This window comes from Tenacibaculum sp. IMCC1 (genome assembly GCF_054906355.1).
Window position 1 is genome coordinate 2,480,996 of sequence record NZ_CM142818.1, and the last position, 57,671, is coordinate 2,538,666.

Below are 57,671 nucleotides of genomic sequence, written 5' to 3' on the forward strand. Positions count from 1 at the left end.
AATTATCTATAATAAGCTTTGCGTCTTTTCGGTCTTCCTCTATTTCGTGAGATAAAGGTTTTGATTTCGCAAATTTTACTAAGTCAGATTCTTGTAAAAGACCTTTTAATTTATCAATAATTTCTTTCGAAGTTTCTATTGACTTTGTGTCATTGAAGTCTTTTAAAACGTCAATTAATTCATCAGTAGTGCTTTCTAGGGCAGGAACATGTAGCTCTCGTTCAATATAACCTCTTACAATGTCTGTTAATTCACTATAATATTTTTTAACCTGATTATTTTGCCATAATAGTTTTTTGTCCAGTTCCTCCAGTTTTTGCATAGCTTCTTCATAAGGAGGTAATAAAGGGATAATAACTTTTTCTTCTTGTTCTTTTTTCTTTTTGAAAACAAAGAAATAAAGTAATAACACTATGACAAGAATAGCTATTATGATCCACCAAATGTATTGTTTGAAATCATCAAGCTGATAAGGTTCTCCTTTAATTCCCTTAATTGGAAATTTTTTAACCTTCGTAGTGTCGATAGGAACAGTAGCTACATTAACCAATAAACTATCGGTTAAATAAGCTTGATTTCTAATAAATATTTGTTGTTGAGGAATGTAAAATGCACCACTATCAAACCCTGTTAAAATGTATTTTCGAATGAGCTTGTTTTCAATAGTGTCAATTTTTAATGTATCAATAACTTCCAATCCTTTTAAGTTTTCTAGTTTTGGAATGATAACATTCTCAGTTTCGTCAACAGATATTTTATATAGAAACTGCTCACCAATTCTAATATTTGTGGTGTCAATTTCTGCTTTTACCTGAGGTTGTTGTGCAAAGGCAAAAGAAGTTAAAAACAAGCATATGTAAAGTAGTTTGTGTTTCATTGTTTGTTCTTATCCTTTTCGTTTAAAATAACCTAATAGCTTTCGTACATAGCTTTCGTCAACTCTAGTGTTGATAGTTCCTGCACCACTCTTGGTAAAAGTGGTTTCAAAATAATTAGACAAACGTAAAGCATTTGCCTTGTAATGAGTTCTAACAGATTTAGAACTAGTGTTAACTAGCTGTGTTTTTCCTGTTTCAGCATCTATCATAGGAACCATTCCTAAATTAGGAATTTCTTCATCATGTTTGTCATATACACGAATACCAGTAACATCATGTTTATTACCAACAATTTTTAGTGTACGCTCGTAATTATCATCCATAAAGTCAGAAAGCATAAAAACAATTGCTTTCTTTTTCATGATGTTGGATAAAAATTTGAGAGCTTCACTAATATTAGTTTGTCTACTTTTTGGTTGAAATTCAATAAGCTCACGAATAATTCGTAATACGTGGCTTTTTCCTTTTTTAGGAGGAATGTATAGTTCAACTTGATCAGAGAACAGGATTAAACCAACTTTATCGTTGTTTTGAATTGCAGAAAAGGCTAGTGTTGCGGCAATTTCTGTTACGGTATCTTTTTTAAATTGTTCAGAAGTACCAAAAAATTCAGAGCCAGAAATATCGACTACCAACATCATGGTAAGCTCACGCTCTTCCTCAAAAACTTTTACATAGGGTTCGTTATAGCGAGCAGTTACATTCCAGTCAATTGCTCTAATATCATCTCCGTATTGATATTGACGTACTTCAGAGAAAGTCATACCTCTACCTTTAAAGGTTGAGTGGTATTCTCCTCCAAAAATATGATTAGACAACCTACGTGTCTTTATTTCTATTTTTCGAACTTTTTTTAGTAACTCTTTTGTATCCATGTTTTCAATTGTCAGTTAACAGTTATCAATAATCAGTAAAGTATTTTTGGCTGATAATTGCTCATTGATAATTGATTAAGGCACTTGTACTTCGTTAATAATAGAGTTAATAATATCTATTGAAGTAATATTTTCAGCTTCAGCTTCGTAAGTAATTCCAATTCTATGACGTAACACATCGTTTACGACTGCTCGAACATCTTCAGGAATCACATATCCTCTTCGTTTAATAAAGGCGTAGCATTTTGCAGCTTTAGCCAAAGCAATACTACCACGTGGAGAAGATCCAAAGCTAATAAGAGGTTTTAATTTTTCTAAATTATATTTTTCAGGGTAACGAGTTGCGAAAATAATATCTAAGATATATTTTTCTATTTTTTCATCCATATAAACTTCGTTAACTACATTACGAGCTTTAATAATTTGTTCTATTGAAATTACAGGATTTACTTTTTGAAAGCCTCCGTTTAAGTTTTGACGCATAATAAGTTGTTCGTCTTGTAATTTTGGATAATCAATTACAGTTTTTAGCATAAAACGGTCTACTTGTGCCTCAGGAAGTGGGTATGTTCCTTCTTGTTCTACCGGGTTTTGAGTAGCCATTACCAAGAATGGTTCATCCAATTTAAAAGTTTCATCTCCAATGGTAATTTGACGCTCTTGCATAGCTTCTAGTAAGGCAGACTGTACTTTAGCAGGAGCACGGTTAATCTCATCGGCTAGTACAAAATTGGCAAAAATTGGTCCTTTTTTAATAGAAAAATCGTTTTCTTTTACATTGTATATCATAGTACCTACTACATCGGCAGGTAATAAATCTGGAGTAAATTGAACGCGACTAAAACTTCCGTCAACAGCTTTAGAAAGTGTGTTAATAGCTAAGGTTTTTGCTAAACCAGGTACACCTTCTAATAAAATATGTCCATTTCCTAAAAGACCGATGAGTAATCGTTCAATCATGTATTTCTGACCTACAATTACTTTGTTCATTTCTGTAGTTAACAAGTCTACAAAAGCACTTTCTCTTTCTATTTTTTCATTGATGGCTCTTACGTCTATATCCATAGTAATTGAAATAAATTAGAATTTTTATGAAACAAAGCTACAATAATAGTGTTTTTTTAGTTGTTAAAAGTTGGTTAAACCTTGTATTTACAAGCTAAAAGGTGTGGTTCTTTAAAGTTAAGTTTTTGACTATGTGCTTTATGTGTTTGAAAATAAGTTGTTTATAATTTGTTTTTATGAATAAAAAAAATGAAATTTAGCTTCTACTAACTTTAAACTTAAATTTTATGAAGAAAATGTCTTTTAGCAAAACGTTGCTAATTAACGCACTTATTTTTCTGTTTTCTGGTTTTGTTTACGGGCAAACAATAAAAGGAAAAATTGTGGATGTAAATGGAGAAAGTATTCCTTTTGCAAATATTATAGAGAAAGGAACAACAAATGGTACCACTTCTAATGAGAATGGTGAATTTAGTTTAAATATAAAAAAACTACCAGCAGTAGTAACAATATCTTCATTGGGGTTTGTTACAGTAGAAAGAAATATTGCAGATACGAATACTTTTTTACAGGTAACACTACGAGAAGATTCTGATGTTTTAGAAGAAGTAGTGATTTCGGGGTTAGCAACTACAACGAAAAGATCTAATTTAGCGAACACAGTTTCGACAATTTCAGCTGCTGAATTAACACAAGTCACATCACAATCGGGTTTTGATAGTGCATTATCAGGAAAGTTCACTGGAGCAGAGATAAAAGCGAATTCAGGGGCTCCAGGGGGAGGAATTTCTATGAGATTAAGAGGTGTTACTTCTATTTTTGGAGATCAACAACCGTTATTTGTGGTAGATGGTGTGTATGTTGACAACTCATCAATTTCTTCTGGAAATAACATTGTAAGTGAAGCTGCTGGAGGTGGTAATCCTTCATCAAATCAGGATGACGCTTCTAATAGGATTGCAGATATTGACCCTGAAGATATAGAGACTGTAGAAATACTGAAAGGTGCCTCAGCGGCAGCTCTCTACGGATCAAGAGCGGCAGGAGGTGTTGTTATTATTACAACAAAAAGAGGTAAAGAAGGTAAACCTAGAGTATCCTTTTCACAAACTGTAGGTTTGAGAAGTCCAACAAGGTTATTAGGTTTAAGAGACTGGGATGATTCAGAAGTTGTTGCTTTAGGAGGACCAGCGAATGCAAAACTAAGAGACTATGAAGCAGAGCTATTTGATCATACTAGAATTTCTACAACAACAAGGTTTACAACATCAGGAGGTTCAGAAAGAAGCGATTACTTTTTTGGAGTAACTTATAAAGATGAACCTGGATTAGTTGAAAATACAGGCTATGAAAAAGCAGCGGCTCGTTTAAATATAGGTCAAAAATTTACAGATTGGTTAGATTTATATGTCACGTCAAATTATATAAGCTCTCAAGCAGATAGAGGTTTTTTTAATAACGGTAATGCCAATAGAACTATAGGGTACGCCCTAGCTTTTACTTATCCATGGGAAAACTTATCTCCTACAGATGGAGTCTATCCTTTTGGAGGTGCTGGTTCAAATGTATTAGAAACAATAGCACTAACTACTAATAGAGAAAACGTAAATAGGTTTATTGGTAGTGCTAAGTCTAATATCAAAATTCTTAACGGAGAAAAAAATAGACTTAAGTTGGTGCTTGAAGCGGGGTTTGATCAGTACACACTTCGTACAACAAGTATTTTCCCTAGAGAATTAACTTATTTTAGAGATAGATCTACTTTAAAAGGAGCTTCAATATCTGGAACGACGAGAAATACTAATTATAACTTATCTGCCTTTTTAGTTCATAATTTAAGTTTAAATAATGGGTTACAGTTCACAACTCAAACAGGAACCTTTTTTCAAGATTTTGACCGTAACACTGTTATTAGTGTAGGAACAGGTTTCAACACCTCATTAACAAGTTTATCGTTGGCGGAAAATTTATCGTCTCAGCAAGTTGTTAGGCTTCAGAGAGATACAGGGTTTTTTGTGCAGGAAGAAATAAATTATGACGATAAAATAATTGGTACTATTGGTATTAGAGGAGATAAGTCAACCAATAATGGTATTTCAGATAAGATGTATTATTACCCTAAAGCAAACTTAGCAATTAATTTACATAAGTTTAGTTTTTGGGATATAAAAGAAATTACTAGTTTAAAACCTAGGATTGCCTATGGAGAAGCCGGAAGATTCCCTAACTTTAATGATCAATTTACTTTGGCTGCACCACAATTTATAGGAGGTGTCTCTGGTTTTGCACCTGGAACTTTTAAAGGAGACCCTGCCATAGGTCCAGAACGTCAAAAAGAATTAGAATATGGATTAGATTTAGGCCTATTTGATAATAGGTTTACATTAGAGGCTACGGTATACAACAAAAAAATAAGCGATCTACTTATTCAGGAAAATTTTCCAACATCATCTGGTTTTACTAGAAAAATTAAAAATGGAGGAGAGCTTGAAAATACAGGTATAGAATTAGGCTTAAATGCGAACTTTATTGAAAAAGAAGATTTTTCTTGGAACGCAAACTTTAAATGGTGGAAAAACAAATCTAAAATTAATAAGTTAGATGTTCCAGCCTTTACAGAAGGAGGTTTTGCAGCTTTCTTAGGAACTTTTTTAATACAAGAGGGTAAGAGTGCTACGCAAATTGTAGGGACTTATCCTAGCGGACTTACTCCAGAAGAAATAGCTGTAATTGATCCTGATGGAGATGGATTTGCTGTTTATGGTAATGCAGAACCAGATTTTCAAATGTCATGGCAAAACAACATACGTTATAAAAACTTCGATTTATCATTTTTATGGCATTGGAAAAAAGGAGGAGACGGTATTAATTTAACAACTTTTTTATATGATAATGCTGGAACTACATGGGATTTTGATGATACTGATTTAGATCCTACAGGTACGCTCACCAATGGACCTTACAGGTTGGCGCAAGCAAATGTTAGAAATACTAAGCCTCTAATAGAAGACGCAGGATATCTTCGATTAAGAGAAGTAGGTCTTTTTTATACATTTAACGATGAGGTTTTTAAAGGAGCAGAGAAAGTAAAAGTAGGGATATCAGGCAGAAACTTAATCAATATTTTTGATTATAATAGTTATGATCCTGAAGCATCAAACTTTGGAAATAATGTATTAGCTAATAATGTAGAAGTAACCCCTTACCCTGCATCTAAGTTTGTTAATTTTCATCTAAAAGTTAACTTTTAATCTCCTAAAATAAATTATCATGAAAAATATATTCTATAAATTAATATTAATCGTTTTTGTTTCTTTTATTCAAAGTTGTGAATTAGAGGAATTACCTAATCAAAATGCACCGACATTGGATTCGTATACAGATGGTGCCTCCGCAGCTGATGTCGAAGCTTTAGCAGTTGGTTTAGAGGCTGTAATGAGAAGTGATTTAGATTTTCATTATGAAACGGTAAGCTATTTAGCGAGAGAGTACTACGATTTATCAACAGCAGACCCAAGATATACAGGGGAGATTTTAAAAGGGCCTTTAGATAATAATGGGTTTTTAACAACTCGTTCTTTTGCGGCTTGGTATAGAATAGTTAAAGCAGCTAATGTTTTAATTACAGCTGTAGAAAACTCAAATGCTGGATTTTCTGAGGAAGAAAAAAGCTCTTATTATGGATATGCTAAGACAATAAAGGCATACGCTCTTTTAATGGTAGCAAATAGGCAATATACAAATGGAATTAGATTAGATGTAGAAGATCCAAATAACTTAGGTTCTTTTGTAGGTTATGATGAAGCTTTAGTTGCAATAAAAAATTTATTAAATGAAGCTAAAAGCGATTTAGAAGCGTCTTCTAGTAATTTTCTATTTCTATTTAGTCCAGGGTATAATGATTTAAAACCTATGGATCCATCAGATTCAAGTAAGAGATTACCCCTCTTACCAAGCGGTTTTTTAAAGTTTAATAGAGCAATTGCTGCACGGGTTGCACTATATCAAAACAACAAGGCAGAAGTGTTAACTTTTTTAAATGAATCTTTCTTTGACTTAAATAAATCTATGTCGTTTGGTGTATCACATGTTTTTGGATTAACAGGAAATGATATTAAAAACGATTTGTTTTATGTAAAGCAAAAAGGAAATGAATTTGTTGTACATAATTCATGGATAGCTGATGGAGAGACAGGTGACCTTCGTGTGTCTAGCAAATCTTCATTGTTAGATACCTCAGGTTCTCATGATGGTCTTACAGGTACCCATCAAATCTCTGTGTATAAAAGCAATACAGATCCTGTGTATCTTATTAGAAATGAAGAATTAATTTTAATGTATGCTGAAGCTAATATAGGTACAAACAATACAGAGGCTGTTACTGCTATCAATATTGTTAGAAATGCTGCAGGTTTGCTAGATTACTCTGGAGGAACTTCAGATAGCGAGTTAGTAGAAGAAGTTTTAAAACAAAGAAGATACTCTTTACTAGGGGAAGGACATCGATGGATTGATTTAAGGCGTTTAAATAGACTGAATTCGACCTATATCCCACTAGATAGATCAGGGGATAATATTATTGATGCTTTTCCAACACCATTTAGTGAAAATGCAAATTAATAATACTGCTTGTTTTTAGTTGTAATATTTGAGAATAAAAAGCACCTTTTGGAGGTGCTTTTTTTATGAGTTATATTCTTTTAAGAATAATTTATCGTTTTCAAAAATCGCATAGGTATAATACTGAATCCAATCACCAGTGTTAAGGTAAACACTATTGTCTTGAAGTTGAATTTCTAAAGGAAGATGTCTGTGCCCAAAAACAAAATAATTGTAGTGTTTAGTTTCTAGTTTGCGCTTACAATACTGTACTAACCACTCATTATCTTCACCTAAAAATTTAGTATCCTCATCACCAGAAATCAGTTTGTTTTTTACTGACATATATTGTCCTAATCGCACACCTAAATCTGGATGCAACCAACGAAACATCCATTGAAATAGTGGAAATGTAAACACTTTTTTCATGCGTTTATATCCTTTATCCCCAGGTCCTAATCCATCACCATGACCAATTAAAAACAATTTATCGTTGATTTTAAATTCTTGAGGAGAATGATACACAGGAATATTTAATTCTTTTTCAAAATAATCACGCATCCATAAGTCGTGGTTCCCAACAAAAAAGTAAATCGGGATACCACTATCTTTTAGTTCAGCAAGTTTACCTAAAACGCGAACAAAGCCTTTAGGAACGACAGTTTTATATTCAAACCAAAAATCGAATAAATCACCTAAAATAAAGATAGCCTCAGCATCTTTTTTAACTTCGTTTAACCATGCAACAAATTTTTGTTCACGAGGAAAACTAGCTTCAGATGTTGGAGCTCCTAAATGTTGATCGGAAGCAAAATAGACTTTTTTATTTTCAGAAGTGTTGATTGAAATCAAATCGTAAATTTTGGTAAAAATAAGTATTTTACTTAGAGTTAGCACAAACAAATTTTGGCTACATTTGTTTAAGAACTTACATGAATCCACGTATATGAATCCGTTTGACGACACCTACTTTATGAAAAAAGCTTTACAGGAAGCCGAAATCGCTTTTGATAAAGGAGAGGTTCCTGTTGGGGCTGTAATTGTTTTCAAAAATCAGATTATAGCTAGGGCACACAATTTAACAGAGTTGTTAAACGATGTAACAGCTCATGCCGAAATGCAAGCTTTTACTGCAGCAGCAGATTTTTTAGGTGGGAAATATTTAAAAGATTGCACGTTGTATGTTACGTTAGAACCTTGCCAGATGTGTGCTGGAGCGAGTTACTGGACGCAAATAGGCAAAATAGTATACGGAGCAAGTGAACCAAAACTTGGTTTTAGTGTATTGAAAACAAAACTACATCCAAAAACAAAGGTAATATCAGGGGTTTTAGAAGAGGAATGCGGTTTTTTGTTGAAGAAGTTTTTTATTGAAAAACGGAACTTAAATTGACGATAATCATTCCGAACTTGTTTCGGAATTTCATTATGAGAAGTTGAAATTAAGTTTAACTAAAGAACTTAAGATAATGTTTGTTGTTTTGCTCCGCTTTCGTGCTCCAATAGCCATTTTTTACGCCAAACACCGCCTGCATACCCTGTTAACGAGCCATCAGAACCTACAACTCTGTGACACGGAATAACGATCCAAATAGGGTTTTTACCGTTAGCAGAAGCTACAGCACGAATTGCTTTTACATCACCTAATTGTTTGGTTTGTTCTAAGTAGGTTCTAGTTCTTCCAAAAGGAATGTTTAATAATTCATTCCAAACCGATTGTTGAAAGCTTGTTCCTTGTGGATTCAATTGTAGATCAAAATCTGTTCTTTTTCCAGCAAAATACTCATCCAATTGCATAACACAATTTTGTAAACATGATGGAGTCTTTTTATGAAAGCTAATTGTAGGCAAAGCATTTTCATCCAATACTGAAATCGACTGGACTCCGTTTTCATTACCTTCAATTTTGGCGATCCCGATAGGAGTTTTATAATATGTGGTTTGTAAGTTAGACACCAAAAACGTCTTTAGAGTTCTGTGTTGTAATTTCCGAAATTTCATCGAAAGTCAATCCATAAATATCTACTAACTTATCCACAACATTAGTAATGTAGCTGCTTTCATTACGTTTTCCTCGGTATGGAGTAGGTGCTAAGTATGGCGAATCGGTTTCTAAGACAATGTGTTTAATGTCTATTTGGTTTAAAAACTTGTCAATTTTTCCATTTTTAAATGTCGCTACACCACCAATTCCTAATTTCATATTGTAGGAAATTGCTTTTTCAGCTTGCTCTAAAGTTCCTGTAAAACAGTGAAAAATTCCATATAAATCATCTCCTTTTTCAGTTTCTAGTACTTCAAAAATCTCATCAAAAGCATCACGACAATGGATAACAATCGGTAGTTTTTTCTCTTTTGCCCACTGAATTTGAGTACGAAAAGCTTCTTGTTGTTGTGGTAAAAATGATTTATCCCAATACAAATCGATACCAATTTCACCAATCGCATAAAAATCACGTTGGTCTAACCATTCTTTTACATGAACTAATTCTTCTTGATAGTTTTCTTTTACTGAAGTTGGATGTAACCCCATCATTAAAAACACATCTTTCGGATAGTTTTTTTCCAAGTCAAACATACGTTCAGTATAAGAACTATCAATCGCAGGAATAAAGAAACGAGAAACTCCAGCTTCTTTAGCACGTTGTATCATTTCATTTCTGTCTTCGTCAAACTGACTTGAATATAAGTGGGTATGTGTATCTGTAATCATTTATTGCCGTATCTTTACGAGACAAAAGTACAAGAAATGGCAAGTTTGAAAAAAGTATTACGAAAAAAGAAATACATTAAAATAAAACTCAAAAAAATGATTACAAATCATTTAGAGTTAGATGCGGAGATAAATGGTGTTAAAGGAAGGTTTATTTTAGATACAGGCGCTTCTAATTCGTGTGTTGGATTAGATTTAATAGAGCGTTTCAAGCTTATTTCTGAAGAAAGTGAAGTAAAAGCTGCAGGAGCAGGAGCGACGGATATGGAAACACACAAGTCTGGAAATAATTCTCTTAAAATAGGAAAGTGGAAAGCGAATGAGTGTGATTTAGTATTGTTTGACTTAACACATGTAAATACAGCTTTAAAACAACACGATGCTGATGAGGTAGACGGAATTATAGGGGCAGATATTTTAGAGGAAGGAAAAGCCTTTATTGATTATAACAAGAAGGCATTGTATTTAAAGAAGCTTAAAAAGAAAAAAGTAAGGAAATTAAAAGTTCCTTTCTAATGTTGTGGCTCTATGTATAAATTTTTATAATGTAAATAGATTCAATACTAGAATGAAAACTATAAAGATATTTTGAATATTTTTATAATAAAATACTGTGATAGCTATGAAAAGAAATAAATTGTTTTTTAACTATTTTGTTTTAGTTTGGGTAATATTTGGTTTGCTTATTTATGTGTGGGAGCTTTCTTCCCTTATCTATAATAAGCAGTATGATGAGTTTTTTACTTATCAGAGATTAAAAACAACATTTTTGCCTTTGTCAATTATTGTTTTATATATTGTTACTTTCTTTAAAAAAAAATAAAAACGAAGAATCTAATTAAAAAATAACATAAAAAAATCCGTAAGAAACATCTTACGGATTTTTTTATGTTTAATTGTTTAAATTAATTAGCTTAAAACTTCTTTTATTCTTTTAATTGCTTCACGTAATTGTAATTCAGAAGCAGCATATGATAAACGAACACATTTTGGTGCACCAAAAGCTTCACCAGTTACTGTAGCTACATTTGCTTTTTCTAATAATAGCATAGAAAAATCATTTGCATCTTTAATTTCTTTTCCTTGGATTGTTTTTCCAAAGAAATCAGAAATGTCGGGGAACACATAAAAAGCACCTTCAGGTACGTTTAATTTAAATCCGTCGATTTCTCCTAATAATTGTAATACTAAGTCTCTACGATTTTTAAACTCATCTACCATATACTGTACTTTTTCTGGTGATGCTTTTACTGCGGTAATTGCAGCACGTTGAGCGATACAGTTGGTTCCAGAAGTAATTTGACCTTGCATTTTAGTACAAGCCTTAGCAATCCACTCAGGAGCACCAATGTAACCAATTCTCCATCCTGTCATTGCAAAAGCTTTCGCTAAACCGTTCACGGTAATGGTACGATCGTACATACTTTCAATAGCAGCAAAACTAAATGGTTTTGTTCCGTAGTTAATGTGCTCATATATTTCGTCAGATAAAATATAAATATCCGGATGCTTTTCTAATACTTTAGCCAATGCTCTGTATTCTTCCTCGCTATAAATTGTTCCACTTGGGTTGTTTGGCGAGTTAAAGAAAATCATTTTTGTTTTTGGTGAAATAGCGGCTTCTAATTGTTCTGGAGTGATTTTGAAATCGTTTTTAATAGAAGAAGGAATTTCGGTAAACTTAGCCTCACACAAAGTTGCAATTGCAGAATAACTTACCCAATATGGAGCTGGTAATAATACTTCATCACCAGGGTTCAATAATACCTGAGCTACGTTGGCAATAGATTGTTTTGCTCCTGTAGAAACAACTACTTGGTTTGGAGCATATGTTAAGTTATTATCACGTTTAAACTTCTCGCAAATAGCTTCTTTTAACTCTACATATCCATCAACTGGAGTGTATGAGTTGTAGTCTTGATTAATGGCTTCAATAGCAGCATCTTTAATAAAATCAGGAGTGTTAAAATCTGGTTCTCCTAAACTTAAACTAATGATGTCTTTACCTTCAGCTTTTAATTCTCTCGCTTTAGCAGCCATTGCTAAAGTTTGCGATACTGGTAAACTTTGAATTCTGTTTGATAATGCGTTTGACATTGTGTTGTTATGTTGTATGTTGATTTATGCTAATTGCGGTTTTTTTCCTAATTCAGCTAAGTGTCTAAAATGCTCTATAACTGCTTTACGTGTAGTTTTATACTCATTATAAGGAAGGTTAAATTCCTTAGCAGTTTCTTTTACAATTTGAGCTAATTTATTATAGTGAATATGAGAAATATTTGGGAAAATGTGGTGCTCTACTTGATGATTTAATCCACCTGTGTAAAAGTTGATAAACCAATTTTTAGGAGCAAAATTTGCTGTAGTATATAATTGGTGAATAGCCCAAGTGTTTTTCATATTACCATCTTCATCTGGTAAAGGGGTTTCTGTTTTAGGAACAATGTGTGCTAATTGGAAAACCACGCTTAAAATGATTCCTGCAGTATAGTGCATTACAAAAAATCCGATTAATACTTTCCACCAAGCAACATTCATTACTGCAATTGGTAATACAATCCAAAGTGAATAATAAATAACTTTCGAAACTACTAGTTTTGTCCATTCTTTAGCTGGATTTGGAAATTCTCCATACGATAACTTTCGCTTTAAGTAACTGTGCATTTGTTTAAAATCAGTAGTGATTGCCCAGTTAATCGTTAACAATCCGTATAAAAAGATTGAATAATATTTTTGGAATTTATGAATCCATAACCATTGTGTGTGTTTTGAAAAACGGATAATTCTACCAGCATCCATATCTTCATCATGATCTTGAATGTTAGTATAAGTATGGTGTAATACATTGTGTTGTACTTTCCAGTTATACACGTTACCTGCTAAAATATAAATACTGCTTCCAAAAAGCTTATTTACCCATTTTTTACTAGAAAAAGATTCGTGATTGGCATCGTGCATCACATTCATTCCTACTCCAGCCATTCCAATACCCATAACAATAGCAAGAGCTAATTTTATCCATTGCGACATATCAACAGTTAAAATTAATATGAATGGAACGATAAAAGTAGCTAACATAATAATAGCTTTTGAATATAGTTTCCAGTTACCTGTACGCTTAATGTTGTTTTCTTTAAAGTAAGTGTTAACTCTTTTATTTAGAGTTCTAAAAAACTTGGCTTTGTCTATTCTTGAGAAGTTTACTGTCTTCATTTATTGTTTGTTTGTACCGCAAAAATAAACGTTTTTGGTTCACGGTTATTGCTAAAGCTTAACTTTTTAACTAGATTAATATCTTTTGCAGAAAAATTAACAATACCAATTAGTTTTTTATTTTTGCAACGAAAAAATCACTTCATGGAATCCTCCTATAGAGGAATTATTGAATAGACAGAGTCTGTTGTAATACCAAAAGAGAAGAAATTTTATAGTAGGTAGTATTTTGTACTGATTAATATGTCTTAATAGGTTACCTAAAAAAGTAAGTGCTTAATTTAAATACAGATTGGTTTGAAACTTGTAAAAAAATACTTTGACAATTTATCGGAAACACAATTAGAGCAATTTTCTAAGTTGCAAGAATTGTATGAAGACTGGAACTTAAAAATTAATGTAGTTTCTCGTAAAGATATTGATGAGTTGTATTTACGTCACGTATTACATTCGTTAGGAATTGCAAAGGTGATGGAGTTTAAAGCTGGAGCCAAAGTGATGGATGTAGGTACAGGAGGAGGTTTTCCAGGAATTCCGTTAGCTATTTTATTTCCTGAAACCCAATTTCATTTGGTAGATTCTATCGGAAAGAAAATTAAAGTAGTAAATGAAGTTGCTGAAGGTTTAGGTTTACAGAATGTGAAAACAACTCATGGGCGTGTTGAAGAAGTTGATGATACGTACGATTTTATAGTAAGTAGAGCAGTAGCGCAAATGGAAACATTTCACCGTTGGGTGAAAAATAAAGTGCATAAAAAACAAAATCACGCACTTAAAAACGGAATCTTATATTTAAAAGGTGGTGACCTTACGGAAGAACTTGCGAACTTTCCTAAAGCCACCATTTATGATTTACCAGACTTTTTTGAAGAAGATTTCTTCGAAACTAAAAAAGTGGTGCATTTACCTATGAAATATAAAGGTTAAGCTTTTACAGAAGAAAAAACATAGTGCATTTCAGCAGCAATTTGTAGGCTACGCTCTAAGTATTTCTCTTTTTCTAAAGGTGTACCATCATGTAGTTTAGGGTCTTCATAAGTAACAGGTACTCTTTTATCAGCACCAGCAATGAATGGACAACCCTCATCGGCTTGTGAACAAGTCATGATAGCGCAAAAAGCTGAGCTTGGATTAAAGCCATTATCATACTTTTTAGAAAAACCTATAATAGGTGATGCGTTATCAGCATATTTTACCGCGTATATAGGATTTGTTCCATCAGATAATTGTTGAATTTGAAATCCGTTATCAACCAAAGTGCTTACTACTATTTCGTTCATCTCTGTAGCTTCTGTACCGCCAGAGTATGCGTTTACATTTGGTATTTGATAATAAAAAGTCATCGTTTGTGCCCATACTTGCGACAAATGACTTCTTCTTGAATTATGAGTACAAATAAAATTCAGGTTTATAAGTCCTTTATTATCCAGTTTTTCTTGAATGTAACTTATAAGCGGTTGTAAAACTTGTTTTCGCTCTTCCGAAACAGTTGGTAAACTTGAAAGAGTTTGTTGTATTTCAGTAAATAGTGTTGAGGTTTGTGTTTTCATATTAGCAGCATCCAGAGTTAGGTTCACAAGTAGTTTGTTTTTGTAAGTCAGATAGCTTTACTCTTGGTTTTTCTTGTGGAATTCCGCAGTTATCTTTCGCCAAACAATCTGTTTGTTTTGTTGTTAGTAAAAAGTAGGTTCCGTCAAAATCTAGTCCGTATTTACCAATCGTACTTCCTTGATATTCCACTTCAATTTCTAAGTTAGGTGAAATGTTTAATGTCTTTTCAGATAATTCTATAATAGATATTAGTTTCTCAGGGTGTAATCGATGATCATAATCATTAGCGTTCCAAAGCTGAAAGTTAACCACTTCTTCATTTCTTACCACTCCACCACAATCGATAAAGTTTTTAGTAACTCTACCAACTTCCGTCACATGAAAATGGTTAGGGACCAAACTACCATCAGGAAGTTGAAAAGCAATAGTTTTTAAGTTTTCTAGATGTTTTTTTATTTCAGATAAATTCATTTTAATATATTTTTATATTGCAATATTACGATTAATGAGTTTAAATTTTTTTAGCAGCACGACATGTCTTTTATGTCAAGATTTAAAAATGAAGATAATAAAGTTTTTGTTTCTTGCCATTTAGCTGGATTTATGCAATAACAAACACTTGTGCCTTCAATAGTTCCTTTAATAATTCCTATTTTTTTTAATTCTTTTAAATGTTGCGAAATAGTAGGTTGCGCTAAACCTATTTCATTTACTAAATCACCACAAACACAAGAATTTAGTTTGAATAAATGTTGTAAAATGGCAATACGAGCAGGGTGTCCTAATACTTTCGCAATAGAGGCCAATTGGTTTTGCTCTTCAGAAAAAATTTCAGATTTAGTTAATCCCATTTATTAATTATTTAATTGCAATATTACGATTAAGTAATGGTTTTTACAAAACTTTAAAAGTTAAAATTTTTATAAAAAGTTTAATACCAGCGTTTTTTCTTCTTTTTTGAAGCTTCTGATTTTCTTCCTTTTTTATGTTTGCTAATGGTATTGGGTTGTTTTTTCTTCTTTGGTTTAGCTAGAGGGAATGGATGGTCTTCTATAATTTTTATAGTTCTATCCATAAACTTTTGAATAGCTTTAATGTACGAAGTTTCATCGGCACTACATAGCGAAAAGGCGATTCCAGATTTACCTGCTCTACCAGTTCTACCAATTCGGTGTACGTAGGTTTCAGGAATGTTAGGTAAGTCAACATTAATAACCGCATCTACTTTACTAACGTCAATTCCACGAGCAGCAACATCGGTAGCAATTAAAATGTTGGCTTTGTTGTTTTTGAAATCCTCAATAGCTTGGTTTCGTAAGTTTTGTGACTTATCACCATGTACACTGGTAGCTTTGTATCCGTTTTTTTGAAGAGTTTTCTCCAATTTGTCAACCCCAAATTTGGTACGACGAAATATAATAATACGACCTTTTATGGTATTGCGTAATAAGTGCAAACACAAATCGACCTTATGCTTTTTAGGGGTGTAGTATAGTAACTGACCAATATTTGTTGAAGTGGTTTCTGCAGGTGAAATGTCTATCTTCTCTGGCTTGTATAACATTGATTGAGCCAAGTCACTTACTTTGTCAGGCATTGTTGCAGAAAATAGTAAGGTTTGTTTTTTACGTGGACATAATTCTTCAATCTTTCTTACATCGTCAATAAAGCCCATGTCTAACATTAAATCAGCTTCGTCTAAAACAAAAGTTTTCAGTTGGCGAACATCAATACTACCTTGTTTATGCAAGTCGATAAAACGACCTGGTGTAGCGATTAAAATATCTATCCCTTTTTCTAACATATCTTTTTGAGGTTGTGTAGACATACCACCGTATATAACAGTACTTCTTAAGTTGGTGTACTTACTATATGCTTTAAAATTTTCTTCAATTTGAATAGCTAGTTCTCGAGTAGGACTTACAATTAAAGCTTTGATTTTTTTTGCTCTTTTTTCAACATCATCTTCCTTAGAAAGCTCATGAATGATAGGTAACGCAAAAGCAGCAGTTTTACCAGTACCTGTTTGTGCAGCTACAATCACATCTTTTTTATTGAGTACTAACGGAATTACTTTTTGTTGTACTAAGGTTGGTTTGTGATACCTTTCTTCCGTAAGCGCTTTTAAGATAGATTTATTGAGTTGTAAGTCTGTAAACTTCATTCAAATATTTTTTTGCAAAGGTAGGCTAAAACAGAGAATGAAAAATTTATTTTATACTGTTGTGTGTTTTAGTAAATTTTGTCAACGGATTAGTTAAACTTAGATTGATTATTATAAATTGGTAAACGGACAATCATCAAACGTTCCAACAAAATGGATGTACTTAAATATGAAAATTGAGTTGAGTTAGTTAGATTAAAGAGTTGCGTTCAAATTGTTGGTTGTAGCTCTTTCTCTTTTTAACTCTTCTATTTTCATATTGTTAACTAATTCTTCTGTTTTTTCTTGTGTTAGACCCATTTTTTTCGTGTATTTTGAGTAATAAAAATTTAATTCAGAATCGATTTTTTGTGCTTCGTCTATGAAGTTTCCAAAATATTCTAGCATTTCTTTTCTTCCTAAATCAGAATAACACTTTTGAATCTCTAATTTAAAATATTTATGAACTAAGTAATTTCGTTTCTCAAGAATTGATTTTAAGTCTCTAGTTATATCTTCAGTTAAAGTATAAGTTTGTTTAACTTCATTTATGAAAACCCCCATAGTTTTTCTTGAGTTTTCAATGGTATCTATAATATCATTTACTTCTTTGTTGGTTTTAGCTTTATCTTTGAAAATTCTATTAGTCCACAACATTATAGAAAATGTTTCTTCTAAAACTTGACTGAAATAAATAGCAAGTCCGAAATAAGTATAAATCAAACGATATTTTCCGTCATTATCTTCATTTCTGTACTCTTCTAAAGCGCCTTGATATGTACTCATTTAAGTTCATTAATATTTAACGTCAACCAAGTTAGTTTAAATCTGATAAAAATCAAACCTAAAAAATAGACTGTTCAGAAAGTGTGGTAAATTCTTCTAAAAAGCGCATGCCTCTATATGAGTTTCCTTTTTTGTTCAATTTAGGGCTCCATACTGCAATCGCATACTGGTTAGGGTGTATGGCAATAATACCACCGCCAACTCCGCTTTTACCTGCGAGTCCAACTTTAAAAGCAAACTCACCAGATTCGTCATAAAACCCACAAGTTTGCATTAGTGCATTAATTCTTTTCGATTGACTTTTGGTCAATATTTGTTCTTCATGTCTGGTTTGTCCGTTATTGGCTAAGAAGAAAAACAATTCAGAAAGTTGTTCGCAAGTCAATTCCAACGAACATAAATCGAAATAGAAATCAAGCACCACTTCAGGGTCGTTGTATATATTTCCGTAAGACTTAATAAAATTGCACAAAGCCACATTTCTGTAGCCTACCGATTTTTCTGAAGCCGCAATTTTTGCAGAGTAGTCAATGTCTTTATTTTTAGAAAGACTTTTAATGAAATTCAATAAATCTTCTTTCGGATTTACTAAGCTGCTAATTAAAATATCGGCAATTACAATAGCACCTGCGTTGATAAACGGATTTCTAGGAATACCATTGTCAGTTTCTAATTGAACAAGTGAATTGAAACTGTTACCAGAGGGTTCTACACCCAATCTGTCCCAAATAGATTCACCAAGATGTTTATAAGCCAAACAAAGTGATAATACTTTAGCAATACTTTGAATAGAGAATTTTTCTTGAAAGTTTCCTAAACCAAAATTGGTGTTAGTAACTGTTGAAATATATACGCCAAATTTATCAGCATCAATGGTAGCTAATTCAGGAATATAGGTAGCTAGCTCCCCAATATTTTCAATAGGAGCTATTTTTTGATATACAGCTTCAAGTATTTCTTTATAATTCATTGTTTATAAACGCTAATATGTGTTAAACGAAATTAGTTGAATTCTGTTTGAAAACAAATAAAAAAGCAACCTCATTGAGGTTGCTTTTAACTTATAGTAAATTTCCGTAATCGGAATATTTTATCCTAAGAAAGGGTAACGATAATCAGTTGGAGAAACAAATGTTTCTTTGATTAAACGAGGAGATACCCAACGTAATAAGTTTTGAGCAGATCCTGCTTTATCGTTCGTTCCTGAAGCTCTTGCTCCACCAAATGGTTGTTGCCCTACAACAGCTCCTGTTGGCTTATCGTTTACATAGAAGTTACCAGCACAGTTTTCTAATGCTTTCGTAGCTTCAGCAACTGCATAACGATCTGTTGAGAATACAGCACCTGTTAAAGCGTACTCAGAAGTTCCGTCAACTAACTTTAACGTATCAGCCCAATCTGCATCTTCATACACATAAATAGTTACTACAGGACCAAATAACTCAGTTTCCATAGTCGTATATTTAGGGTTTGTAGTTAAGATAACAGTTGGCTCAATAAAATATCCTTTTGATTTATCATAGTTACCACCAGCAATAATTTCAGCATCAGCATCAGCATCGGCTTTAGCTTGGTCGATATATTTTGCTAACTTATCAAAAGAACCTTCGTGAATTACCGCAGTAATAAAGTTACTCATATCTTCTGGAGAACCCATTTTAAAAGAAGCGATGTCTTCTTTTACATAGTTTAAGGTTTCTTCAGCTAACGATTTTGGTAAGTATACTCTTGAAGCCGCAGAACATTTTTGACCTTGGAATTCAAAAGCACCACGAGAAATACCCGTAGCTACTTGTTTTGGGTTTGCAGAAGGGTGAGCAATGATAAAATCTTTACCACCAGTTTCTCCTACAATTCTTGGGTATGTTTTGTAAGTGTGAATGTTTTCACCAATCTTTTTCCATAATTCCTTAAATACATAAGTAGAACCTGTAAAGTGGATTCCAGCGAAATCAGGAGAAGATAAAACTACATCAGTAATTTCAACAGGATCACCATAAATTACGTTGATAACACCGTCTGGTACACCAGCTTCTTTAAATACATCTACAATTACTTTTGCAGAGAAAATTTGGCTATCAGATGGTTTCCATACTACAACATTCCCCATCATTGCAGCTGATGCAGGCAAGTTTGCAGCAATTGCAGTAAAGTTAAATGGAGTAATTGCATATACAAACCCTTCTAACGGACGGTATTCAACACGGTTCCAAATTCCGTCGTCAGAGTTTGGTTGTTCGTTGTAAATTTCAGACATATATTCTACGTTAAAACGTAAAAAGTCAATTAATTCACAAGCAGCATCAATCTCAGCTTGGTGAACAGTTTTAGATTGCGCAATCATAGTTGCAGCGTTAATCTTTGCACGGTAAGGACCCGCAATTAACTCAGCAGCACGTAAAAAGATAGCAGCTCTTTGTTCCCATGGCATTTGCGCCCATTCCGTACGAGCTTCTAAAGCATTAGCAATTGCTTTTTCTGCATGTGTTTTGTCTCCAATATGATATTGTCCTACCACATGTTGGTGGTCGTGTGGAGGTGTCATATTACGAGTATTTCCTGTTCTAACCTCTTCGTTACCGATGTACATTGGTACATCTACAGATCCGTTAAAATATTCTTTGTATTGTTTTGAAACGGCTTCGCGCTCTGAAGATCCTGGAGCATATCCTTTTACCGGTTCGTTAATGGCAGTTGGTACGTGAAAAAATCCTTTTCCCATTTGTATGTTGTTTGTTGAATTAAATTTCTTTCTTTGTTATTGAAAAGTCTATCTCAGACTTTCCTTAATGACAAAGTTACGGTTATTTTAGGAATATTTAAATGGACATAAGGCTGGAATTATATAAAAGTAAAACAATATGTGTACGGTAACTTATTTACCTTTAGGGAATAATAATTTTATATTAACATCAAATAGAGATGAAGACCCGAAACGAGAAACGATTGCACCAAAAACGTATGTTGAAGAAGGAGTGAAGTTAACATACCCTAAAGATGAATTAGCTGGAGGTACATGGATAGGGTTAAGTGAAAAAAATAGATTGATTTGTTTGCTAAATGGAGGGTTTACAAAACACCAAAGAGCAGAATCGTACCGAATGAGTAGGGGAGTGATTGTAAAGCAGTTATTAAAAGTTGATGATCCTGTTGAAATTATCAATCACTTTGACTTTGAAGGAATTGAGCCTTTTACCATTGTGTTAGTTGATTGGAATAATGGGTTGCAAGCGTATGAATTGGTTTGGGATGGAGTTAAAAAACATTTTCAAGAGCTAGGTAAAACTCCTAAAATATGGTCATCATCTACACTATATACTGATGAAATGAAACAGCTAAGAAAAGAGTGGTTTGCAGATTGGTTATCCAACAACAAAGAGTTTCATCAATCAGGTATAATTAATTTTCATCAAGATGAAACTAGAGGTAATAAAGAAGTGTCATTAAAGATGAAGCGTCAAAGTGTAGAAACTGTTAGTGTAACTTCAGTAATAAAAAAAGAAAAGCAACTTACCATGAGCTACTACGACCTGCATTCAAATATTAACAAAATAGGAGTCGAAATCATTAGTTTGTAATAAAAGCGATTTAATATCTTTGCAAAAAAAGTTTTTATGAATAAAAAAATATTATTGCTATTTTCTACAATTTCTATCCTTTTATTTACTAGCTGTTTTGAGTTTGTTGAAGAAGTGAGTTTTAATAAAGATGGCTCAGGAAGTGCTGTACTTACCATTAACTTAAGTAAAAGTAAAACAAAGCTAGCTTCTATAATGCTACTTGACAGTATTAATGGCTATAAAGTACCTTCAAAAGTAACTATAAGAAAAAAAGTACAAGAAATAGTTTCTAAAATTAAAGGAACAAAAGGAGTTCATAACGTAAAAAACACGTTAGATTTTAATGAGTTTATTGTTACAGTTTCGTGTGATTTTGATAATGTAGAAGCTTTAAATGAAGTAATAGCTAATTTTAGCTCAAAGAAACATATAAAAGCTATTAAAAAGAATAAACATTTTACCTTTAATGAAAAAAGTAAAACATTTACACGCAGTCATCATTTTGATCTAGGAAAAGAGTTTAGAAAAACAAAAAATCAAGATCGTAAAGTATTTGAAACTGCAACTTACACCAGTGTGTATAGGTTTGAAACACCTATAAAATATACAGAAAACAACCAAGCAAGAATATCAAAAAGTAAAAAAGCTATTATGTTGCATTTACAGGCACAAGACATCATAGCAAACAAACAAACAATCAAAAATAAAATACAATTAGAGAATTAAATTTAGGATGAAAAAAATTATTGCTACACTACTGTTTTTGAATATACTTACAGTTATACAGGCTCAACGACTAGAGTCTAAGATACCTAACAACATAGACGTGTTAGTTTCTGCAAACGCAGAAAATTTATTTAAATTGATAGAAGTATCAGATATTGACAAAAATGCTATTGGAAAAGAAATTTTAAAGGATATTAATAGAAGACGTGATGAAGATAAAGTGTCTTCAGTTGCTAATGCTGGCATTGATATTAAATCAAACGCGTATTATTTCTTTACTAAAACAGATAGCATTTCATATCACAATTTTTATGTGGAGTTGAAAGATAGAGAGTTGTTCGAATCAATGTTAAGTAAACGAAATAAGAAGAAGATAAGAAGAATGGAGGGTTATAATATTATTGAAGGACGAAGTGATATTAGAATATGGAACGATGATTACCTTTTATTGGTAAACGGTGATGCGTCAAGAGGATATTTCTCAACTCATAAAGAACGTCTAGATAAGCTTAAAGAAGAAGGAGAGTTTGGTTACAACTTCAGAAAAAGAATAGGTAAAGATTGGACAAAAAAATATGTGCTAGACCTATTTAATAAGAATGTTATAATGTCTATTGCTACTAATAAAAAGTTTCAAAAGAGTAAAAAGAAAAATGCATCGGCAACACTTTGGATTCGTAACTATGGAATGTTAATGACAGACTTATTTAAGTCTTTTGGAGGTTATCTATATCCTATGTATGCTGAAGGAGGAAATCAAAATATTTATGGAGTTGAAGAAGTAACTGCTAATTTGTTTTTTGATAAAAGTGATGCAAGAATTTTATTAGATATGTCGGTTAGTTCTGATATGAAGAAATCTTTTAAGAAGATTTATAATAAAAAAATGAGTAGCAATTTAGTTAATAGCTTTGATCATGATAAAGCATTAGCTTTTTGGAGTATTTCTATAGATACTGAAGAAACATTAAAGGAATATCCAGAATTATTACATAAGATGTACGGAGGTATTTTACCTAAATTTCAAGAAGAAATGGAACTTGTAGGTGATTTATTTTCTTTAGTTATAGATGAAAAAGCAGTAGGTAGATTAGTTACTGGAGATGCTCTTTTAGTATTGAACGATTTTTCTAAACAAGAAGTAGAGTACACTACTTACGAATATGATAAAGATTATAAGCGTAAAGAAGTAACAAAAACAAAAGAAGAGTTCATTCCTGATTTTACGTTGATGATTGGTTCAGAAGAAGAAGATTTATTGAATAAGTTTTTCAAATTAGGGGAAAAGCATAAAGCAGTTGAGATTGAAAATAACGTAGTAAAGTTTAAAACTAAAAAGTCTGATATACCATTTGATTTATATTCAGTAGTTAAAAATGATGTATTGTACTTAACTACATCAAAAACGAATGCGTTAAGTATTGCTAGTGGTAATAATAATTTTAACACAAAAAAACATAGTAAGTTGGTTAGAGACAACTCAACAGTGCTTTTTGTAGATGTAAATGCGGTTTTAAATAAAATTCCTAATAAATGGATGAGTAAATCGGAAAAAGAGGCAATGCGCTTTTCAACAGATAACTTAAATGATGGAGTATTTAGAGTGTCTAGAATGAAAGGAAACACAATTTCTTCTGAATTAAAAATATCTACACAAGGAACAGAAGAGAACACGTTAAAATTATTGTTAGAATTTATCAATACAGTAGCGAAATAAGCTAAATGATAAAAAGAATAGCATATATACTTGTAACAGTATGCTGTATTATAGTTACGGTTGGATTTTTTAGATATAATCCAACCGTAATTTATGAAAAAAAAGTACCAACTTCAGCTGAAACTATAGTTTACCTCAATCTTAGAGAAATAGAGTATAGTATACTTAGTAGTTTTTTAAAACATCCACTTTCTCAGTTAGACTTCAAGAAATCTACAAGCAAAAAAGCAAAAAAGAAAACAACATGGTTAGATGAGGTAGAAGTGCCTCCTGGTTTGTTTTTTTATACTAATGAACAAGAGTTTAAAAACTTTTTTATTAGTAGCCCAATAGTTGTAAAACAAAATTTTGAAGAAGCTTTAAAAGAAGAAGGATTTGCAGTCAAAAATATAAATAAGACAACTGTTTATAGTAAAGGGGTAATAAGTTGTGTAGTGAAAGGTAATTCTTTGCAAGTACTATTAAAAAAATATAAAGGAGCACAAATACTCCCTCAGCTATTATCTAAACTAAGTCATGAAAACTATTTTTCTGAAAACGACTTAATCTTAAGGCGGATAAAGGATAGTAAACAGCCAATAGTTATAAGTTCTTTGCAAGGAGACTTTTTTGAATTTTCTGCTGATGGAGGTGGTTTAAAGATTCAAGGAGAGTTAAGTGAAGAGAATAACTTGTTTAAGCCATTTAAAGCGTCTTCAGTGGGTAGTTCGATAGTAACTGTGTCAGGGAAATTAAACACCGAAGTATTAACAGGTAGGTTAGGTGTAGATTTTAAGAAAAAGTTTAAAAAGCTAACAACATTGTCATTAGATTCTGTTACTAATAAATGGGATGGAGTGATAGATTTTAATCTTAGTTCTTTCGTAGAAAAATTAGATACGATTGTAACTTATGAGTACGATGATGATTTTAATAAGGTTGAAAAGAAGGAAATTCAAAAAATAATAACACCCAAAGTGATTTTAGAAGTTGATGGAGGTGATTTGTGCAGGTATTTAGAAGAAAAAAGAGCAATTCAAAAACTAGATAATGAAGACATTCTAACATTAATGCCTTTTTTTACTACCTATAGCTTTTGCGAAGAAGAAGGTTTAAGGTTTGTGTCAATAAAAGGAGATAAGCCAATTAAAGAGGTTAATAAAAAGAATAAATTTTACTTCTTATTTAACGTGGCTGATTATCAGAATAGGGATAGAGGTATTTATTCTATTAAAAATAAATATTTAAGTAAAGTGAAAACAATGCAGTTATTAGTAGCTAATAACAACGAATTAAAGGCGACTGTAGAGTTAAAAAACACTTCAAAAAACTTTTTTTTACAAGCCTTGAATTAATACAGGGCAAATGCAGCAAATGATATAGCGGCTGATCCAAGCATGGCTAGAATAAAAAACATCGTATTTGCAAGCATATATTTAGTAAATGTTTTAAAATATCCTTGATTGTAAAACCTTTTCATGGCAATGTATAGGTAAACCATAAAAAGTAATAAGAAAATAGAAAGAAAGTTATTAGAGTGTTTAAAAAAGTCTATAATATAAAAAATTGAAAAAAGAAGAAATAGCACAGTTTGTACATGAAATACAAAAACTAGATGCTCTACGTAAGTATATTTTTTTCTAATATAAATAAATTTTAAAAATAAAGTAAATAAAGGCAGTAGAACAAAAAGTGCTATAGAAGCATATGATAGTACCTGACGGAAAAACTTCTTTGCTTCATCTCTATCTAAAAAAATTGAATTAAAAACTTTAGCGCGAGAATACCAAAAACGATTGCTAAAATTTTTGGTAACTTGTAAACTGTCCAAAGCAGCATCAATAGAGGTTTTTGGATGCGTCTTTTGAAATTTCATAAACTCTATAATATCAAAAGAATTACTAAGATTTGATTTAACTGTTTTTGGTTTTATATTATACGAAACTTTAGTGGAATCAGTTTCAGTTTGTTTAGTGTCAATAGAGTCTTGTTCTTCAAGTTGTTTAAAAACGATACTTTGGATAGAGTCCAAATCTACTTGAATATCCTCTGAGTCATCATTATTTATTTTGATATTAGATGAACGTCCAATCCTTAATTCTTCAAACTTTTTGTAACTGTCTGTTAAGCTTATGATTAAGAAAAAAATAATAGATGTAGCTAAATAGAACCGAAAAGGATTTGTGTATTTAATTCTTTTTCCTTCTATATAGTCTTTTGAAACTTTTCCAGGGCTTATTAGTAAAGGGATTAGTGTTCGCCAAAACTTAGTATCTAAAGAGAAAAAACCAGCAAAAAGTTCACGAAGAAAAACACTTAGTGTAATTTTCTTACCTCTATTCTTTTGTCCACATTCAGGACAAAACTTTTCGTTATTAGTAAAAGGACATCCGCAATTTAAACAGTTAGCATCTTTAATAACCGGAACTTTATTTTTCTTAATCATTAATTTAAAATAGAAGAGGTGGTTAATTGAAAAGTAGGAATAATTACAAGAAATTCCTCAAAAGTTTCTACGTTAATCATCTTGTAATTGCCGCCCATAGCACCTGTAGTAGATAGTAAAAAGCAATTTGATCTGTAATTATAAATATCGTTAGGTCTTAAGATTGGAGTTTCACCAACGACACCTTCACCTTCTACATATTCAGTATTGTTAAGAGCATCAAAAATAACCCAAAAACGTTCCAATAGCTTTACAGTTTCTTTCGAACTATTTTCTATGGAAACATAATAACTAAAAGCGTAGTATTGCCGATGCTCTCTGTAAACTGAGCCTCTAAAAGACGTTTTTACAGAAACCTTAATACCTTTTGTAATTTGCTGAAACATATGATAAAGATAGTTCTTTTTCAGTTTTTAGTCAACGTTTACATAAATACCTTACCTATTTTGGTTAAAAAAACCGTAACCAACACCAATTACTCTATCGTAAATTTCACCAAAAGGTCTGTAATAAACAATTACGGTATATTCATTCTCAGTTTGATAAAAAGAACCGTTAACCTCGTGTAAGTCAATGTTTTTTTTCTTGTTTAAAGTAGCGTAGCTATAGTTGTAGAAGCCTTGTTTAAAAGGTAAAATTGCCTTGTAAATTTTCTGAGAAGGGTCATAGGTCATTTTATTTTCTTCAGACAATTCGTAGTTGTTAAAAGCTCCATAAACATAAACTTCCTTGTTTTCGTAAGGCTCAAAAGCATCTAAAGAAAAATGAACTAAAGAATAATCAGCCTCAGTGTTATCTCTGTTGTCAACAACATCACGTTCAGTGGTTCTTATAACAAACTGTCCGTTAATATCAGGGTTGTAGGTATATGTTTTATCAGCCCTAGGCTCGTCTGTGTAGAGGTAGCTGTGGTATACGTTTTTGCGTTCTACTTTAGCAACATTTAAACTAGAGTTTCGTATCAGTTTAGTGTCAAAATTTAAAAACTCATTCCCTCCCCAGAAATTAGTTTTTACAGTGTGATTATATAAAAGTTGTTGAGGTTTTATAAAAATAGGTTGAAGATTAGTAATAGCTGTATTCCAATTATGGTTTTGAAACAATGTAACATTAATTTCTTGAGAAGGATTATTGATTTGTAAACCTGAGTGATTAACTGAAAATTGAACGGTTTGTTGTTGGTTGGTTGTTGTTGTGTTTCTGCTTCTAAAAGCAGCAACACCAACGGTGGTAATATCTTCGTAAAAGACACAGCGTCTTGTAAAAACAACTTTATAATCCTCATCTAAAACAGAAATTAAATAATTACCACTTTTTGTGATAATTGTGTTCTCATTAGGGATTTCTACAGAATAATGAGTATAAGGTTGGAGTGTATTAAAGGAATTGGTAAAGTTGAAGATTTCGTTTTGTTCAAAACCCTGAATGTATTGATTACTTGTTATTGAACTGGGTCTCCAATCATGAGTCATATGTTCAATTTTGTATAAATACTGTTTGCTATCAGCATCTAAATCATCAAAAGATAATTTTAAAACATCACCCAAGCGAACAATAGGGGCATAAAAGTTTGGGTTATTTTTAGGTCGTAGTTGTACTGTTTTTACATTTTGAGCTTGAATATTCAAAAATAACAATGCAAAGAATAATAAAAAATAATTTGATAATCGCATTTATAAAGCCTTAATACGTTAAAAAACGTGAAGATTCAGTTTGTAAAACTACGAATATATAAAACATTAATTTACTTATTTTTTATTTAGATTGAATAAAGATAATTTATACTTTTGCATTTCAAATTAAGAGGGGTATGAAGTTTGGTTTCTTTATGTTGTTGTTTGTGGCAGCAATTTCAAAGGCGCAAGTAAAGATTGGTTTTAAGGTTAGTAACACATTAGGTAGCCCAATAGAAGATGCATATGTTTTTATAAATTCCAAAGCAAAGGTAACTGATAAAAAAGGAGAAGTTTTTTTTAATGTAGAAAAAGACAACTATACGATTAAGGTTAATCACATTGCTTATTTAGATTTTTCTAAAGTAATTTTAGCGTCAAAAGATAGTATAGTTACTATAGTTTTAAGAGAAAATAAAGAGTTATTACAAGAAGTGGTAATAACTGCTAAAGAATCTGAAGGAATGACCTCCTCGTCTCTAGTAGATAGAAAGGCGATGAGTCATTTACAGCCCAGTAGTTTTACAGATTTGGTTAGTTTGCTTCCAGGTAAAAACATAACTAATAGTAATTTAAATGCATCTACTCATTTACGTTTAAGAGAGGTAGGTTCTTCTGATAGAGATTACGATACTTCTTTATTGGGTGTTTCTTTTTTGGTAGATGGTGTACCAATTAACACTAATGCAAACTTGCAACAGGTGGTAGAGGCAGCACCAGTAAATAAATCTACGAAAGATTATAATAGAAATACGGTAAGAAGAGGAGTGGATATGCGATCAATATCTACTGATGAGATAGAGAAGGTAGAAATTGTAAGAGGAGTAGCTTCTGCAAAATACGGAGATTTAAGCAGTGGTTTAGTAAAGATAAAGCGTAAAAATGGATATACACGCTGGAAATCTAGAATAAAATCAGATGGTTTTAGTAAGTTGTATTCTTTAGGAAAAGGATACAATTTTAACGAAGAAAACTTAAAGCTTAATTTTGATGTAGCGTATTTAGATGCAAAAGCAGACCCTAGAGATAACTACGAAAATTATAAAAGATACACTACATCTTTACGGTTAGAAAAGTTGTTTGAAAAAAGAAATCCTGTTAGTTGGAATTTAAATGTAGATTATACAGGTACTGTAGATGGTGAAAAATCGGATCCAGATGTTCCTTTTGATAAATATGAGTCTTTTAAATCCTCATATAATAGTATTCGTGTGTCTAACGAGTTTAACATTGATTTTTCTGAAGGTATATTAAAAAACATAAACTTTAAAACAAGCTTTAACCAGTCTTTTGATAAAATAAAGCAGACCAGATGGGTTCAATTATGGGATGCAACAGCACTTCCATTGGCTACAGAAGCAGGAGAGAGCTATGGTTTTTATCTTTTACCTAGTTACGTGTCTAACCAAGTAATTGATGGGAAGCCTTTAGATATTTTTGCAGATTTTTCTGGAATTTTAAATTTTTCAGCATACAAAATTAAAAACAATATTACGTTAGGTGTCAATTATTTATATGCCAAAAATAATGGGTTAGGACAAGTATACGATCGTAAATTACCACCTTCTCCGTCGATTAAAACACGACCGAGAACATACAAAGAAATACCAACAATGCAATCATTGGCTTTTTATGTAGAAGATGAAATAAAGTGGGATGTAAACACTACAAATTTTACTTTAAGAGCGGGTGTTAGAGGAACATCGTTTTTAGGGCTCAATAAAAAATACGCTATACATAATGAGCTGTTTTTAGATCCTAGACTTAATCTTAAGATAGCCTTTCCTGCAATAAAATTCAATAATAACGAAGCTTTAAAGATAGAGGTAACAAGTGGTTATGGTAAACATCATAAATTACCAACACTAAATATGTTATATCCGCAAGATTTGTATGAAGACTATGAGCAATTAAACTATTATCATAATATTAAAGAGTATAGACAAGTTCATTATAAAACATACAAGTTTTCACAAGTAAACTACAAAATTCAGCCTGCTTTAAATGTAAAAAAAGAAGTAAGATTAGGGTTAAACTATGATCATCACTCATTGTACATAACTTATTTTGATGAAAAAATGTCTTCTGGATTTAGAACAATTAGTAATTTTCATCAGGTAAATTATAAAAAATATGATGTATCAGGGTTAAACCATGAAACGATAACAAGTGCGCCGTTCGTAGAAAATTTACCCTACAAAACAGTAAATAGTTTAGCGTTATCATCACAAGAAAGTAATGGAAGCTCAATATTGAAAAAGGGAGTAGAATTTCAATATGCTACTAAAAGAATTGAGGCATTAAAAACACGCTTTACAATTAATGGTGCTTGGTTACAAAGTGAATATTTTAATTCATTACCAAGATATAAATCGGAAACAGCAATTATAGGAGGTGTAAACTACACCAATATTGGTTTGTATAAAATGGCTAATAACAACTCTTTTAAAGAGTCGTTACAAACAAGTTTTACAGCAGATACCTATTTGCAGAATTTAGGTTTAACTACTTCTTTTAGAATGGATGTACAATGGTATACTAAGTCGTTTTATTTGCCTGAAAGTAGTGTGCCTACACATTATGTAAAAAATGATGGTACTGTTGTGCCCTATACCATAGTAGAGGCTAACGACCCTGTTTTAAAATCTTTAATCTTAGATGTAAGAGGGGATGGAGAGGTTGCATACAGAGAGAGTCCCCTGGGCTTAAATACACACATTAAAATTTCAAAAAAGTTTTACAAAAATTTTGTGGTTTCTATGTATGTAAACAATTTGTTTAACTATTATGACAGAAATACAACAGCAAACCAACAAGTAACACAGCGAAATTTTATCGACCCCTATTTTGGAATGGAACTCAATTTTAATTTTTAATTATACAAATACTTTTACATGAAAAACATAGCATATTTTTTAACAGTAATTACACTACTAGTTTTTACGTCTTGTAGTGACGACCCTGAGGTGTTAATAAGAAAAAGTGATGCGACTTTTAATTTATTAAACCCATCGGACTTGGTAAAAATAACACAATATACAGATGTTACTATATCGTTTACAGAGCTTAATACTAAAGAAAAACAAGAGCAAAAAGTAACAGCAAACCTTGTTAACATAGAATTAAATCAAGGAAGTTACGAAGTGTCTGTTTCTGGTAAGGTGCAATATGATTTAAATGGTGAAACAAGAGAAGGGGTTGTTGTGGCGTTTGTACCAGAGTTAAACTTTGTAAGTGATGTACAAGCACAAGATATTCAATTAGCGTTAAAAGCTTTTAGTAAAGATTTTATTATTGAAGAAGTATTCTTTACAGGAACGTTAACGCCAGAAGGAGAGCAATACTACGGTGATCAATATTTTAAAATATATAACAATACAGACGAAGTTTTATATGCAGACGGATTAATATTAGCGCAATCTAAATTCTTAACTGTAGATAAACAAGAATATACGCCAGATGTTATGAAAACTGACTTTACAACCAGTTCAATGATTCAGATTCCAGGGTCTGGTAAAGAATATGCTGTCGAGCCAGGGGAATCATTAATTATAGCATTAGGAGGTATTAATCATAAAGAAAATAATGCAAAATCTATCGATTTAAGTTCAGCAGATTTTGAAATGTTTTATGAAGGAACAGGTGATGTGGATAACCCTGCTGTAACTAATGTAATCAATTTTTACGATAGAATAGTGCCTCATAACAGAGGGTTTAATAGTTACGTATTAGTAAGGTTGCCAAAGGGCGTAAATCAAACCAATTATATAAGTGATTATAAGTACAACTATGAGTGGTTATTTGTTTTTGGTGAATATGAGATACCGCAAAATGAATCTGATTATAAGATTCCTAATGAATGGATTGTAGATGCGGTTAATATGAGTGTAGAGTCAGAGTTTGAATGGGTAGTAACAGATGCTTCATTAGATAGCGGTTATACTTACTGTGGAAAAGTTGATAGAGATGCTTCACGTTACGGAAAATCTGTGAAGAGAAAAGTGTTACAAGAAATAGATGGAGTACGTTTATTGCAAGATACTAACAATTCAGCAAATGATTTTATTCCAGAAGCAAGCCTTTCTGTACAATAAGTTTTTACATAAAGTTGTTTTTTAATATAACAAAAAATGAAAATTAAAATAATATTTTTTTGTCTTGTGTTGCTTTTTAGTGGTAAGTTTTTTGCACAAGAAAATATAAAACTGCTACAAAAAATAAAACAACACAATAATCAAAAACAATTTTATAAAAATATTTTTCAAAACCCTGCATTAATGCAGGGTTTTGGTACTAGACAATTTTCAAGATTAAAAGCAACATACTCTAATGCTGCTAATGAAATGTATACTATTCAAAAACCAAGAAAAGAACGTGGTTTTAAAATATCCGCTTCATCTTTTTATCCGATAGATAGTACAAAAACAGTTTGGGGTAAAGCCAGTTATAGTAATATTGAAGAAAAAAATAAAGTATGGAATGAAGCTATCGATTATGATTTGATTTATCCATACATTACAGCAGATTCGGTAGGAGGAAACTTAAGTAACGAGCGTTATCACTTTTTAGGAGGGTATGCAAAAACAACTAAAAAAATAGATTTTGGAACACAGTTACAATACAAAGCAAACTTAGCTAGTAGAAGTAGAGATCCAAGAGTAAAAGACGTAAGTTCAAATTTTCAAATAAAATCAGGAGTATATTTTAAAGATCTTTTTGGGGTTGACTTAGGGCTTCATGCAGGTTTTCAGAAATATACACAATCCAATGATATTCGTTTTTTTAATCAAATTTCAGTACCAGAGATTTATCATTTAAATGGTTTAGGATATTTTAATGATATTGTAAGAGGAACTTATAAGAGTGTTTTTTATGATGGTAGTGGATTTAATTTAGGAATGCAGTTACAGCCAATAAAAAATAATGATTTATGGCTGTATGTAAACACAAAACAATTGAAAATAAGTAAATTTTTAAGTGAAGCAGTATCTACAGAGTTGTCTAGCTTAAAAAGTAACGATATAAACGCTTCTTTGGTAAAATTGTTTACGAAAAAAGGGCAAACTTTTGGGGTTAAACTAATGTATCAGGTTCAAGAAAAAAAAGGATTAGAGTCTATTCTTTCTTCAAGAACTGGATCAACACTCAAAATTATAGGTCAAAACGAAAATTACAAACTAAATAACACTACTTATCAATTAAGTACACTTTACTATAAAGACGCTGAAAAGTATTTTATGTACTTCTCTCCATATATTAACTATCAAAAATACAAAGAAGACTATTTTTTAATTAGAAGTTACCAGTATGTTGATAATCTTAATGTCGGATTTGTCTCTAGATATACAACAAGTGTTAATGAGAAAATATTGTTTTCTGCAGTAGTAAACTTTAATTATAAAGCTGTTTTAAAAGGGAAATCTTTGTTAAGAAACGATAATCAAGTTTCCATATCAAACATGCTTCATCAAAATAATGAATTGCTAAACTCTAATTATATTAATTCAGGAGTAAAACTTAAGCTAGATTATAGTGTAGCGGAAAAAATTAATGTTTTCGTTGGAATTAATACAGAAACAGCTCTAGTTAACACTGCAATAAATAATTTATATACAATATCAACAGGAGTAAGTTTTTAAATGCTCCTTTTATTTTCTTTCGCAACAAAAAATGACACGATTTTTACAATACCTTATTCTTATCCTTGTGTTGTATTCATGCAAGCAACATAATTCACAAGAAGAAAAATTAAACAAAGGTTATTCCATAGTTGACTTATATAAAAAACCAATTTCAAAATGGCCAAAACCAATCATTGACGAGGGGGTTGAGTGGCAAGAAATGAAACCCATAGAAATAAATTACAATTATTTCGAAGACATAAAAAAGCCAGAAGTTATGCTAGGTAAACTACTTTTTTTTGATCCCAAATTATCGTCCTCAAATCAAATATCATGTAGTTCTTGTCATCATCCAGAAATGGGATGGGCAACTCATACCGAAAAATCTACGGGTCATAATCATTTACAAAGCTCTAGAAATGCACCTACAATTTTAAATGTAGCATCAAAAAAAATCTTTTTTTGGGACGGTAGAGTAGCTTCTTTAGAAAATCAAGCACTGGGGCCTATAACAGCTCATAATGAAATGAATATGAATATTGATGAACTACCTGGTAAGCTTCAAAAAGTAAAAAGATATGAAGAGCTTTTTAAAAAGGTTTATAAAAAAGAAAATATAACAATAGAGCAGGTTTTAAGTGCAATTGCAGCTTTTGAGAGAACTATAAAAAGTCAACCTAGTAAGGTAGATAGATTTATGAAAGGAAGTTACAAAGCATTAACAGATTCTGAAATTAAAGGGTTACATCTTTTTAGAACAAAAGCAAGATGTATGAATTGTCATCATGGGCAATTTTTTACAGATCAAAAATTTCATAATATAGGATTAACATATTACAAGAGAGAACAAGAAGATCTAGGACGTTATAATGTTACGAAGAATAGTGAAGATGTTGGAAAATTTTTAACCCCTTCTTTAAGAGATCTACTTAATACAAGACCATGGATGCACAATGGTTTTTTTGATAACTTAACAGGAGTGGTAAACATGTATAACAGTGGTATGCAGATGTTAAACCCATCTTTTGAAGAAAAAAAGAAAGACTCATTGTTTCCAGTGGTAGACCCGTTAATGAAACCTTTAAACTTAACCGATGAAGAAATTAATGACTTAGTAGCTTTTCTAAAAGCTTTAAATGGAACAAAGTACAAAATGGAGATTCCAGAAGTACCACGATGACTGTTTGTTCTACGATAAGAAGCTTAAAAAAGCAAAAGCTAATTTAGAATAAGTATAAATAATGTTGTTTTTTAAAGATAAGAAAGGTTTTGTTCTGCAAAGGGATGCAAAATTTTTAAATTTGCGTGTTTTTAAGAAAATCAAATTAATCAGTTCCTATGTCAAAAGACATCCGTATTAAGAAGGGCTTGGATATCAAGCTAGTTGGCGAGGCAGAACAGATAACTACTGAACTTCAATTAGGTAGTTTGTTTGCAGTAAAGCCAGATGATTTTCACGGCGTTATTCCTAAAATTTTAGCAAAAGAAGGTACAGAAGTAAAAGCAGGAGAAGCACTTTTTTATTCAAAAAGTGACGAGCGTGTTTTATTTTCTAGTCCTGTTAGCGGTAAAGTTACAGAAATCGTTCGTGGAGCACGAAGAAAAGTTTTAGCAATTAAAATCACTGCTGATGCACAGCAGGAATACAAAGATTTTGGTAAAAAAGATGTAGACACAATGTCTGGAGAAGAGGTGAAAAACCACTTGTTTGCTTCAGGTTGTTGGCCGTTTATAAAACAACGTCCGTATGACGTAGTTGCAAATCCTAATCAAGCACCAAAAGCAATTTTTGTATCTGCCTATGCAAGTGCGCCTTTAGCAGCTGATTATGATTATGCGTTAAAAGGCAAAGAAGCAGAATTACAAGCAGCTTTAACAGCGTTAACAAAGTTAACAGCAGGTAAAGTACATGTTTCTGTAGGTAAAAACTCAACACTATCACCATTTAAAGATGTGAAAGGAGTTGAACTACATAAAGTTTCAGGTCCACACCCGGTAGGAAATGTAAGTACACAAATAGCACAAATTGATCCTATTAATAAAGGAGAAGTTGTGTGGGTAGTTACGCCTCAAGACTTAGTAGTAATAGGTGAGCTATTATTAACAGGGAAGTTAAATATTACTCGTACTGTTGCCTTAGCAGGTTCTAAATTTAACAAACCACAGTATGTAACTGCAAAAGCAGGGGCACAAATAGCTGATGTTGTTAAAGGAAATTTAGAGGCTGATAATGCTCGTGTAATTAGTGGAAATGTTTTAAGTGGTTTAGAAGTTAAAGAAGATGGTTTCTTAGGATACTACGATAACTTAATTACAGCTATCCCAGAAGGAGATGATTATGAGTTTTTTGGATGGAATAAACCAGTTTTTAACAAAATATCTACTTCTAGAGCATTAACTTTTTCTTGGTTAAACCCAAAGAAAAAATATGACTTAAATACAAATACTAACGGAGAACACAGAGCATTTGTAGTAACAGGCTCTTATGAAGAAATTTTTCCGTTAGACATCTATCCGATGCAATTATTAAAAGCTTGTATGTATAAAGATCTGGACGAAATGGAAGGATTAGGGGCTTACGAAATTGCACCAGAAGATTTTGCATTAACAGAATTTATTTGTGTATCGAAACAACCTCACCAAAAAATAATTCGAGAAGGATTAGATTTAATGAGAGAAGAATTAGGATAAGATATGGGCTTAAAACAAAAATTAGATAATTTTAGAGAAGAACATAAAGAAAAAAAGTGGTTTCCCTTATTTAGTGGGTTTCATACTTTTCTTTATATGCCAAAAGAGGTAACGCACGGCGGAACTCATATTAAGGCAGCAGATGACTTAAAACGTACCATGAATACGGTAATTATGGCATTAATACCATGTTTGCTTTTTGGTATGTTCAATGCAGGGTATCAGCATAATCTTCAAATAGAAGCCGTTTCAAATGCAACAGGTTTCTTTTCTGGAGAGTTTTGGAATATGAGTAACTTTCTAATAGGTTTGGTTAAAATATTACCATTAGTAATTGTTTCATATGCGGTTGGTTTAGCAATAGAGTTTGTTTTTTGTATAATCAAAGGGCATGAGATAGAAGAGGGGTACTTGGTAACAGGAATGTTAGTTCCATTAATTGTACCAGTAGATTTACCATTATGGATGCTAGCAGTAGCAGTAGCATTTGGAGTTATAATTGGTAAAGAAGTATTTGGAGGTACAGGAATGAACATCTTAAACCCTGCCTTAACTATTCGTGCATTCTTATTCTTCGCATACCCAACATGGATGTCTGGAGATAAAGTATGGGTTCAAGGAGCAGTAGAAGCTGCCGGAACAGCTGATGCCATTTCAGGAGAAACAATTTTAGGAAGTTTGGCACAGTCACAACCATTAAATTATTCAGTTTCTGATATGTTCTTTGGGTTCATTCCAGGTTCAGTAGGAGAAACATCAACATTATTAATCTTATTAGGAGCTTTATTCTTAATCTTTACAAAGATTGGAAGCTGGAGAATTATGTTATCTGCAGTTATTGGAGCTTTAGTAATGGGATTCATCTTCAATCAAGTAGTTGATATGGGATGGATTGGTGAAACAAGCAAGTTTTACGGATTAATGAGTTTAGATTTTTGGAAGCATTTATTAATTGGAGGTTTTGCGTTTGGTGCTGTATACATGGCAACTGATCCAGTAACAGCATCACAAACTAACAAAGGAAAATGGATTTATGGATTCTTAATTGGTTTTATTTCAATTATGATTCGTGTATTCAACCCTGCATATCCAGAAGGAGTAATGTTAGCAATCTTATTAATGAATGTATTTGCTCCAACAATTGATCATTACGTAGTTCAAGGTAATGTAAAAAGAAGATTAAAACGTTTAAAAGCTAAAACTGCCTAATTATGAGTAAGAAGACAGATAGTAATGTATATACGGTAGCATTCGCAATAGGAATGGTACTAGTAGTGGGTGCGTTGTTAGCTTTTACAGCGTCATCACTTCGCCCAACAATCGATGCTAACAAACGTATCGAGAAGCAGCAAAATATTTTGTATGCAATGGGTGTAAACGAAAACGATGAAACAAGTGTAGAGTTTGTTTCAAAAGATAAAGTAGCAGACGAGTTTGCTAAATACATAAAAAAACAATTAGTAATTGAAGGAGATAATGCTTCTGAAGATTCTAAAGCGTATTTAATTGATGTAAAAAAGCAACAAACAGCAGCTAAAGAAGGAAAAACAAGAAAATTACCATTATTTGTAGGTGAAAAGGAAGGGAAAACTTTCTATATCGCTCCAATTAGAGGTAAAGGTCTTTGGGATGCTATTTGGGGATATGTTGCAATGGATAAAAACATGGTAGTTCAAGGAGTTTTCTTCGATCATAAAGGAGAAACACCAGGTTTAGGGGCTAACATTAAGCAACGTTACTTTATGGACGATTTTATTGGAGAAGATTTAATGAGCAATGGTTCTTTTAAAGGAATTGCAGTTTCTAAATCGAACAATGATCCAAAGAATGAAGATAAAAATGATAACGAGGTAGATGCAATTGCAGGAGCAACTATTACTGGAGACGGAGTAGCTGCAATGATTAAATCTGAATTAGGTTTATACGTACCTTACTTTAAAACATTAAAATAAATATGGGACTTTTATCAAAAAAAGACGCAGCGTTAATTACTGATCCATTAGCAGATAATAACCCAATTACAATTCAGGTATTAGGTATTTGTTCTGCATTAGCAATTACAGCAGAGTTAAAAGCTTCTATTGTAATGTCTATATCGGTATTATTTGTATTAGGAGTAGGGAATGTAGTAATCTCGTTAATGAGAAATATTATTCCATCAAAAATTAGAATTATTGTACAGTTAATCGTAGTAGCAACCTTAGTAATTATCGTAGACCAAGTGTTAAAAGCATTTGCATACGATTTAAGTAAAACCTTATCGGTTTTTATTGGGTTAATTATTACCAACTGTATTATTATGGGACGTTTTGAGGCTTTTGCTTTAGGAAACGGACCTTGGAGATCGTTTTTAGATGGAATAGGAAATGCCTTAGGATATGCAGTAATCTTAATTATTGTAGGTTTCTTTAGAGAGTTATTAGGTTCAGGTACTTTATTAGGATTTAAAGTATTAGGTGATCCTATCGAGAAAACAGGATTGTATGCTTTAGGATACGAAAACAACGGATTTATGTTATTATCACCAATGGCATTAATCGTTGTAGGTATTATTATTTGGGTACAACGTACAAGAAATAAAGCATTAGTAGAAGACTAACTTAAGTTAGTGTTCATTAAAAATATAGAAAATGGAACATATAGAATTATTTTTCAAATCGATATTTATAGATAACATGGTATTTGCTACATTCTTAGGAATGTGCTCATACCTTGCAGTATCTAAAAAAGTATCAACAGCCGTAGGTTTAGGTGCCGCTGTAATCTTTGTATTAGCAGTAACAGTACCAGTAAACTGGTTGTTAGATCAATACCTATTACAACCTGGAGCTTTAAAGTGGTTGGGAGAGGAATATGTAGATTATGACTTAAGTTTCTTGTCATTTATCATGTTTATTGCAACAATTGCAACCATGGTACAATTAGTAGAAATTATAGTTGAAAAATTTGCGCCAGCATTATATAACTCTTTAGGTATTTTCTTACCATTAATTGCAGTAAACTGTGCAATTTTAGGTGGGTCATTATTTATGCAATCTCGTGAAATTCCAACATTAGGTTTATCATTTACGTATGGTATTGGTTCAGGAATCGGGTGGTTTTTAGCAATTTTAGCAATTGCTGCTATTCGTGAAAAAATCAGATACTCTTCTGTGCCACCAGCATTAAGAGGATTAGGAATTACATTCATTATTACAGGTTTAATGGCTATCGGGTTTATGAGCTTCGGTGGAATGTTAACTGGAGGTGATGATGCAGGTAAAAAAGAAGAAACTGCTGAAGTTAAGGTTGAAAAGAAAGAAGTTGAAGAAAAGATAGTAGAGGAAACTGAAAAGACTGAAGAGAAGGCAGAAGAATTAGCTAATAACACTAAAGAAATTACAGAATAATGGTATTTTTAGAAGTAAGCACAGGAGGAACAGTTGCTATTACAGTATTAGCGTTTTTAGCGGTAATCTTAGTTTTGGTAGCTTTATTATTATTTGTTAAGCAAAAATTGGCACCATCTGGACCTGTAAAAATTACAATCAATGGTGAAAAAACAATAGAAGTAGCATCAGGAGGAACTTTATTATCTACCTTAGGTAATGAAAAAATATTTTTACCATCAGCTTGTGGTGGTGGTGGTTCTTGTGTACAATGTGAGTGTCATGTAAATTCAGGTGGAGGAGAAGCTTTACCTACAGAAACACCACACTTTACACGTAAAGAATTACAACATGGTATCCGTTTAGCATGTCAGGTAAAAGTAAAGCAAGATATGGATATATCTATTCCAGAAGAAATTTTTGGAATTAAGAAATGGGAAGCAACTGTTGTAAGAAATTATAACGTAGCAACCTTTATTAAGGAGTTTGTAGTTGAGATTCCTGAAGAAATGGATTATAAAGCAGGCGGGTATATTCAAATTGAAATACCACCATGTGAAGTAAAATATGCTGATATGGATATTTCTGCGCATCCACAAGATCATCCAGGTGAACCAGATAAATTTGAGGCTGATTGGGATAAATTTAACCTAAGACCATTAGTAATGAAGAATGAAGAAACTGTAGAGAGAGCATACTCTATGGCTTCTTATCCAGCAGAAGGAAGAGAAATCATGTTAAATGTTCGTGTAGCAACACCTCCTTTTGATCGTGCTAAAGGCGGATGGATGGATGTAAATCCAGGGGTGGCATCTTCGTATATTTTTAATCAAAAGCCAGGAGATAAAGTAACTATTTCTGGACCTTATGGTGAATTCTTTATCAATGACTCTGATGCAGAGATGTTATATGTAGGTGGTGGAGCTGGTATGGCACCAATGCGTTCACATATTTATCATTTATTTAGAACTTTAAAGACTGGTAGAAAAGTAACATACTGGTACGGAGGTCGTTCTAAAGCAGAATTATTCTACATTCACTACTTTAGAGCGTTAGAAAAAGATTTTCCAAACTTTAAATTCTACTTAGCATTATCTGAGCCATTAGAAGAAGATAACTGGAAGGTTAAAAAAGATATTAATGATGAAAGCGGAGATGGTTTTGTTGGGTTTATTCACCAAGTTGTAATAGACCAATATTTATCTAAGCATGAAAGTCCTGAGGATTTAGAATTATATTTCTGTGGGCCACCATTAATGAACAAAGCAGTACAAAAAATGGGTGAAGATTTTGGTCTTGATGACGAAAACATTCGTTTTGATGACTTTGGAGGATAGAAACATAGTGTTTAATACATTATATTATAAAACCGATACAAATTTGTATCGGTTTTTTTGTGCTTAAAAAGATAGTATTCTTTAATAAGAGAAGATTTAAATATCATGAAAGCAAAACAACATTTTTAGTAAAATAATGTTATTCATAAATTATATCAAACTTATATACAGGGTTGTCGCTCTCATATTCAAAAACTCTAGCATAATCCATAACGTTAGCTATTCCTTCGAGTTTACATAGTTGTGAAACTACAGCGCATAAACCATTAAATAACCTCTCTTTATCGGTCGGATTTTGAGGTTTTGGATTATAATGACATAAAGGAACAGTAAAACCGCATGCTTCTAAAAACACCTTTTCAATCAGTAGTAATTCAAGTGGAGTGTAACCATTAAATTTTCTACCTAAATTTTGATGAACCCTACCCACATAGCTTAGTTGCAATGAGCCATGATCATTCGTGAGATGTTTCCAACTATCTCGATTGTCTAATATATTTCCAACCGCACATGCTGAGCAACATTCAGGGTTCAATTCATCGTTGTGAAAAGCATTATAAAGCTTTATAAGTGCTTGTTCTAATCGTTTAGGTATTTCCATAATCAAAAAGGATTTACTCCCTTAAATATACAAAATATTGGTTGTACCTTTGCATCAAATTATTGTTAATGACGACTTTTCAAGATTTAGACTTATCAAATCCACTAAGAAATTCAATTGAAGAATTAGGTTTCGTAAATCCAACACCTATTCAAGAACAAGCATTTCCTGTAATTCGTTCAGGAAAAGATGTGGTAGGGATTGCACAAACAGGTACAGGTAAAACTTTTGGGTACTTACTCCCAATATTACGTGATTTAAAGTTTTCAAAACAACAACACCCAAGGGTGATGATATTAGTACCTACACGAGAATTAGTGGTTCAGGTGGTAGAAGAGATAGAAAAGCTAGCTAAATACATCACTTTACGAACTGTAGGTGTATATGGCGGAGTTAATTTAAATCGCCATAAAGAAGCAGTAATGCAAGGAGCTGACATTATTGTTGCCACACCAGGACGTTTGTACGATTTAGCGTTAAGTAACGTATTAAAATTAAAGTCTATTCAAAAATTAGTCATTGATGAAGTAGATGTAATGCTTGATTTAGGTTTTCGTTTTCAGTTGTTAAACATCTTTGATTTATTACCTCAAAGACGTCAAAACATCATGTTTTCAGCAACGATGACGGAGGATGTTGAAGCATTAATTGATGATTTTTTTATTGCTCCACATAAAATAGCAATTGCAGTAAGTGGAACACCGTTAGATAACATTCAGCAAATAAGCTATGATGTTCCTAATTTTTATACAAAAGTCAACTTATTAAACTATTTATTATTTGATAAATCAGAGTTTAGTAAAGTGTTGGTGTTTGCACCTAATAAAAGAAATGCAGACAGACTATTTGATTGTGTAGCCGAAGAATATCCATCACAAGCCTGTGTAATTCATTCAAATAAAACACAAAACTACCGTTTGCGCTCTATAGAACAATTCAACAAAGGAGAAAAACGAATCTTAATAGCTACCGATGTAATTGCACGTGGATTAGATTTAGAAGAAGTAACACATGTAATCAATTTTGATGTGCCACACTTCCCCGAAAACTATATGCACAGAATTGGTCGTACAGGTCGTGCAGAAAGAGAGGGAAAAGCAATTTTATTTGCTACGGAAAAAGAGCAGGAAGCAAAACAAAGAATTGAGGAATTGATGGATTACACAATTCCAAAGCAAGAAATTCCAGAACAAGTTGAAATAACCAAGCAATTAACGGAAGAAGAACGTCCGAAAGAAGAAAGAGAAGTAAATAAAAACAGAACTTCTCAAGAATATATTCCAGGTCCCGCTTTTCACGAGAAAAAGGAAAAGAATAAAAAAACAAACCAAGGAGGTTCTTATAGAAGAGAGCTTGCCAAGAAGTACAAAAAGCCAAAAACAAGAGGAGATAAAAATTATAACAAACGCAATAAGAAACGTAAATAATGCAAGAACTTACTAAGCAAGAACTTCACAATTTAGGAATGAATATTGTGGGTAAAAAACTGCAAGAAATGGGATATGAATTTGTTGCAATAAATAGCGAGTTGAAAAAGCATCCACAGTTTGTGTTGTTTAAAAAAGGAGAGCCTACCATTTTTGTATTAGTAAAAACTACGAACAACATACAGTCACCCCAAGAATATGATGTATTGTGGATGGAAACTTTTAAAAAACACGCAGAAAAACAAAATGCAAAGGTTTGGTATGCTGGCATAGGTATAGCAAATGCAGAAAGTGTAGATTTGCCTGTGTTTAAAGACAAACCCTATTATGTTGCTTTTGATGATTTTATAAAAATCTTATAAAACCTTTTACTAATTTTTGGTGCTAATCTCCTTTTTTAACTGAAGGAAAAAGAGTGGTTTTGTAGGTTGGAAAGGGTATAAACCCTGTTAAATATCAGGTAGTTGTATGTTAATTTTACCTCAGGGAAATTAATAAAATATCTAAAAAAATGAAAAGACAACTACTAACCCAAAAAGGAAAAAAATTAATAAAAACTATTATGGCATTTTTATCAGATTTAGGTAATGGTGCTAGTTATGCAATTAATAATTAAGGTTTAAATAGTTAGAATCTAAAAAACACTCGTTTTATGATGTAAACGAGTGTTTTTTTATACATAAATAGTAACTTTACAGTGTGGAGAATCTGTTAAACGAAATAAAAAACTGTAAGATTTGTGAGAAATATATAGAACCCAATCCTGTAGTTCTTGCTAGTAAAAAATCCAAAATCATTATTGTAGGTCAAGCACCTGGAACCAAAGTACATCAGTCTGGGATTCCTTGGGATGATGCTAGTGGAAAACAGCTTAGGAAATGGTTGAGTGTTACTGATAAGGAGTTTTATGATACCAATAACTTTGGAATAATACCTATGGGTTTCTGTTATCCAGGAAAAGGAAAATCAGGAGATTTACCACCAAGAAAAGAATGCGCTCCACAGTGGCATCAACCTTTATTAAAAGAAATATCAGAGGTAAAATTGATTATTTTAATAGGAATGTACGCTCAAAACTATTACTTAAAAGGAAAAGCTAAAAGAACACTCACTGAAACAGTGAATACTTTTGAGGAATACTTGCCTAACTATTTTGTATTACCACATCCATCCCCAAGAAATCGATTTTGGTTAACCAAAAACTCATGGTTTGAAAAAGATGTTTTACCCATATTGAAAATCACAGTAAAAAAGCTGATATAGTGATTTTAATACTAAAAGAAAGTTAAATACATGCATTGATAAATTTGTATTTTTGCAATGTATGATAGAAACAAGAGAAGCCATATCAGAAAAAGCGGTTTTAATAGGTATTATAACCCAGCATCAAGATGAAAAACAATCAGAAGAATATTTAGATGAGCTAGAGTTTTTAACACTTACAGCAGGAGGAGTAGCTGTAAAAAGGTTTGTTCAAAAATTAGATAAACCCCATCCAAAAACTTTTATTGGAACAGGTAAACTAGAAGATGTAAAAGTGTATATAGATTCCAATGATATTGGAACAGCTATTTTTGATGATGAGCTGTCACCTGCGCAACTTAGAAATGTTGAACGTTTTTTAGATTGTAAAATTTTAGATAGAACCAACTTAATACTTGATATTTTTGCAAGTAGAGCACAAACAAGCTCAGCAAAAGCTCAAGTAGAATTAGCACAATACCAATATTTATTACCTCGATTAACCAGAATGTGGACACACCTTGACAAGCAAAAAGGAGGTATTGGTATGCGTGGTCCAGGAGAAACAGAAATAGAAACTGACCGACGTATTATTCGAGATAAAATTTCGTTGCTAAAAAAGAAATTAGTAACTATTGACAAGCAAATGTCCATACAACGAAAAAATCGTGGAAAAATGGTGCGTGTTGCTTTGGTAGGATATACCAATGTTGGTAAATCTACCTTGATGAATGTTGTTAGTAAAAGTGAGGTTTTTGCAGAGAATAAACTGTTTGCAACATTAGATACTACAGTTAGAAAGGTGGTAATAAAAAATATTCCTTTTTTAATGACAGACACCGTTGGGTTCATTAGAAAATTACCAACACAATTAGTAGAGTCGTTCAAGTCTACTTTAGATGAAGTTCGTGAAGCAGATTTATTATTACATGTCGTAGATATTTCACATCCAAACTTTGAAGATCATATAGCTTCTGTAAATAAAATTTTAGATGAAATAGATAGTAAAGATAAGCCGACAGTTATGGTATTTAATAAAATAGACGCTTATACTCATGAAACTATTGATGAAGATGATTTGATAACAGAAAAAACAAAAGAACATTATACATTAGAGGACTGGAAAAAAACCTGGATGAATGACTTAGAAACGGAAAGTATTTTTATTTCAGCTTTAAATAAAGATAATTTAGAAAATTTTAAAGAGAAAGTATATGAGGAGGTAAAGAAAATACATATTCAACGTTTTCCATATAATGATTTTCTATATCAAGAATATTAGTTTACAGTAAAAAAACGCAAACATAACTTAAAAAGGACTTAAATAATTAAAACTTTAAGTTCTTTTTTGTTATATTTATAATCCCTAATGTTGCTTTTTATATGTTTTATAAAGCATTGTAAATTATATTTTTAACCATTTTATCCCCCTGAAAATGAAAAATAATAAAACTTCACAAACAATATTTAGACGATTCTATTCATATTTATTAACTAACAATAAATTAAAAGCCTTAACGTAATTAATTTTATTAGTATAATGCCATACCTAGTAATTATAATCTTTACTTACAAAGTATGTATAGTTAAATGAAGTGTTTACTCTTTTTGAGTTATCATGTATTAACCTGAATAGATCATGATGAAAAAAATAATCCCCCTCTTATTATTGTATTTCAGTATGCAAGCTGTTAGTGCGCAAGAGAAATGTACATCTGAAAGTATTCATTCAGTAGATGTAAATATAGTTCACAAGTGTTTAGCAGAAAAGAAAGTAGAAAGCAATAATACAGAAGCTTCAGTTATAGTAACTACTATTCCTAGTAGAAGGCACATAAGAAAACGTATTTATTTTGAGAAAGTAATTAGTTTTGCAGAAGGTATTGAAGCAAAAAGTTTAAAGAAAATAAATACATTAAATGAGCTAGCTGAATGTAGTTTAGGAAATGTTTATCCTATTATAAAAGAAACAACAAAAAAATCAATTTCTTTTGATGTAGTTGAAGAAATTCCTGCATTCTTGTCATGCAAAGAATCATTAAAAGAAAAAGAAGATTGCTTTAATTATAAAATGCAAGACCATATAATGACCACCTTAGTTTATCCAGAAGAAGCTATAGAAAAAGGGTTAGAAGGAGAAGTTTTAGTGAGTTTTGTTATAAATGAAATGGGTAAGGTGACTGAGGTTAAGACAGAAGGAATTAATGTGCCTGAAATATTAAAAAAAGAAGCAAAAAGAATTGTATTACTATTGCCTGATTTTATTCCAGGAAAACAACAAAGCAAAAATACTAGAGTGTTATATCGCTTTCCTATGATTTTTAGTTTAAACAGTTCTGATTATTAGAGTGTTAAAATAGTTTATTTTATGTAAAAAAAAGAATACCTTTGCATGCCAAATTTTCATGAGTAACAAGTGTAATTGTTTGATTGGAAAAATGTTAAACCTTTAAGGCATGAGAAAAATTATTTTATTAATTACGTTAGTTTGCTTTTATGTAACCAATGTAATGTCGCAACGAGAAGTATGTGAGACGCCAGAAGAGTCTTTAGTAGATTTAAATAGTATAACAAAATGTACTATTGCTCCAAAAGACAAAAAAAATAAAGGAACAAGACAAATCTCTGTAAAAGTATCTGCCAATAGAAGGTATTTAAAAAAGAGAGAAATTTCGAAAAAGAAAGTAGTTTCAAATGCTACAAATTTGTCAGGAGCAGGAACGGCAGCAATAAAAAGTACAACTTCGCAAACAGAGTTAAGTAAACCTTTAACTTTTAAAAGTAACCTTGAAAACTTAACAAGTAAATTATCAGCAGAAGAAGTACGAAAAGCAGAAAAGTTCTCTACTGTAGACAAAATACCTCTGTTTACTGCATGTAAAAAAGCAAAAAAGAACGAAAGGTTAGATTGCTTTAATATGGAAATGGTAAAACACATTCAAAAACATTTTAGATATCCTAGCCAAGCAGTAAAAGAATCTATACAAGGAGAAGTTTGGGTGCGTTTTATTATTGATAAAAATGGTCAGGTTAAGAATATTAAAACTTTAGGACCTAAAAATGGAGAATTATTAAATAATGAAGCTGTTCGAGTGGTATCTCAATTGCCACAATTTATTCCAGCAAAAAAATCAGGAGGAGAAACATCTGTAAAATATGGTTTCCCAATCATGTTCGCTCTTGATGAATAACATAAGTAACTCAATATAAAAATAATTAAAATAAACAATATGTTTAAAAAACTACTAACCATGTTTTTGGTAATTTGTGGTGTGTCAATATATGCGCAAACTACAATAAACGGAAAGGTTTACGATGAATATTTAGAGCCGTTTTCCAATGCAGTAGTGCTAATAGGAAGTGATAGAACTACTTCGAGTTCTGATGGAACTTTCATATTAGCTACAAAATCAAATTACCCTTTTATAATCCAAGTTTCAGCTTTCGGTTACAAAACAGAATTAATTGAAGTAACTTCTAAAGAGCAAGAAATAAATATAATTTTAAAAGAAAATACAGCATTAGATGAAGTTGTAATCTCTGCATCTCGATCTCCAGAACGAGTTATTGAATCGCCAGTAACTATTGAAAGAATAGGTATAAATGATATAAAAAAGAATACTTCTGTAACCTATTATGATGGAATGGCAAACTTAAAAGGAATAGACCTTAGAGAAAGTGGTTATGGTTTCAAGTCAATTAATACAAGAGGTTTTTCTTCATTTGAAAATACACGTTTTGTACAGTTGGTTGATGGAATGGATACTGCGGTTCCAGCATTAACTTTCTCTATGGGGAATTTAGCAGGTACGTCTGATTTAGATGTAGAAAGTGTTGAAGTCTTACCAGGTGCAGCATCTGCTTTATATGGAGCAAATGCATTTAATGGAATTATGCTTCTTAAAAGCAAGAACCCGTTTAAACATTCAGGAATTAGCACTTATTTTAAAACAGGATTCACATCACAAGATGCGGCAGGAAATAATCCTTTTTATGATTTTGGTATTCGTATGGCCTATAAATTTAATGAGAAGATAGCAGGTAAGGTTAATTTAACCTATTATAAGTCAGAAGAATGGCATGCGAATAATACAGGGAACTCTACAGGAATAGGTGGAGTTGCTATTGGAGGAGATAGAACTTTACCTGGATATGACGGTATAAACGTGTATGGAGACGAAGTAGGAGCTACTTTAAAACAAATTGCAACTGAGGCAAGTAAAACAAACCCTTTAATTACCCCGGCAATCATAAACAGTTTACCTGATGAAAAAATAACAAGAACAGGTTATGATGAATCAAGTTTAGTAGATTATGACTCAAATGGTTTAAAGTTTGATGCTTCTTTGCATTACCGTCCTTGGGAGAATGAAAATTTAGAAATTATTTGGAATTCAAGATTTGCAAGAGGAAAAAATATTTATCAAGGAGCTAATAGATATGTTCAAGATGGATTTTCGTTTGAGCAACATAGATTAGAGTTCTTAGGAAAGAACTTTTTCTTAAGAGGATACTATTCAGCAAATGATTCAGGAGACTATTTTGATTCTCGTTTTAAAGCAATTAATATTAACAGGGCTTGGAAGAGTGATAAAGATTGGTTTGGAGATTACCTAAATGCTTATCTAACACAAGGAAGGAGCCATGGAAAAGCTAGAGACTTTGCTAATATAGGACGTTTTGAACCTGGTTCAGCAGAGTTTAATACAGCGGCTAATGATGTAGCTTCTAAAACAGTTCCTGAAGGAGGAGCGAAATTAACAGACCAAACGTCATATTACCATGCAGATGGTAACTATAATTTCCGTGATATAATTAAGTTTGGTGAAATCCAAATTGGTGGTTCATACAGAAAAATTAATTTAAATTCTCAAGGTTCTGTTTTTACAGACGCAAATTCTAAAATTTCTTTTGATGAATTTGGTGTTTATACTCAGTTACAGAAGAAGTTTTTAGAAGAAAGACTGAAGTTTACAGGTTCGATTCGTTATGATAAATCGACAAACTTTAAAGGTAATTATTCTCCAAGGGTATCTTTAAATTATGCCTTAGGTGAAAATAAAGATCATGTAATTAGAGCCTCTTATCAAACAGGATTTAGAAACCCAACATTACAGGAGCAGTACTTTGGACTTCCAATTGGTACAGGTCATTTAATAGGAGGAGTTGATGAAAACTTAGATCGTTACATTGTTAATATTGGAGGAGGTAATACCTTAACAGGTAGAGATGCTTTTGAAAATTCATTCTCAAGAGCTGAATTAGACAGAGGAAACCTTGTGAAATCTCAGTTAACCACAATCAAACCCGAGAAGGTAATTTCATATGAATTAGGGTATAGAAGTATTGTTAATTTAAGCTCCAATAAAATTTTAGAATTAGATGTAAATGGGTATTATAACAATTATGAATCTTTTACAGCAATTAAAGATGTTCTTGTTCCTCATTATGGAGGGTTTAATGCAGATGGAACTCCAAATGCTCAAGCTTTATTAGCGCTTCAAAATAATGATGTAACAGCTTTCTCAGTAAACACAAACTCTAAGGCAGATGTTACCTCGTATGGTGTAGGTGTAGGAATGTCAACTAAGGTTTTTAAAGGCTTTGATTTAGGTTTGAGCTATAACTATGCAAAATTTGATTTTGAAGAAACTTCTGATCCAGATTTTGAGCCGGCATTTAACACACCGGAACATAAGGTTAAAGTTCAATTTGGTCATCCAAATTTATTTAAAAACTTTGGGTTTAATATAAATGCCCGTTGGCAAGATGAATACTATTGGCAATCTTCTTTTTTACAGGGATTAGTAGATGCTAGAACGGTAATAGATGCTCAAATAAATTATACAGTACCAGCAATTAAATCAAGATTTAAAATAGGTGGTACAAACCTTACTGGTAAGGAGTATTTTATAGCTCCTGGGGCTGGAGCAATAGGTTCTTTATATTATATTTCTTGGACAATTAATGACTAGAAATAGTTTAAATTATAAAATAAAAAAGAGGCGTGAATTTGTTCACGCCTCTTTTTTATTTTATAGACTAAAGTTATTATTCATTTTCATAATCATTAATAATTCCTAGTCGTTTAGCGCGTTGTTCCCAGCTTTTTCTAGCTAAGCTTTGTAAATTAGCAACGTTATCACTCTCATCCATTATTTCATAACCTAAAAGAGTCTCTATAACATCTTCTTGGGTTACTAAACCGCTAACAGCTCCATATTCATCTACAACTAAAGCTAAATGTTCTCTTTGTTCAATTAGTTTTTCAAATAAATTAGGAATAGATAACTCTCTACTAGCTATTATAATTTCCCTCTTAATTGTTTTTAAAGGTTCATTTCCTTTATTATCAACCAAAGAAAGTAATAATTGGTCCTTTAGAACATATCCAGTTATATTATCTGGATTTTCAGCATATACAGGTATTCTAGAAAAGCGTAAAGGTCTGTTTTCATTAAAAAAAGATTCAATACTTTGGTTTTCATCAGCAGTAGTAAGTACTGTACGAGGTGTCATAATATGTTTAGCTTGAACTTCTTTAAAGTTAAGCATGTTTCTAATTACTTTACCTTCACTTTCATGAAAAACACCTTCTTGCTCAGCAATATCTGTCATTGCAGAAAAGTCTTCTCTACTTAAAACACTTTCTCCATGTGCTCCTTTACCAAATAGTTTAGTAAATAATTGAAGTATCCATATGATACCGGTGTATTTACAAAAGAAAATCAGCACATTTAAAGCTTTAGTTGTAAAGCCAGCTAAAGACTTCCAGTAAGTAGCACCAATGGTTTTAGGAATAATTTCAGAGGCAACTAAAATCAAAATTGTCATTATAGCAGAAACGATAAAAACACCGTTTCCTTCATCACTAAATATTTTTTTTGCTTGAGCACCAACAAGTATAGCACCTACGGTATGAGCAATTGTGTTTACAGTTAAAATAGCAATAAGAGGTTTGTCTACATCTTTCTTTAATGTTTCAAGATCGTTTGCATAAGCTTTCTCTTCTTTCTTTTTAACATTTACAAAGGTAGGAGTTACACTTAATAGTACAGCTTCTAGTATGGAGCATAAAAAAGAGAAAAATATAGATAAGGTGGCGTAAACAATTAATAAAGTCATTTGTTAAAATTTTTAGGCTAAAATACGTAAAAAAGAAAACCTCAAGAACGTGTTCTTGAGGTTTTACCTTGATGTTTTATTTTTTAGAAACCGTAATTTACTCCTAGACCAAACACTTCTCTAGTTTGGAACCCTTTGAAAGCATTGTCGTCATAAATAGCTTGCATAGAGAGGTTTGCAGAAAGATATTTATTAACTTTCATTACCACATTAACAGTGTAATCTATATCAACATTTTGAAAATCTTCTAAGTAGTTACTGTATAAGTTTAGTATATTTTCAACAGACACATTTTTCATAACGTCTAATTTATAGTAAGCATTAACCGCAGCACCTAGTTCATAACGAGTAGTCTCGTTTTGTTCTACTCCAAAAGCAGGTCCTAAGTCTGTTAGGTGTTTGTGTACATAAATTAGTTTAGAAGTTGCAGGAGCGATGTTTACTTTTAAATTGTCGTGTTTTTTCCATAACATACCTGGTCCAAATTGGAAGTAGGCAGGAGAAAAGAAATGAGATGTTTGCTCGCCAGAAACATATGTAGAAGACATTTGAGTCTTAAAGTTAAAAAAAGCAGAATAATACCAATACCCACTAGCTTTTTTACCTAATAAAGAGTTTAACTCTAAACGGTCATCTGTTTTTTGCATTGCTTCTCCTTTTAACTTTGTTAAACCATAAGAAGCAATTAGTTTATTATCCCAAGTCCAGTCACCTTTGGTGTAATTAAAATCATAATTTAACCCAATGGTACCAGAAATATTATTTGTTCCACCAGCTAACCAGTTATTAAAAGCGGACTGATTGAATAGAAAAGAGATGTTACCACTCCTTTTCCATCCTTCTTTAGGCTCTTCTTTTTTTTCTTCTTGAGCATTAGCTGTTAAAGCTCCAAACATAACAGCAATAGCTAATAATTTTTTCATTTTAATAGTTTTAAATTAAAGTGTATAAATGTTTAACATAGAAGTTAGACAATAATATTGTATTAAAAGTCACGTTTTATGAAAAATATAGTTTAAACCAAGCCCAAAAACTTCTTTAAACTGTACTCTGCTAGAGGCATCGTCATCAATAATAGCATGCAAACTGAGATTGGTAGATAGGTTTTTATTAATTTTAACAAAGAAGTTTAACTGATAATCAATATCTATATTTTGAGGTTTGTTTAAATAATCTGAATACACAGCAACTATGCTTTCCATAGTAACGTCCTCCATTATTTCGCTTTTAAAATAGGCAGATAAGTTAAAACCTAAACTAAAGCTAGTATTTTTACCTTCATCCACACCATATTTTCCCGAAAATTCGTCAGAAACAAAAGTATAACGAGCAGTTGCGGGAGCTATGTTTATTCTAGCGTCATCATTCCGTTTCCATAACATACCAGGTCCAAAACTCCAATATGCTGGAGAAAAGAAGTCTGAAACCGCTACTTTAGGTTCTTGTTTGTAATCATAACCTTTGGTATACTGTGTTTTAAAGTTACTAAAAAAAGATAAAAACCATAATTTTGAAGTTTTAAATCCTAAAAGAGAATTGTATTCAAACTGATCTTCTGTTTTTCTTATACCTTGACCATCTATATAACTTAATCCATAGGCTGATATTATTTTATTATCCCAGTTCCATTTTTTCTTTTTGTAGTTAAAGTCATAACCAAGTGTCATATTTCCAGCAACGGTATTGTTACCACCTGCTGCCCAATTTGAAAAAGATGATTGATTAAAAAGAAAAGTGTATTTTCCAGTTACAGTCCATTTTTTTGGTGGGTTTTTCTTAACTAAAGGCTCAGCAAACACTCGCTTGTTAAATATGTAGAAAGCAAAACTAGTGTCTAAAGGGGAGTTTTGTAAACCTAAAGTTGAGATACTATCTTTTTTAGTTTCTTGTGAAACTAAAGAAAAGGAGTAACAAGAAATTAAGATTAAGAACAGCTTTTTCATTTGTGATTAAGTTGAGGAATTATACGAGTCTAATTATTTTTTCTCTTATAAAGTGGTACTGTTGAACAAGCCTCTCCAAACATAATGGTTTTAGCTACAGGTTTAATTTTTTCAATTAGTAAGGTGTATGCTGATGGTGGTATAGGTTTATTAGAGCATCCTTTAATTATTATAGGCTTGTCTTTGTAATTAGAGATGTTAAGCTGTTGAATTATCTCTTGATATATTACAGTTTCTAGTAATATTAAGTCCCCAACAACAACCTTTTTAGCAAAAGGGGTAAGTTCAGTGGTCAGTAAAAGATAAGCCCACGAAGGAATAATAGCGTCAGTAGAACAAGTTAAAGAAACATAACTATCTAGATATTGAGACCAGTCATGGTTTTTTACAGTCTCTCTAAAATCTTTTTCACGAAGAATTAATTCTTCAAATAACCAATCCTTAATATCAAATATTACACGTTTACCCTCAGGGTAAAAATCTTCAAGGTCTATTGTAGTAAGCTTACTATTAGCAACTCTATTTATAATTTCTTCTGCCATGTTTGTTTTACCGTAAAAATAAAAAATCTTCATCTATAATGTTATTTTAAAGATGAAGATTTTGTTGTTTTGAAAAAACACTAATGATTTACTTATTGTATTCGTAAGTTACGATATATGAGTAATCATTACTTGAATCATCTTTTTGTATAACGAAATTATCAGAGTCGTATTTATAAATTGTTTTGGAAGAGCCTAATTTATTATCGTCTTTGTCAAATTCTTCATATAATGTCACATTGTGTATTCCACCCTCCTCAAAATTTGAGTTTAAAATAGCTTTAATACCAGCAATATTTAAAAGAGGGGAGTTTTTATTGTCAAAAGTATAAACAATATATGAATCTCCTTCAATTTCCTTAACCTTATTATCAGATATGTATTCATATTCTGTTACATAAACATTATTGCTACTGTCAAAAAAGACTTGCTTTGTGGTTTTAAGTATTTTGGAAATAGAATTGTATTCATAATTTTCAATACTGTTTATTTCACCATTAGAATTATAGTTTGTTTGCTTAGTAAGTAAGTTGCCAGTGTACTCATATTCACTATAGCGATCTGTTTCTCCATTATTGTCTATATCTTCTATTTTAGTAATTTTCCCTTTTGTATAAGTAAACAAGGTTTCTTCTTTTTCTTTTGGCGATTCATGAACTATTTTAATTAATTCGTGTTTGTCATTGTAAAGATAGGTGCTAGTTCTGGAACTTTCCACGAATGGAGTGTCTGGGTCTCCATCATCATCGTAGCTTTCTGTAGTTACTTGCTTGTTTAATAATTTAGGTGTTTCTTTTTCTATTATTTCTTTGTCAGAAGTACAAGAGATAATCGTTACTAAAGTAACGAATAAAAGTGTGATTTTTTTCATGATTATTTTTAATAAATTTTTCGCGAAAATAGTTATTTTAGTTATATATCACACTATAACATTCCTAACTCTAATTTAGCTTCTTCACTCATCATATCTTGAGTCCAAGTAGGATCGAAAGTGATTTCTACCTCGCAATTGTTAATCTCTTTTAAAGTTTTTACTTTTTCTTCTACTTCAACAGGTAAAGTTTCAGCAACAGGACAGTTAGGAGAAGTTAATGTCATTAATATTTTGGCATCATTTTCTTCTGATATAAAAACATCATAAATTAAACCTAACTCATATATGTCAACAGGTATTTCTGGGTCATATATGGTTTTTAATACACGTACAATTTTATCTCCTAATTCTTCTAATTTGTCTTCAGTCATAATTCTAAACTTCTTTTAATTCGCTAATTTGCTTTGCTGTGCAATTGCGTACATTTTAATTTGTTTTACCATGGATACTAAACCATTAGCACGTGTAGGGCTTAAATGTTCTTTCAGGCCAATCTCATCAATAAAATCAGTATCGGCGTCTAAAATAGCCTTAGGTGTTTGGTTAGAAAATACCCTCAATAATAAAGCCACAATTCCTTTTGTTAAAATAGCATCACTATCGGCAGTAAACTCAATAGTATCACCTTTTAATTCAGAATTTAACCATACTTTCGATTGGCATCCTTTAATTAGGTTTTCATCCAATTTGTAAGTTTCACTTATTAAAGGTAGCGATTTTCCTAGCTCTATAATGTACTCATAACGCTCCATCCAGTCTTCAAACATAGAAAACTCGTCAATAATTTCTTCTTGTATTTCTTTGATAGTCATTTTTTAAAACTATTTTTGCAAAGTCAAAAAGACCGTTTTTAATTAAAGACGCAAAATTACGACAAAAAAGGCAGTTGACATGAGAGTTTAAGCCTTAATGAGTATAATTAGTAAAAATTTAAGTCTTAGTAATTTATAAAGACTTAATGAAACAAATACATTTCTTCAGTTGAAGAAATATTAAGTAGAGTTATGAGTAAATTATTAGCAGTAGGAACAGTAGCATTTGACGCTATAGAAACACCATTTGGAAAAACTGATAAAATCTTAGGAGGATCAGGAACATTTGTAGGATTAGCAGCTTCACAATTTGGAGTGCAAACAGGAGTTGTTTCTGTAGTTGGAGGAGATTTTCCACAATCATACTTAGATATGATGAACGATAAAGGAATTAATACTGATGGAGTGGAAATCGTAAAAGAAGGAAAAACTTTCTTTTGGAGTGGAAAGTATCATAATGATATGAATTCTCGTGATACTTTAATAACTGAACTAAATGTATTAGAACATTTTCAACCAGTGGTTCCAGAATCGTTTAAAGATGCACCTATTGTAATGTTAGGTAATTTACATCCATTAACACAAGCATCGGTATTAGATCAAATGAATGAAAGACCTAAGTTAGTAGTGTTAGATACTATGAACTTTTGGATGGATATAGCATTAAACGATTTGCATGAAGTATTAAAGCGTGTAGATGTTATTACAATTAACGACGAGGAAGCACGTCAGTTAAGTGGAGAATATTCTTTGGTAAATGCAGCAAAGAAAATTCATGAAATGGGGCCAAAATACGTGGTAATTAAAAAAGGGGAACATGGAGCTTTATTATTCAATGAAGGAAATATGTTCTTTGCACCAGCATTGCCATTAGCAGAGGTGTTCGACCCAACTGGAGCTGGAGATACTTTTGCAGGAGGTTTCTGCGGATATTTAGCTAAAACCGAAGATATTTCATTCGAAAATATGAAGAGTGCAATTATATATGGGTCTAACTTAGCATCGTTCTGTGTTGAAAAATTCGGAACACAGCGTATGGAGGCATTAACTAGTGAAGAGGTACAAGCGCGTTTAAAAGCGTTTAAAGAATTAACACAATTTGATATAGCATTATCATAAACTATAAATCCGCGCTTTTTGCTGCGGATTTTTTTATACAACACACAAAACTACAACACAACTAAATACTTGAAATTAAATGAGTGACGCTATTAAACACGAATGCGGAATTGCAATGGTTCGTTTAAAGAAGCCATTACAATACTATAAAGACAAATACGGTACCGCGTTTTATGGTGTAAATAAAATGTACCTGTTAATGGAGAAACAGCACAACCGGGGGCAAGACGGTGCTGGATTAGCAAGTATAAAATTTAATGTAGAGCCTGGAACAAGATATATAAGCAGAATCCGTTCCAACCAATCACAACCAATCCAGGATATCTTTGGGAAAATTAATCATAGAATCAATGGAGTTTTTGAAGAGAATCCAGATAAGGTTGATGATGTGAAATGGCAAGAAGAAAATGTGCCTTACATTGGAAACTTATTTTTAGGGCACGTTCGCTACGGTACTTTTGGTAAAAACTCTATAGAGAGTGTGCATCCTTTTTTACGCCAAAGCAACTGGAAACATCAAAGCTTAATTGTTGCTGGTAATTTTAATATGACTAATTCTAAACATTTGTTAAATGATTTAATTGAATTAGGTCAACACCCTAAAGAGTCTACTGATACTGTAACAATTTTAGAAAAAATAGGACACTTTCTGCAGTCGGAAGTTTCAGATTTATATTTGAAAGCTAAAGAAGAAGGATTTAATAAAAAGGATGCTTCTCCTTACATAGAAGATAACCTAGATATTCAACGAATTTTAAAACGTTCGGCTAAAAACTGGGATGGTGGATATGCTATGGCAGGTATGCTGGGGCATGGAGATGCGTTTGTGTTGAGAGACCCATCAGCTATTCGTCCAGCTTTTTTTTATGAAGACGATGAAGTAGTTGTGGTTGCTTCTGAACGTCCAGTTATTCAAACAGTTTTTAACGTTGATATAGAGTCAATAAAAGAGGTTGAAAGAGGACATGCGTTAATAATCAAAAAGAATGGAGAGACAACAATGTCGCCAATTTTAGAACAGCGTCCCAAAAAAGCATGTTCATTTGAGCGTATTTATTTTTCAAGAGGAAGTGATGCATCAATTTATGAAGAACGTAAAAACTTA

The 57,671-nt window shown here is 31.9% G+C and carries 54 protein-coding genes (2 of these 54 running past the window's edge); 28 read left to right on the plus strand and 26 right to left on the minus strand.

Annotation, left to right across the window (positions count from 1 at the left end; genetic code table 11):
* The 3 genes from ACXIHB_RS11670 to ACXIHB_RS11680 all read right to left on the minus strand — a co-directional run.
* Positions 1–877, minus strand: partial view of a hypothetical protein gene (locus tag ACXIHB_RS11670; protein WP_253055464.1) — the 5' portion only. 41 nt of this gene lie to the left of the window's left edge; 877 of the gene's 918 nt are visible here — the first part of the coding sequence; it begins with the start codon at positions 875–877; its stop codon lies off the left edge, out of view.
* 9 nt (positions 878–886) lie between these two features.
* Positions 887–1,753, minus strand: coding sequence for a DUF58 domain-containing protein (locus ACXIHB_RS11675; RefSeq protein WP_159509327.1), 867 nt, complete (start codon positions 1,751–1,753; stop codon positions 887–889).
* A 75-nt stretch (positions 1,754–1,828) separates the two neighbouring features.
* Positions 1,829–2,818 carry an AAA family ATPase gene (locus ACXIHB_RS11680; protein WP_047788275.1) on the minus strand — a complete coding sequence of 330 codons (990 nt, stop codon included), beginning with the start codon at positions 2,816–2,818 and terminating at the stop codon, positions 1,829–1,831.
* Positions 2,819–3,045: 227 nt separating this feature from the next.
* Between ACXIHB_RS11680 and ACXIHB_RS11685 the strand changes: the two genes are divergently transcribed.
* Complete coding sequence (locus ACXIHB_RS11685) at positions 3,046–6,009, plus strand: SusC/RagA family TonB-linked outer membrane protein (RefSeq protein ID WP_462098297.1); 2,964 nt, start codon at positions 3,046–3,048, stop codon at positions 6,007–6,009.
* Positions 6,010–6,028: 19 nt separating this feature from the next.
* The gene (locus tag ACXIHB_RS11690) at positions 6,029–7,378 is read left to right on the plus strand and encodes a RagB/SusD family nutrient uptake outer membrane protein (protein WP_462098298.1); all 1,350 of its coding nucleotides are present in this window, start codon (positions 6,029–6,031) and stop codon (positions 7,376–7,378) included.
* 63 nt (positions 7,379–7,441) lie between these two features.
* On the opposite strand, the gene ACXIHB_RS11695 is transcribed toward ACXIHB_RS11690, so the two are convergent.
* Complete coding sequence (locus ACXIHB_RS11695) at positions 7,442–8,209, minus strand: UDP-2,3-diacylglucosamine diphosphatase (RefSeq protein ID WP_462098299.1); 768 nt, start codon at positions 8,207–8,209, stop codon at positions 7,442–7,444.
* 94 nt (positions 8,210–8,303) lie between these two features.
* On the opposite strand from ACXIHB_RS11695, the gene ACXIHB_RS11700 reads away from it, so the two are divergent.
* Complete coding sequence (locus tag ACXIHB_RS11700; protein ID WP_462098300.1) at positions 8,304–8,750, plus strand: nucleoside deaminase; 447 nt, start codon at positions 8,304–8,306, stop codon at positions 8,748–8,750.
* Between the two features lie 68 nt (positions 8,751–8,818).
* Here the strand turns inward: ACXIHB_RS11700 and ACXIHB_RS11705 are convergent, their stop codons facing one another.
* Together ACXIHB_RS11705 and ACXIHB_RS11710 are read right to left on the minus strand one after the other, a co-directional pair.
* The gene (locus ACXIHB_RS11705; RefSeq protein WP_462098301.1) at positions 8,819–9,313 is read right to left on the minus strand and encodes a methylated-DNA--[protein]-cysteine S-methyltransferase; all 495 of its coding nucleotides are present in this window, start codon (positions 9,311–9,313) and stop codon (positions 8,819–8,821) included.
* A complete protein-coding gene (locus ACXIHB_RS11710) occupies positions 9,306–10,070 on the minus strand; it encodes a TatD family hydrolase (protein WP_073182507.1) in 765 nt (254 codons plus the stop codon). Before ACXIHB_RS11710 ends, ACXIHB_RS11705 begins: the two co-directional genes overlap by 8 nt.
* 36 nt (positions 10,071–10,106) lie before the next feature.
* Between ACXIHB_RS11710 and ACXIHB_RS11715 the strand changes: the two genes are divergently transcribed.
* Positions 10,107–10,586 (plus strand): retropepsin-like aspartic protease, encoded by a 480-nt coding sequence (locus ACXIHB_RS11715; protein ID WP_073182508.1) that lies wholly within the window; start codon positions 10,107–10,109, stop codon positions 10,584–10,586.
* A 393-nt stretch (positions 10,587–10,979) separates the two neighbouring features.
* Here ACXIHB_RS11715 and ACXIHB_RS11720 read toward each other — a convergent pair whose 3' ends face one another.
* A complete protein-coding gene (locus ACXIHB_RS11720) occupies positions 10,980–12,167 on the minus strand; it encodes a pyridoxal phosphate-dependent aminotransferase (RefSeq protein WP_462098302.1) in 1,188 nt (395 codons plus the stop codon).
* A gap of 24 nt (positions 12,168–12,191) precedes the next feature.
* Positions 12,192–13,283: a fatty acid desaturase family protein gene (locus tag ACXIHB_RS11725; RefSeq protein ID WP_125066569.1), complete on the minus strand. Its 1,092-nt coding sequence runs from the start codon at positions 13,281–13,283 to the stop codon at positions 12,192–12,194.
* A gap of 297 nt (positions 13,284–13,580) precedes the next feature.
* Here ACXIHB_RS11725 and rsmG point away from each other — a divergent pair, with 297 nt between their 5' ends.
* A complete protein-coding gene (gene rsmG / locus ACXIHB_RS11730) occupies positions 13,581–14,210 on the plus strand; it encodes a 16S rRNA (guanine(527)-N(7))-methyltransferase RsmG (RefSeq protein WP_047788308.1) in 630 nt (209 codons plus the stop codon).
* On the opposite strand, the gene ACXIHB_RS11735 is transcribed toward rsmG, so the two are convergent.
* From ACXIHB_RS11735 to pruA, 7 genes are all read right to left on the minus strand, one after another.
* On the minus strand, positions 14,207–14,833 hold the full coding sequence (locus tag ACXIHB_RS11735; protein WP_173359304.1) for a low molecular weight phosphatase family protein: 627 nt from the start codon (positions 14,831–14,833) through the stop codon (positions 14,207–14,209). The genes rsmG and ACXIHB_RS11735 overlap by 4 nt on opposite strands.
* Before the next feature lies 1 nt (position 14,834).
* On the minus strand, positions 14,835–15,305 hold the full coding sequence (locus tag ACXIHB_RS11740) for a DUF6428 family protein (protein ID WP_073182529.1): 471 nt from the start codon (positions 15,303–15,305) through the stop codon (positions 14,835–14,837).
* 50 nt (positions 15,306–15,355) lie between these two features.
* Entirely contained in the window at positions 15,356–15,685 is a 330-nt protein-coding gene (locus ACXIHB_RS11745) for an ArsR/SmtB family transcription factor (protein WP_047788311.1), read from the minus strand.
* An 80-nt stretch (positions 15,686–15,765) separates the two neighbouring features.
* A complete protein-coding gene (locus ACXIHB_RS11750; protein WP_462098303.1) occupies positions 15,766–16,998 on the minus strand; it encodes a DEAD/DEAH box helicase in 1,233 nt (410 codons plus the stop codon).
* A gap of 195 nt (positions 16,999–17,193) precedes the next feature.
* Positions 17,194–17,763 (minus strand): hypothetical protein, encoded by a 570-nt coding sequence (locus ACXIHB_RS11755; protein ID WP_239178463.1) that lies wholly within the window; start codon positions 17,761–17,763, stop codon positions 17,194–17,196.
* A gap of 58 nt (positions 17,764–17,821) precedes the next feature.
* A complete protein-coding gene (locus tag ACXIHB_RS11760) occupies positions 17,822–18,733 on the minus strand; it encodes a glutaminase (protein WP_462098304.1) in 912 nt (303 codons plus the stop codon).
* Between the two features lie 120 nt (positions 18,734–18,853).
* Complete coding sequence (pruA, locus tag ACXIHB_RS11765) at positions 18,854–20,485, minus strand: L-glutamate gamma-semialdehyde dehydrogenase (RefSeq protein ID WP_462098305.1); 1,632 nt, start codon at positions 20,483–20,485, stop codon at positions 18,854–18,856.
* A 139-nt stretch (positions 20,486–20,624) separates the two neighbouring features.
* Here pruA and ACXIHB_RS11770 point away from each other — a divergent pair, with 139 nt between their 5' ends.
* Genes ACXIHB_RS11770 through ACXIHB_RS11785 form a run of 4 tightly spaced genes read left to right on the plus strand, consistent with a single transcriptional unit; the run spans position 20,625 to position 25,100 of the window.
* Positions 20,625–21,341: an NRDE family protein gene (locus ACXIHB_RS11770; RefSeq protein WP_462098306.1), complete on the plus strand. Its 717-nt coding sequence runs from the start codon at positions 20,625–20,627 to the stop codon at positions 21,339–21,341.
* A 36-nt stretch (positions 21,342–21,377) separates the two neighbouring features.
* Positions 21,378–22,049, plus strand: coding sequence for a hypothetical protein (locus ACXIHB_RS11775; protein ID WP_462098307.1), 672 nt, complete (start codon positions 21,378–21,380; stop codon positions 22,047–22,049).
* Between the two features lie 7 nt (positions 22,050–22,056).
* Positions 22,057–23,766, plus strand: coding sequence for a hypothetical protein (locus ACXIHB_RS11780; protein WP_462098308.1), 1,710 nt, complete (start codon positions 22,057–22,059; stop codon positions 23,764–23,766).
* A gap of 5 nt (positions 23,767–23,771) precedes the next feature.
* On the plus strand, positions 23,772–25,100 hold the full coding sequence (locus ACXIHB_RS11785) for a hypothetical protein (RefSeq protein WP_462098309.1): 1,329 nt from the start codon (positions 23,772–23,774) through the stop codon (positions 25,098–25,100).
* Here the strand turns inward: ACXIHB_RS11785 and ACXIHB_RS11790 are convergent.
* From ACXIHB_RS11790 to ACXIHB_RS11800, 3 genes are read right to left on the minus strand one after another with little or no spacing between them, the layout of a single operon-like run.
* On the minus strand, positions 25,097–26,191 hold the full coding sequence (locus ACXIHB_RS11790) for a DUF3667 domain-containing protein (protein ID WP_073182539.1): 1,095 nt from the start codon (positions 26,189–26,191) through the stop codon (positions 25,097–25,099). The two genes, ACXIHB_RS11785 and ACXIHB_RS11790, sit on opposite strands and share 4 nt — an antisense overlap.
* A complete protein-coding gene (gene apaG, locus ACXIHB_RS11795; RefSeq protein WP_047788321.1) occupies positions 26,191–26,577 on the minus strand; it encodes a Co2+/Mg2+ efflux protein ApaG in 387 nt (128 codons plus the stop codon). The genes ACXIHB_RS11790 and apaG overlap by 1 nt, the downstream gene beginning before the upstream one ends.
* 51 nt (positions 26,578–26,628) lie before the next feature.
* Complete coding sequence (locus ACXIHB_RS11800; protein ID WP_173359311.1) at positions 26,629–27,864, minus strand: type IX secretion system plug protein; 1,236 nt, start codon at positions 27,862–27,864, stop codon at positions 26,629–26,631.
* A 137-nt stretch (positions 27,865–28,001) separates the two neighbouring features.
* On the opposite strand from ACXIHB_RS11800, the gene ACXIHB_RS11805 reads away from it, so the two are divergent.
* The 10 genes from ACXIHB_RS11805 (at position 28,002) to nqrF (ending at position 40,881) form a co-directional block, all read left to right on the plus strand.
* Complete coding sequence (locus ACXIHB_RS11805) at positions 28,002–30,740, plus strand: TonB-dependent receptor plug domain-containing protein (protein ID WP_462098310.1); 2,739 nt, start codon at positions 28,002–28,004, stop codon at positions 30,738–30,740.
* A gap of 18 nt (positions 30,741–30,758) precedes the next feature.
* Entirely contained in the window at positions 30,759–31,958 is a 1,200-nt protein-coding gene (locus ACXIHB_RS11810; RefSeq protein ID WP_462098311.1) for a DUF4876 domain-containing protein, read from the plus strand.
* Positions 31,959–31,994: 36 nt separating this feature from the next.
* The gene (locus tag ACXIHB_RS11815) at positions 31,995–33,503 is read left to right on the plus strand and encodes a DUF6850 family outer membrane beta-barrel protein (protein WP_462098312.1); all 1,509 of its coding nucleotides are present in this window, start codon (positions 31,995–31,997) and stop codon (positions 33,501–33,503) included.
* A 31-nt stretch (positions 33,504–33,534) separates the two neighbouring features.
* On the plus strand, positions 33,535–34,665 hold the full coding sequence (locus ACXIHB_RS11820) for a cytochrome-c peroxidase (RefSeq protein ID WP_159509460.1): 1,131 nt from the start codon (positions 33,535–33,537) through the stop codon (positions 34,663–34,665).
* A gap of 158 nt (positions 34,666–34,823) precedes the next feature.
* Positions 34,824–36,176: a Na(+)-translocating NADH-quinone reductase subunit A gene (locus ACXIHB_RS11825; protein ID WP_073182544.1), complete on the plus strand. Its 1,353-nt coding sequence runs from the start codon at positions 34,824–34,826 to the stop codon at positions 36,174–36,176.
* A 3-nt stretch (positions 36,177–36,179) separates the two neighbouring features.
* Complete coding sequence (locus ACXIHB_RS11830; protein WP_047788327.1) at positions 36,180–37,385, plus strand: NADH:ubiquinone reductase (Na(+)-transporting) subunit B; 1,206 nt, start codon at positions 36,180–36,182, stop codon at positions 37,383–37,385.
* A gap of 2 nt (positions 37,386–37,387) precedes the next feature.
* A complete protein-coding gene (locus ACXIHB_RS11835; protein WP_047788328.1) occupies positions 37,388–38,128 on the plus strand; it encodes a Na(+)-translocating NADH-quinone reductase subunit C in 741 nt (246 codons plus the stop codon).
* A gap of 2 nt (positions 38,129–38,130) precedes the next feature.
* Positions 38,131–38,775, plus strand: coding sequence for an NADH:ubiquinone reductase (Na(+)-transporting) subunit D (locus ACXIHB_RS11840; protein ID WP_047788329.1), 645 nt, complete (start codon positions 38,131–38,133; stop codon positions 38,773–38,775).
* Positions 38,776–38,806: 31 nt separating this feature from the next.
* Entirely contained in the window at positions 38,807–39,565 is a 759-nt protein-coding gene (gene nqrE / locus ACXIHB_RS11845) for an NADH:ubiquinone reductase (Na(+)-transporting) subunit E (RefSeq protein ID WP_253055445.1), read from the plus strand.
* Positions 39,565–40,881 carry an NADH:ubiquinone reductase (Na(+)-transporting) subunit F gene (gene nqrF, locus ACXIHB_RS11850; RefSeq protein WP_047788331.1) on the plus strand — a complete coding sequence of 439 codons (1,317 nt, stop codon included), beginning with the start codon at positions 39,565–39,567 and terminating at the stop codon, positions 40,879–40,881. Before nqrE ends, nqrF begins: the two co-directional genes overlap by 1 nt.
* Positions 40,882–41,020: 139 nt before the next feature.
* On the opposite strand, the gene ACXIHB_RS11855 is transcribed toward nqrF, so the two are convergent.
* Positions 41,021–41,482, minus strand: a complete 462-nt coding sequence (locus ACXIHB_RS11855; RefSeq protein ID WP_173359317.1) for a Na(+)-translocating NADH-quinone reductase subunit F — start codon at positions 41,480–41,482, stop codon at positions 41,021–41,023.
* A gap of 68 nt (positions 41,483–41,550) precedes the next feature.
* Here ACXIHB_RS11855 and ACXIHB_RS11860 point away from each other — a divergent pair, with 68 nt between their 5' ends.
* From ACXIHB_RS11860 to ACXIHB_RS11890, 7 genes are all read left to right on the plus strand, one after another.
* On the plus strand, positions 41,551–42,909 hold the full coding sequence (locus ACXIHB_RS11860) for a DEAD/DEAH box helicase (protein WP_047788285.1): 1,359 nt from the start codon (positions 41,551–41,553) through the stop codon (positions 42,907–42,909).
* The gene (locus ACXIHB_RS11865; RefSeq protein WP_159509082.1) at positions 42,909–43,271 is read left to right on the plus strand and encodes a Na(+)-translocating NADH-quinone reductase subunit F; all 363 of its coding nucleotides are present in this window, start codon (positions 42,909–42,911) and stop codon (positions 43,269–43,271) included. Before ACXIHB_RS11860 ends, ACXIHB_RS11865 begins: the two co-directional genes overlap by 1 nt.
* A 337-nt stretch (positions 43,272–43,608) precedes the next feature.
* Entirely contained in the window at positions 43,609–44,172 is a 564-nt protein-coding gene (locus ACXIHB_RS11870) for a uracil-DNA glycosylase family protein (protein WP_159610869.1), read from the plus strand.
* Positions 44,173–44,233: 61 nt separating this feature from the next.
* Positions 44,234–45,433, plus strand: a complete 1,200-nt coding sequence (hflX, locus tag ACXIHB_RS11875; protein WP_462098313.1) for a GTPase HflX — start codon at positions 44,234–44,236, stop codon at positions 45,431–45,433.
* A 357-nt stretch (positions 45,434–45,790) separates the two neighbouring features.
* The gene (locus tag ACXIHB_RS11880; protein WP_462098314.1) at positions 45,791–46,498 is read left to right on the plus strand and encodes an energy transducer TonB; all 708 of its coding nucleotides are present in this window, start codon (positions 45,791–45,793) and stop codon (positions 46,496–46,498) included.
* A 109-nt stretch (positions 46,499–46,607) separates the two neighbouring features.
* The gene (locus tag ACXIHB_RS11885; RefSeq protein ID WP_053056633.1) at positions 46,608–47,342 is read left to right on the plus strand and encodes an energy transducer TonB; all 735 of its coding nucleotides are present in this window, start codon (positions 46,608–46,610) and stop codon (positions 47,340–47,342) included.
* 39 nt (positions 47,343–47,381) lie between these two features.
* Entirely contained in the window at positions 47,382–50,126 is a 2,745-nt protein-coding gene (locus tag ACXIHB_RS11890) for a TonB-dependent receptor (protein WP_462098315.1), read from the plus strand.
* A gap of 76 nt (positions 50,127–50,202) precedes the next feature.
* Here the strand turns inward: ACXIHB_RS11890 and ACXIHB_RS11895 are convergent, their stop codons facing one another.
* The 7 genes from ACXIHB_RS11895 to ACXIHB_RS11925 form a co-directional block, all read right to left on the minus strand.
* Entirely contained in the window at positions 50,203–51,276 is a 1,074-nt protein-coding gene (locus tag ACXIHB_RS11895; RefSeq protein ID WP_281979606.1) for a CNNM domain-containing protein, read from the minus strand.
* An 83-nt stretch (positions 51,277–51,359) separates the two neighbouring features.
* Positions 51,360–52,199, minus strand: a complete 840-nt coding sequence (locus ACXIHB_RS11900) for a DUF3078 domain-containing protein (protein WP_173359322.1) — start codon at positions 52,197–52,199, stop codon at positions 51,360–51,362.
* A 69-nt stretch (positions 52,200–52,268) separates the two neighbouring features.
* Entirely contained in the window at positions 52,269–53,219 is a 951-nt protein-coding gene (locus ACXIHB_RS11905; RefSeq protein WP_082118601.1) for a DUF3078 domain-containing protein, read from the minus strand.
* 29 nt (positions 53,220–53,248) lie between these two features.
* The gene (locus ACXIHB_RS11910) at positions 53,249–53,761 is read right to left on the minus strand and encodes a DUF2480 family protein (protein WP_462099341.1); all 513 of its coding nucleotides are present in this window, start codon (positions 53,759–53,761) and stop codon (positions 53,249–53,251) included.
* 88 nt (positions 53,762–53,849) lie between these two features.
* Positions 53,850–54,632: a hypothetical protein gene (locus ACXIHB_RS11915; RefSeq protein WP_047788292.1), complete on the minus strand. Its 783-nt coding sequence runs from the start codon at positions 54,630–54,632 to the stop codon at positions 53,850–53,852.
* Positions 54,633–54,685: 53 nt separating this feature from the next.
* On the minus strand, positions 54,686–55,006 hold the full coding sequence (locus tag ACXIHB_RS11920) for a DUF59 domain-containing protein (RefSeq protein ID WP_047788293.1): 321 nt from the start codon (positions 55,004–55,006) through the stop codon (positions 54,686–54,688).
* 15 nt (positions 55,007–55,021) lie between these two features.
* Positions 55,022–55,447 carry a SufE family protein gene (locus ACXIHB_RS11925; protein ID WP_462098316.1) on the minus strand — a complete coding sequence of 142 codons (426 nt, stop codon included), beginning with the start codon at positions 55,445–55,447 and terminating at the stop codon, positions 55,022–55,024.
* A 192-nt stretch (positions 55,448–55,639) separates the two neighbouring features.
* On the opposite strand from ACXIHB_RS11925, the gene ACXIHB_RS11930 reads away from it, so the two are divergent.
* Both ACXIHB_RS11930 and ACXIHB_RS11935 read left to right on the plus strand, forming a co-directional pair.
* Positions 55,640–56,566: a PfkB family carbohydrate kinase gene (locus ACXIHB_RS11930; protein ID WP_173359323.1), complete on the plus strand. Its 927-nt coding sequence runs from the start codon at positions 55,640–55,642 to the stop codon at positions 56,564–56,566.
* Positions 56,567–56,645: 79 nt separating this feature from the next.
* Positions 56,646–57,671: the 5' portion of an amidophosphoribosyltransferase gene (locus tag ACXIHB_RS11935; RefSeq protein ID WP_462098317.1), read on the plus strand. The gene runs 873 nt beyond the window's last position; only the first 1,026 of its 1,899 coding nucleotides appear in the window; it begins with the start codon at positions 56,646–56,648; its stop codon lies off the right edge, out of view.

Bases quoted from the DNA above. Each gene is read 5' to 3' on its own strand.
- ACXIHB_RS11675 (WP_159509327.1), bottom strand. From the start codon at position 1,753: ATGGATACAAAAGAGTTACTAAAAAAAGTTCGAAAAATAGAAATAAAG.
- ACXIHB_RS11680 (WP_047788275.1), bottom strand. From the start codon at position 2,818: ATGGATATAGACGTAAGAGCCATCAATGAAAAAATAGAAAGAGAAAGT.
- ACXIHB_RS11685 (WP_462098297.1), top strand. From the start codon at position 3,046: ATGAAGAAAATGTCTTTTAGCAAAACGTTGCTAATTAACGCACTTATT.
- ACXIHB_RS11690 (WP_462098298.1), top strand. From the start codon at position 6,029: ATGAAAAATATATTCTATAAATTAATATTAATCGTTTTTGTTTCTTTT.
- ACXIHB_RS11700 (WP_462098300.1), top strand. From the start codon at position 8,304: ATGAATCCGTTTGACGACACCTACTTTATGAAAAAAGCTTTACAGGAA.
- ACXIHB_RS11710 (WP_073182507.1), bottom strand. From the start codon at position 10,070: ATGATTACAGATACACATACCCACTTATATTCAAGTCAGTTTGACGAA.
- ACXIHB_RS11715 (WP_073182508.1), top strand. From the start codon at position 10,107: ATGGCAAGTTTGAAAAAAGTATTACGAAAAAAGAAATACATTAAAATA.
- ACXIHB_RS11720 (WP_462098302.1), bottom strand. From the start codon at position 12,167: ATGTCAAACGCATTATCAAACAGAATTCAAAGTTTACCAGTATCGCAA.
- ACXIHB_RS11725 (WP_125066569.1), bottom strand. From the start codon at position 13,283: ATGAAGACAGTAAACTTCTCAAGAATAGACAAAGCCAAGTTTTTTAGA.
- ACXIHB_RS11735 (WP_173359304.1), bottom strand. From the start codon at position 14,833: ATGAAAACACAAACCTCAACACTATTTACTGAAATACAACAAACTCTT.
- ACXIHB_RS11740 (WP_073182529.1), bottom strand. From the start codon at position 15,305: ATGAATTTATCTGAAATAAAAAAACATCTAGAAAACTTAAAAACTATT.
- ACXIHB_RS11745 (WP_047788311.1), bottom strand. From the start codon at position 15,685: ATGGGATTAACTAAATCTGAAATTTTTTCTGAAGAGCAAAACCAATTG.
- ACXIHB_RS11750 (WP_462098303.1), bottom strand. From the start codon at position 16,998: ATGAAGTTTACAGACTTACAACTCAATAAATCTATCTTAAAAGCGCTT.
- ACXIHB_RS11755 (WP_239178463.1), bottom strand. From the start codon at position 17,763: ATGAGTACATATCAAGGCGCTTTAGAAGAGTACAGAAATGAAGATAAT.
- ACXIHB_RS11760 (WP_462098304.1), bottom strand. From the start codon at position 18,733: ATGAATTATAAAGAAATACTTGAAGCTGTATATCAAAAAATAGCTCCT.
- pruA (WP_462098305.1), bottom strand. From the start codon at position 20,485: ATGGGAAAAGGATTTTTTCACGTACCAACTGCCATTAACGAACCGGTA.
- ACXIHB_RS11770 (WP_462098306.1), top strand. From the start codon at position 20,625: ATGTGTACGGTAACTTATTTACCTTTAGGGAATAATAATTTTATATTA.
- ACXIHB_RS11775 (WP_462098307.1), top strand. From the start codon at position 21,378: ATGAATAAAAAAATATTATTGCTATTTTCTACAATTTCTATCCTTTTA.
- ACXIHB_RS11780 (WP_462098308.1), top strand. From the start codon at position 22,057: ATGAAAAAAATTATTGCTACACTACTGTTTTTGAATATACTTACAGTT.
- ACXIHB_RS11785 (WP_462098309.1), top strand. From the start codon at position 23,772: ATGATAAAAAGAATAGCATATATACTTGTAACAGTATGCTGTATTATA.
- ACXIHB_RS11790 (WP_073182539.1), bottom strand. From the start codon at position 26,191: ATGATTAAGAAAAATAAAGTTCCGGTTATTAAAGATGCTAACTGTTTA.
- apaG (WP_047788321.1), bottom strand. From the start codon at position 26,577: ATGTTTCAGCAAATTACAAAAGGTATTAAGGTTTCTGTAAAAACGTCT.
- ACXIHB_RS11800 (WP_173359311.1), bottom strand. From the start codon at position 27,864: ATGCGATTATCAAATTATTTTTTATTATTCTTTGCATTGTTATTTTTG.
- ACXIHB_RS11805 (WP_462098310.1), top strand. From the start codon at position 28,002: ATGAAGTTTGGTTTCTTTATGTTGTTGTTTGTGGCAGCAATTTCAAAG.
- ACXIHB_RS11810 (WP_462098311.1), top strand. From the start codon at position 30,759: ATGAAAAACATAGCATATTTTTTAACAGTAATTACACTACTAGTTTTT.
- ACXIHB_RS11815 (WP_462098312.1), top strand. From the start codon at position 31,995: ATGAAAATTAAAATAATATTTTTTTGTCTTGTGTTGCTTTTTAGTGGT.
- ACXIHB_RS11820 (WP_159509460.1), top strand. From the start codon at position 33,535: ATGACACGATTTTTACAATACCTTATTCTTATCCTTGTGTTGTATTCA.
- ACXIHB_RS11825 (WP_073182544.1), top strand. From the start codon at position 34,824: ATGTCAAAAGACATCCGTATTAAGAAGGGCTTGGATATCAAGCTAGTT.
- ACXIHB_RS11830 (WP_047788327.1), top strand. From the start codon at position 36,180: ATGGGCTTAAAACAAAAATTAGATAATTTTAGAGAAGAACATAAAGAA.
- ACXIHB_RS11835 (WP_047788328.1), top strand. From the start codon at position 37,388: ATGAGTAAGAAGACAGATAGTAATGTATATACGGTAGCATTCGCAATA.
- ACXIHB_RS11840 (WP_047788329.1), top strand. From the start codon at position 38,131: ATGGGACTTTTATCAAAAAAAGACGCAGCGTTAATTACTGATCCATTA.
- nqrE (WP_253055445.1), top strand. From the start codon at position 38,807: ATGGAACATATAGAATTATTTTTCAAATCGATATTTATAGATAACATG.
- nqrF (WP_047788331.1), top strand. From the start codon at position 39,565: ATGGTATTTTTAGAAGTAAGCACAGGAGGAACAGTTGCTATTACAGTA.
- ACXIHB_RS11855 (WP_173359317.1), bottom strand. From the start codon at position 41,482: ATGGAAATACCTAAACGATTAGAACAAGCACTTATAAAGCTTTATAAT.
- ACXIHB_RS11860 (WP_047788285.1), top strand. From the start codon at position 41,551: ATGACGACTTTTCAAGATTTAGACTTATCAAATCCACTAAGAAATTCA.
- ACXIHB_RS11865 (WP_159509082.1), top strand. From the start codon at position 42,909: ATGCAAGAACTTACTAAGCAAGAACTTCACAATTTAGGAATGAATATT.
- hflX (WP_462098313.1), top strand. From the start codon at position 44,234: ATGATAGAAACAAGAGAAGCCATATCAGAAAAAGCGGTTTTAATAGGT.
- ACXIHB_RS11880 (WP_462098314.1), top strand. From the start codon at position 45,791: ATGATGAAAAAAATAATCCCCCTCTTATTATTGTATTTCAGTATGCAA.
- ACXIHB_RS11885 (WP_053056633.1), top strand. From the start codon at position 46,608: ATGAGAAAAATTATTTTATTAATTACGTTAGTTTGCTTTTATGTAACC.
- ACXIHB_RS11890 (WP_462098315.1), top strand. From the start codon at position 47,382: ATGTTTAAAAAACTACTAACCATGTTTTTGGTAATTTGTGGTGTGTCA.
- ACXIHB_RS11895 (WP_281979606.1), bottom strand. From the start codon at position 51,276: ATGACTTTATTAATTGTTTACGCCACCTTATCTATATTTTTCTCTTTT.
- ACXIHB_RS11900 (WP_173359322.1), bottom strand. From the start codon at position 52,199: ATGAAAAAATTATTAGCTATTGCTGTTATGTTTGGAGCTTTAACAGCT.
- ACXIHB_RS11905 (WP_082118601.1), bottom strand. From the start codon at position 53,219: ATGAAAAAGCTGTTCTTAATCTTAATTTCTTGTTACTCCTTTTCTTTA.
- ACXIHB_RS11910 (WP_462099341.1), bottom strand. From the start codon at position 53,761: ATGGCAGAAGAAATTATAAATAGAGTTGCTAATAGTAAGCTTACTACA.
- ACXIHB_RS11915 (WP_047788292.1), bottom strand. From the start codon at position 54,632: ATGAAAAAAATCACACTTTTATTCGTTACTTTAGTAACGATTATCTCT.
- ACXIHB_RS11920 (WP_047788293.1), bottom strand. From the start codon at position 55,006: ATGACTGAAGACAAATTAGAAGAATTAGGAGATAAAATTGTACGTGTA.
- ACXIHB_RS11925 (WP_462098316.1), bottom strand. From the start codon at position 55,447: ATGACTATCAAAGAAATACAAGAAGAAATTATTGACGAGTTTTCTATG.
- ACXIHB_RS11930 (WP_173359323.1), top strand. From the start codon at position 55,640: ATGAGTAAATTATTAGCAGTAGGAACAGTAGCATTTGACGCTATAGAA.